Source organism: Streptosporangium sp. DT93, from assembly GCF_049844535.1.
Lineage (GTDB): Bacteria > Actinomycetota > Actinomycetes > Streptosporangiales > Streptosporangiaceae > Streptosporangium.
This window is the reverse complement of the sequence record NZ_JBNCLF010000030.1, coordinates 1-56,623: the sequence shown is the minus strand read 5'-3', so window position 1 is coordinate 56,623 and position 56,623 is coordinate 1. Positions and strand designations below refer to the sequence as shown.

Below are 56,623 nucleotides of genomic sequence, written 5' to 3'. Positions count from 1 at the left end.
TCGGCGAGGTCATGCCCGGCGCCGAGGAGACCACCCGCGGCATCGCGCTGGCCACCGACGGCAACGGCCGCTACGCCCGCCTCGACCCGTACGCCGGGGCGCAGCTCGCCCTCGCCGAGGCGTACCGGAACGTCGCCGTGACCGGGGCGACCCCGCTGGCGGTGACCAACTGCCTGAACTTCGGCTCCCCCGAGGACCCCGAGGTCATGTGGCAGTTCTCCGAGGCCGTGCGCGGCCTGGCCGACGCCTGCAGGACCCTCGGCGTCCCGGTGACCGGCGGCAACGTCTCGTTCTACAACCAGACCGGCTCCGTGCCGATCCACCCGACGCCGGTCGTCGGCGTGCTCGGCGTCATCGAGGACGTGGCCGGCCGCGTCCGGTCCGGCTTCACCGGGGACGGCGACCGCGTCGTGCTGCTCGGCGAGACCGAGGACGAGTTCGGCGGGTCGGAGTGGGCGCACGTGGCCCACGGCCACCTGGGCGGCCTGCCGCCCGTGGCGCGCCTGGAGTCCGAGCGCGACCTGGCGCTCGTCCTGGCCGAGGCGGCCTCGCAGGGGCTGCTGACCGGCTCCCACGACCTGTCGGACGGCGGGCTGGCCATCGCGCTCGCCGAGGCGTGCCTGGCCCAGGGGGTCGGCTGCACGGTCGCGCTCAGCGGGCAGGACGCGTTCGTCGACCTGTTCAGCGAGTCGTCGGCCCGCGCGCTGGTCACCGTGAGGCCGGAGTCGTTCGACGCCTTCGCGGAGCTGTGCGCGGCCCGCGAGGTGCCCTGCTACGGCCTGGGCGTCACCGGCGGCGACGCCCTGACGGTGGAGGGCGTCCTGGAGGTGCCGGTCACCGAGCTCAGGGAGATCCACACGGGCACCCTGCCGGCCATCTTCGGCTGAGCGTCCCCGCGGCGGCCGTACGGCCGCCGGGGGACGGAGAACACGGACCGGCCGTGTCCTGAGGCCATCGGGCCCGGGACACGGCCGGTCTCGTATATGTGGATCACGCGCGTGACGTCACGGGTCACGGGCGGGGAGTTCCCGCCCGTGACCCGCGTGTCACCGCGAAGGGGCCGGGCGATCAGGCGAGCGGATCGGCCGGGCGGTCGGGGGACGTCCGGACCGGCCGGACGGTCGGGGTGTGCCCGGACGGGCCGGACGATCCCACGGGCGCGGACCGGCCGGACGACCAGGGGACGTCCGGACCGGTCAGGCGATCAGGCGGGCGCGCACCGGCGGGAAAGGGCTCGGCACGCGCCGGAGGGTCACTTCTTGACGCAGACCACGTAGACGTTGCCCTTGGCGGAGGCGCTGAAGGTCATCTGACCCGCGGCACCGCCCTGGGTGGTGCTCTTGGTGCCAGGGGTGGCGGTCGGGGCGGCGCCCTTGTCGGCGCCCTTGTCGGCGCTCTGGTCGCTGTCCCTGGCGGAGCTCTGGGAGTCGAGGATCGGGAGGTCCCGCTTCAGGCTCACCGTCCAGGCCGAGGTCGAGGACGGGTAGGAGCCGGTGACCAGGAAGTACTTCAGGGTGGAGAGGGAGTAGCCGCCACCGGTGGCGAGGTCGCCGCTGTTGCAGCTGACCGAGGCGTTGCCGTCGTTGTTCAGGCTGAAGTTGTTGCTCTTGATGTAGGTGGACAGCGCGCCGCCGTCCTTGCCGTCCTTGCCGTCCTTGCCGGGGGCGCCGGGCTCACCCTTGGGGCCCTGAGCGCCGTTCTTGCCGTCCTGGCCGTCGGCACCCTTCGGACCCTGCGCACCGTTCTTGCCGTCCTGGCCGTCGGCACCCTTCGGACCCTGCGCTCCGGTGTCGCCCTTGGGACCCTGCGCGCCGGTCTTGCCGTCCTGGCCGTCGGCGCCCTTCGGACCCTGCGCTCCGGTGTCGCCCTTCAGGCCCTGCGGGCCGGTGGCGCCGGTCTCACCCTTGGGACCCTGCGCGCCGGTCTCGCCCTTGACCCCCTGCGGGCCGGTGGCGCCGGTCTTGCCCTGGAAGCCCCGCGGACCCTGCGGGCCCTGCGCGCCGGTGTCGCCCTTCGGACCCTGCGGGCCCTGCGCGCCCCTCGGACCCTGCGGTCCGGCCGAGGCGATGCCCTGCTGGGTCTCGCTCGTCTGGCCCCACTTGATCCGGAACTCGGTCGTGCGGCACTTGGCCGTGGCGTTGACGATCCGGGTGTAGCGCGTCTGCTTGTGCACGCACGCGTGAACCTCGGCACCCGCCGACGAGGCGACGGCGCTACCACTCGCGGTGAACAGGGTTCCGGCGAGAACGCCGACGGTCACGACGGCGAGCGCGCGTCCGCCCGGCAACTTGACAGCCACAGGGCTTCCTTTCTGAGGCACCAGATCCTGGTGTGATGGAAGAGACACGTAATACACGTTTCAACCGTTCCAACGGTTGACGCGGGGAGCATCACGCTTCGGCATCGGAGGCGGACGCCTCCCGGACGCCCGCCCTCACCGGCCGTGTGCGGAATAAGACGCCCACCACCACCGGCCGCGTACGGAATAATCGGACCGTTCGGGGGAACCCCGCCCGCTGGGCGTGGACGGACACCACAGGGAACCCAGCGGGTTCTCCAGACGCGGAGGCCACCGTGCCGACCATCGACCCGACAGCCACGCTCACCGAGGACCGTCCCGGACGGGAACCGTACCTGCCGCCGGCGACGCAGCCGGTCCGCGCCCTGGTGTGGGTGCTGCACCTGGCGTCGCCGATGCTCGGGCTCTGGCTGCTGCTGGCCGAGCCCGAGCTGAACATCGTGCTGAAGCACAACCCCGGCCACTTCTGGTTGATCATCGCGATCGCCGGGATCAACCTCGTCCTGGGCCTCATGGTCGGCCAGGCGTCGGCCAGGCGGGCGGACGCCCGGCTGCTGCTGGTCTCCCTGGTCTTCCTCAGCGGCGCCGGGTCGTTCCTGGTGCACGGACTGACCACGCCGGGGGTCATCCTGCCCTCGGACGGAGCCCGCTACGGCTTCGACCTCTCCCATCCGGTGGGCCTGGTCACGGCCTCGGTGTTCGCGTTCGCCTCCGCGCTGCCGCTGGGCGAGCGGGCGGCCTCGGCGGTGCTCCGCCACCAGATGTGGCTGCGCGGCGGGCTCGCCGTCCTGCTCGTCGCGTGGGGTCTGGCCTGCGTGGTGCCGGGCCTGACCCCGCTGAGCGACGCGCCGCCCCCCGGCCCGGAGGGCATCGGCCTGGGCGGCGCCGAGTGGGTCGGGGTGGCCCTGTTCACCGCCGCGGCCACGATGATGTTCCAGCTTCACCGAAAGAGCCCGGCGGTCGTGCTGATCAGCCTGATCACCGCGTACGCGCTGCTGGCCGAGGCGCTGGTGGCGGGGCTGTCGCACCGCAACTGGCACCTGTCGTGGTGGCTCTGGCACGCGCTGCTGACCACGGCGTTCGTCTTCGTGGCCTACAGCGCCTACCTGAAGTTCCGCCGGGAGGGCAGCAGCGCCGGGCTGTTCGACTCGGTGGCGCTCTCGGCCACGGTCCGCAGGATCAGGGCCGACTACGAGGCCGCCCTGGAGGAGCTCGTGGGCCACCTGCGCCGCAGGGCGGAGCACGAGGAGGGCGGGGTGGCCGTCGCGGACCGGCTGGCGGGCAAGTTCGGCCTCACCGAGGCGCAGGCCGCGGTGCTCGACCGGGCGGGCGAGGCGCTGGCCAACGAGCGTGAGCTGACCGACCGGCTCACCGCGCTGGTGGAGAGCGGGCGCCAGGCCCGGGTGGGGCTGCCGGAGAGCGAGATGCTCTCCCAGAGCCTCGACCGCATTCGGCAGGCGTACGGGGACGTCCGCATCAGGCTGGTCGACAACGGGCGGGTCACGGTCAGCTCCAGGGAGTACGGCCAGGGCGACTTCCCCGGCGATCGGCCGATCCGGCTGGAGGGGAAGATCGTCCACCCGCTGACGGTGAAGGGCAGGCTCGCCGGGGCGCTGGAGGTGCCGCTCGGCAGGACCGCCCAGGACGAGGCGCTCGCCGCCACGCTGGCCGGCCAGCTCTCGCTCTCCCTGGAGAACGCCCGGCTCTACAGCGAGCTGGAGACCCTCTTCCGGCAGTACATGTCGCCGGACGTGGCCCAGTCGCTGCTGGCCGACCCGCAGACCGCCGCGCTCGGCGGCGAGCTGGTCGAGCTGACCGCGCTCTTCGCCGACCTGAAGGGCTTCACGAGCTTCTCCGAGCGGGTGAAGCCCGGAGAGATCGTCGAGATGCTCAACCGCTACCACACCGCGGCCGTGCCCCTCGTGCTCGGCAACGGCGGCACGATCGTGCAGTTCGTGGGCGACGCGCTGCTCGCGCTGTTCAACGCCCCGGCCCGGCAGGACGACCACGCCCTCGCCGCGGTGCGGGCGGCCCTGGCGATGCAGGAGGCGGCCGAGGAGATCGCCGCGGGAACGCCCGGCTACCCCCGGTTCAGGATCGGCATCAACACCGGCGAGGCGCTCGTCGGCAACATCGGCAGCCCCGAGCTGCGGGGGTTCAACGCGATGGGCGACTGCGTCAACGTGGCGGCCCGGCTGGAGGGCATCGCGGAGCCGGGCACCGTCGTGATCGGCCAGGCCACCCTGGACCTGATCGGCCCCGGGGCCACGACCCGGTCGCTGGGCTGGCTCGACCTCAAGGGGAGGGAGCAGCCCGTCCATGCCTACGTGCTCTCCGAACTGCCGTAGGAACATCTTTCGCCGCCCCGGGCGCGAGAGCACAATCGAGAACGCCAGGAGGTGGCCATGACGTCTTCCCCCTCTCCCGAAAAGGGCGAGTTCATCACGAGGCTCACGAGTGAGGAGGCCGCGGACCTGTACGCCGCGGGCCGGCCCAGGCGCTGGGACCGGGGCGCGACGATGTTCACCGAGGGTGACGCGTCCGACTGGGTGCTGATCCTGACGTCGGGCCGCGTCAAGGTGTCCTCGCACACCGCCGCCGGGGGCGAGGTCGTGCTCGCGATCCGCGGGCCCGGCGCGCTGCTCGGCGAGTTCGCGGCCATCGACGGGCTGCCCCGCTCCTCCACGGTCACCGCCCTCGAACCCGTCGAGGGGGTCACGATCCGCGACTTCCCCGCCTACCTGCAGGAGCACGGGCGGGTCGCGGTGCTGCTGATGAAGATGCTGATCGGCAAGATGCGCGACTCCGACCGCAAGCGGATCGAGTACGGCGCGTTCGACACCACCGGCCGCGTGGCCACCCGCCTGATCGAACTGGCCGAGCGCTACGGCGAACCGTCCGGCGGCGGGGTACGGGTCGCCCTGCCGCTCTCCCAGGACGAGCTGGCCGGCTGGACCGGCGCCTCACGGGAGGCGGTCAGCAAGGCGCTGCGCTCCCTGCGCGACCGCGGGCTGATCGAGACGGGCCGCCGCCGCGTGATCGTCCACGACATGGAGGGACTGCGCAAGCGGGCCCGTTGAGGGCGTACGGAGGACTGGTGAGGGCACGGCCGGGCAGGACGCGGCGAGGGCGTCCGGGCCGGGACGAGAGGGTGCGGACCGGCCGGGCCCGACGAGGGCGGCAGGACTCGCGAGGCCGGGTGAGAGGGCGCGCGGGAGCTTGCGGGCAGGCCGCACCAAGATCGACGTACAACGTACGTCAGACTGAGGGTCATGGTCGCAATTCCCCAAGACCTGCCCGGATCCCCCGAATACCTCTCCAAGCTCCGCTACGCGTGGCGGGTCTGCTCGGTCACCAGCCTGGGCCTGGTCATGATCGGCATATCCGGCAGCACGCTGAACGTCGCCCTCCCCACCGTGGTCAGGCACTTCCAGGCGGACGCGTTCTCGGCCGGCTGGGTGCTGCTGGCCTTCCTGCTCGTCAACACCGCGACGCTGGTGTTCTTCGGCAGGGTGGCCGACCTGATGGGCCGCCGGGAGATCTACCTGGCGGGGTTCGTCCTGTTCACGGCGGGATCGCTGCTGGCGGGACTCTCTCCCGGCATCTGGTTCCTGATCGCGATGCGCGCGGTGCAGGCGATCGGGGCCGCGATGATCCTCGCCAACGGAACCGTGATCATCACCGACGCCTTCCCGCCGGACCGGCTCAGCCAGGGCATGGGCGTCTACATCGGCACCCTCTCGGTCGCCCAGCTCGCCGGCCCCACCCTGGGCGGGCTCGTCGCCGAGACCGCGGGCTGGCAGTGGATCTTCTGGATGAACGTGCCCGCCGGGGTCATCGCCCTGACCTGGGGGGCGTTCACGCTGCGGCGGGTCCCCCGGGGACCGCGCCGGTCGGTGGACGCGGCCGGGAACCTGATCGTGTTCGCCGCGCTGTCCGCGGCCCTGATCGCGCTGTCGGAGGCGGGGTCGCGGGGGCTGGGCAGCCCGGTCGTGATCACCGGCGCGGTGATCGCGGTGGTGCTGGTCCCGGTGCTGGTCGCGGTGGAGCGCCGGGCGGCGCACCCCGTCCTCGATGTGCGGCTGTTCGGCGAGCGCATGCTGGCCTTCGCCAACCTCGCCTCCTTCTGCAACGCGCTGGCCCGCTCGGCGCTGATCCTGCTGGTCGCCCTGTACTTCCAGGCCGCCAGGGGGATCGACGCCGTCAGCGCGGCCCTGGGCGTGCTCCCGGTCCCGATCGGCATGGCCCTGGCCTCCCCGATCACGGGTGCCCTCGGCCGCCGGATCAGGCCGTACGCGCTCTCGGTGGGCGGCGCGCTGCTGAGCGCCACCGGGCTGGGCGTCCTGCTCCTGAACATCGACCCCGCCACGCCGTACTGGATCATCGGGGCGGGCCTGTTCCTGTGCGGCTGCGGCAGCGGCACCTTCCTGACCGGGAACACCACGCAGGTCATGTCCGCCCTGCCCGCCGGGAGCCTGGGCGTGGTGAACGGCTTCCGGTTGATGATCATGAATGTCGGGATCGTGCTGAGCGTCGCCCTCACGCTCAGCGTCCTCACCAGCTCGGTCACCCCCGAGCTGCGCGGCCAGGTGTACGCGGGCACCCTGTCCCGCGTCTCCCCCGTCGCCGTCGAACAGCTCATGACCGGCTTCAGGAAGACCTACGCCGTCCTGTTCGCGGTCGCCCTGGCCGGAGCCCTCATGGCCGCCCTCGCCCGCCCCCGCGGGCTCCGGCGCCCTGACGGGGAGACGGGGCAGGCGGCCGGAGGGCCCGACGAGGCGGCGGGACCGGTGGCCTGACGACGTGGCGCGCCCGTTCCCGCGCGGCTCCCCCTCCCGGACCGGTGTGACCGGCATAATCGAAACGGTCGGCCGGGCCCGCGTTCCGCGCCCCGTCCCGCTCCCTCCTGACCCGCGTCACCGCACCCGGTGGGCACGCCACCGTCCGGGTGCCCGGCAGGAGGAGCACATGCGTTCCGTGACGACGATGGTGACGGCCGCCGTCCTCCTGCTGGGACCGGGCGTCCCGGCCGAACCGGCCACGGCGGGCGACGCGCTCCGGACACACCCGGTGACCCCGGGGTTTCAGGGGGGAGGCGGGGACACGATCCCGCCGGCGCTGAGGAACGTCACGTCACTGCGCGTCCTTCCCCGCCGGCCCCGCCAGGCCGGTTACGTCCGGGTGTTCGTGCACTGCCCCCCGGAGTCGAACCACGCGATCATCGGCTCCACGGCGTTCACCCTCAAGGGGTCCAGACGCCTCTACCGGGAGGTGGGTCTCGGCCTGTCCGACAGGGGCCTGGCACGCCGCGGCGTGTCCATCTCCTACTCCGCCCTGCCGGGCCGCCACGGGGCGTGCCTGACGTGCGTGAAGGTCACGATGGACCAGCGGACCCGCGTCCGGCGGATCCGGGTGATCGGCCGGGACTCCGCCCCCCTGCGCGTACGGAGATTCGGCGTCCGGCAGTTCTTCGGCGGATGACCCCGGCCTCCCGGGACCTCCGCGGGAACGGCCCGGCTCAGGAGCCGATCCTGCCGCCCCTGGCGTGCCAGGCGACCACCACTGACGGGCGGGGCTGGGAGGTCCCGCCGTCGGGCCAGTGGCTGCTGGGGTTGTCGACGGTGGCACCGTCGGTCTCACCGGGGTGCTGCACGGCGACGAAGACGCTGCGCCGGTCCGCGCTGACCAGCGGGCCGCAGGTCTCCGCACCGACGGGCATGCTCATGAACTGCTTCAGGTGCCCGCGCTCGCGGCCCTGGACCGGCATGGCGAACAGGCCGTCGTGGGCGCCGAGCTGGCTGCCGTCGGTGGAGATCCACAGGTTGCCGTCGGCGTCGAAGGCGACGTTGTCCGGGCAGGAGATCGGCGAGACCTTGGTCTTGTCGAACCCGGAGAAGTAGGTCGCGGGGTCCTTCGGGTCACCGCAGACCAGCGGCAGCCACCAGGCGAAGGTCGTGGCCCCGGCGTCGTCGCGCCGCTCGACGATCTCCAGGACGTGGCCGTGCTTGTTGGCCGGGCGCGGGTTGGCCTCGTCCACCTGGGCCGGGGTCCGGTTGGAGTTGTTGGTCAGCGCCACGTAGACGCCGCCGGTGACGGGGTTGCGCTCCACGTCCTCGGGACGGTCCATCTTGGTCGCCCCGACCTTGTCGGCTGCGATCCGCGTGTACACGAGCACCTCGGCGGCCGTCATGCCGGGCACGTGCGAGACCTTGCCGGTGACCAGCGGGATCCACGTGCCGGAGCCGTCGAACCGCCCGTCGGCGGGGAGCTTTCCGGTGCCGTCGATCTCCGCGGCCGGGCTGTCTCCGGTGAAGCGGGCCACGTACAGCGTGCCGTCGTCCAGCAGCGTCCGGTTGTGCCGGTCGAAGCCCGGGACGTAACGCTTCCTGGACACGAACTTGTAGACGTACTCGAACCGCGAGTCGTCGCCCATGTACGCCACCACCCGGCCGTCGGCGGCCAGGGAGGTGGTGGCGCCCTCGTGGGCCAGCCTGCCCAGGGCGGTGCGCTTGACCGGGGTGGAGCCGGGATCGAACGGGTCGATCTCCACGACCCAGCCGGTGCGGTTGATCTCGTTGGGGTGCTTGGCCAGGTCGAAGCGCTCCTCGACCCGGTCGAAGCGGCGGTTGCCGCTCGGGACGCCGGTGGCGATGTTCACCGCGTACCGGGCGAGGTAGGGCTTCTGGGCCTCGGGCACGCCGTTGCCGTTGACGAAGTACTGGTTGAAGTTCTCCTCGCCGCTGAGCACCGTGCCCCACGGCGTGGTGCCGCCCGCGCAGTTGTTCAGCATGCCGACCGGCCGGGTGCCCGACGGGTCGGCGGCGGTCCTGAGCAGGTCGCTGCCGGCCGCCGGGCCGGTGAACCTCATGGGGGTGTGCACGGTGACGCGGCGGTTGTAGCGGCGGGCACCCCGGGTGACCAGCTTCCACCGGCCGGTGGAGCCCACCCGCTCGATCTCGACCACCGAGCCGCCGTGGGCGGCCATCCCGATCCTGATCTGCTCCTCGGTCGCGGCGGTGCCGTCGGTGTAGCCGCGGAACATCAGGTTCTCGTCGGTGTACTCGTGGTTGACCCAGAGCAGGCCGCGCCGCTGCCCCAGGGGGAAGAGCGTCACGTAGTCGCAGTTGTAGCCGAACTGGGCGGCCTGGCCCTCGGCCGTCTGCCCGTCGATGTCGAACGCGGGGGCGCCGGGCAGCACCGGGTCCCCCCAGCGCACCAGGGGCGCCACCAGGTATCCCTGGGGAACCGTCACCCTGTCCTCGGTGCCGGGCGCGACGGCGGTGAAGCGGAGACCACTCCCGCGACCGTGTTCCTGGTCGTGCCACTGGTCGTGCCACTGGTCGGGTCCCTGGCCGCCACCGGGCCGGCGGGCCTCCGGATCGGGGTCGGCGGCGGCGGTACCGGCCATGCCGGCCCCCACCCCGGCGACGAGCATGCCCAGGGCACCGGCGCGCAGCATGCCGCGGCGGCTCACGGCCTCGGCGACCACGTCACCGAAGTAGGTGTTGTCACTGGTGTTCACCACGTCATGGGCGCACTGGTCACCGCAGCGGAACCGGCAGGTGAGCGCGCTGCGCCCACCCTTGTGCGGGCTCACGAGCAAGGGAAGCAGTCTGCGCGGCGCCGTGTTCGCCACAGGGTCCTCCAAGAAAAGGCGAGGTGGTACGGGCCGGGACGCTACGCGGGCCGGCCTAACCGGAGGCGAACGACGCCCGCCCGGAAGATGAACCGTTCACCGGAAAAAGGGCTGCTCAGAGGGGATCATGAGCCCCGTCCGGTACCGGGCGGGCCACCGCGGCGGACACCCCGCGCCCGCACCGCCCACCCGAGCGGGCGTCATCGCGTGACCGGCCCCCGGGTCGCGGAGAACGACTCACATCACCCGCACGGGCGTCATCGCGTGACCCGCTCGGGCCGCGCGGGCCGACTCACATCGCCCGCGGGGCGTCATCGCGTGACCGGCGCCCGGGCCGCGGAGGACGACCCGCACCGCCCACGCGGGCATCATGGAGGACGTGCCACCTCACAAGCCCGACCCCGCCAAGGTCCGCGTCGCCCTCGACACCCAGCTGAGCGCTCTCGACGAGCCCCCCTACGACGGCCCCGGAGGGCTCCCCGCCCTGCTGGGAGCCTGTGTGAGCGTGGTGTCGCGGGCCTTCGAGCGGCAGGTCCGGCCGGAGCGGGAGATCACCCGCTTCGCCGTACGGCACCTGCTGGACGAGCTGGCGACCGCCGCCCCCGGCCGGACCGTCGAGGTGCGGGTCCCCCCGTACGCGGCGGTGCAGTGCGTGGAGGGCCCACGGCACACCCGCGGCACCCCGCCCAATGTGGTGGAGACCGACGCGCGTACCTGGCTGGACCTCGCCACCGGCCGCCTGACCTGGGCGGAGGCCCTGGCGGGCGGGAAGGTGGCGGCGAGCGGGGCGCGGGCCGACCTGTCGGACCACCTGCCCCTGCGCTGACCGGCCCGTACACCGGGACCGGGACGGCCGGATCACGGTCACGGCCCGGCCGGGACGGGACGGGATCACGGTCACGGTGGGGCGGGAATCATGATCACGGCCCGCTCGGGACAGGATCACGGTCACGGCCCGGCCGGGGCGAGACAGCGGTTACGGTCACGACCCGGCCGGAGCACGGTCAGGGCAGGTCAGGGCGCGGGGCGGACCTGGACGCCGAACCTCTCCTCGATGCAGCGCTGCTGCAGCTCCTGGGGCAGGTTCACGCAGTCGCCGACCTTGTTGTAGAGCCAGCTCACCAGGATCGCGGCGAGCACCAGGGTGAGGATGCTCAGCACGATGCCCACCCAGGCCCGGCCCGGGTTGGACCGCTTGACCAGCGCGGCGATCCCCAGGATCAGGCCGACGATCGCCACCAGCACGCCGAGACCGCAGACGATCAGCAGGAACAGGGACACGATCCCCAGCACGAGCGTGGCGGTGCCCAGCCCCCCGCCCGGCTTGCGCCCGTCCCCCGGATGCTGCGGATAGGGCTGGCCCGGATAGCCGGGAGCCGAGTACGCCGTGCCGGCCTGAGTCGGCTGGTAGGGGCCGGCCCCCGACGGGGCCTGCGCGCCGGGCTCGCCGTAGGACTGCCCGGGTCGGTCACCGTAACCGGCCTGCCCGGCCTGCCCGTATCCCGGCTGCCCGGTCTGGTCGTATCCCGTTTGCCCGGCCCCGGGCTGTCCGGGTTGGTCGCCGTGTCCCGGCTGCCCGGTCTGGCCTCCGTACCCGGGCTGCCCGCCTTGAGCGGGTTGCCCACCGTATTCGGGGTGCCCGCCCTGAGCGGGCTGCCCACCGTAACCGGGCTGTCCCCCCTGTCCCGGTTGGCCGGGCTGCTCGCCGTGGCTGGACTGCTCGCCGTATCCGGACTGCCCGGACTCGCCGTATCCGGGCCGCCCGCCCTGGCCTGACTGCTCCGCCTGCCCGGGGGCCTCCCACCGGCCCGGCTGACCGGACTGACCGGACTGACCGGTTTGTTCGGGTTGCCAGGATCCTCCGGGCTGCGTCGGCGGGTCGTACCGCGAGGGCGTGGTGGGGGCGACGGGCTCCGTCCCGGGCCGATCCGGTACGCCCGAGGTCCCCGAGGTCCCCGAGGTGCTCTCCCAGCCGGGGTAGGCGGCCGGCGTGCCGCCCGGGACCGGGCGTGAGGGCTCCCCCGGCCCCCCGGCCACCTGGTCCGGATCGGGCACCTCCGGCGCGGCAGGCGTGTCCGGATGGCGCGGCAGGCGCGGCTCCTCGGGAACGGAGGGCGATGGCCAGGACGGAACGTCACCGGGGTCTGGCTGGGAGGGAAGCGGCGAGGTCGGCGGGTCGTCGGGATCGAAGGGGGTCGCCCCGCCAGGGCCTCCGGAAGCGGAACCCGGCGTGGCGTCCGCGGCCTCCCCGGCCGGCCGCTCCGTACCGGCTCCCTCCTGACCTGGACGCCTCTCGCGGGGCTCGCGCCGCGGGTCGGGCTCGTTCGGGTCCACAGGTGTTGTCACGTCTCTTCTCCCGACGCTCAGGCAAGCCGGATATCTCAGAATCCCCCGGTCCTCACCCCTCAAACAGGCCGACACGGCAAAACACCGCTGACCATCTGGTCATGGTGTGACATGCCGCGGATCGGACCCTGGGGTGCGAGCAGGGAAGAAGCCGACCTAGAATGAAGCATGTGCTGAAGGGCGACGGCCATCTGAGCCATGACCTTGATCCCCGCGACAGGCCTCCGAAGGACGCATGTGGCGTCTTCGGCGTCTGGGCCCCCGGGGAAGAAGTCTCCAAACTCACCTACTACGGGCTGTACGCGTTGCAGCACCGCGGCCAGGAGTCCGCGGGCATCGCGGTCAGTGAAGGCAGCAGGATCCTCGTCTACAAGGACATGGGCCTGGTGGCCCAGGTCTTCGACGAGTCCGTGCTCGGGACCCTCCGCGGCCACCTGGCGATCGGCCACTGCCGCTACTCGACCACCGGTTCCAGTGTCTGGGAGAACGCGCAGCCCACGCTGAGCTCGACCGAGGACGGCGGGCTCGCGCTCGCCCACAACGGCAACCTGATCAACACCCCCGAGCTGTCCCGGCGGCTGGCCCCGGGCTCGACCCGGGCGACCACCGACACCGAGGTGCTGGCGTCGCTGCTGGCCCAGGACCGCGGCCGGTCCGTCGACGACTCCGCCGCCGAGATCCTCCCGCAGGTCAGGGGCGCCTACTCGCTCGTCTTCATGGACGAGAAGACGCTGTACGCGGCCCGCGACCCGCAGGGCGTACGCCCGCTGGTCCTGGGACGCCTGGAGCGCGGCTGGGCGGTCGCCTCCGAGACCGCGGCCCTGGACATCGTGGGCGCCACGTTCGTCCGCGAGATCGAGCCGGGCGAGCTGATCACCATCGACGAGCGCGGCGTGCGCTCGCGCAGGTTCGCCCTGGCCGAGCCCAAGGGCTGCCTGTTCGAGTACGTCTACCTGGCCCGCCCGGACACCACGATCGCCGGGCGCGGCGTGCAGACCACCCGCGTCGAGGTCGGCCGCGTGCTGGCCCGCGAGCACCCCGTCGAAGCCGACCTGGTGATCCCCACCCCCGAGTCGGGCACCCCCGCCGCCGTCGGCTACGCCGAGGAGAGCGGGATCCCGTACGGTCAGGGGCTCGTCAAGAACTCCTACGTGGGCCGGACCTTCATCCAGCCGTCCCAGACGATCCGCCAGCTCGGCATCCGCCTGAAGCTCAACCCGCTGAGGGAGGTCGTCGCGGGCAAGCGCCTGGTGGTCGTGGACGACTCGATCGTGCGGGGCAACACGCAGCGGGCGATCGTCAAGATGCTCCGCGAGGCGGGAGCCGTGGAGGTCCACGTCCGCATCTCCTCGCCGCCGGTGAGCTGGCCCTGCTTCTACGGCATCGACTTCGCGACGCGGGCCGAGCTGATCGCCGGTTCGCTCGGCGTGGAGGAGATCCGCGCCTCGCTGGGCGCCGACTCGCTGGGCTACATCTCGCTGGAGGGCCTGACCACGGCCACCACGATCCCGGCCGACCGGCTCTGCCGGGCCTGCTTCGACGGGAACTACCCGATCGCCATCGACCAGGACAACGTGGGCAAGTACGTGCTGGAGGCCAAGCTGTGAGCGGCGCGGGAAGCGTCGCCCACCCCGGAGGAGAGACCTCATGACCAGCTACGCGACCGCCGGGGTGGACATCGAGGCGGGCGAGCGCGCCGTCGAGCTGATGAGGTCGAAGGTCGCGCGGGCCCGCCGGCCCGAGGTGGTGGACGACCCCAGCGGCTTCGCGGGTCTCTTCGACGCCTCGGCCCTGCTGTCGTACCGGCGGCCGCTGCTCACCAGTTCCACCGACGGCGTCGGGACCAAGGTCATGCTGGCCCAGCGGCTGGACCGGCACGACACGATCGGGATCGACCTGGTCGGCATGGTCGTCGACGACCTGGTCGTCTGCGGTGCCGAGCCGCTGTTCATGACCGACTACATCGCCTGCGGCAAGGTCGTGCCCGAGCGGATCGCCGAGATCGTGGGCGGTGTCGCCGAGGGCTGCCGGCTGGCGGGCTGTGCCCTGATCGGCGGCGAGACCGCCGAGCACCCCGGGGCCATGGAGGCCGGCGAGTACGACCTCGCGGGGGCGGCCACCGGCGTGGTGGAGGCCGACGCGATGCTCGGCGGGCACCGGGTCCGCGAGGGCGACGTGGTCCTCGCGCTGGCCTCCTCGGGCGTGCACTCCAACGGCTACTCGCTGGTCCGGCACATCATCGCGAGCGCCGGCCTGTCGCTGGAGGCCGAGGTGCCCGAGCTCGGCCGGACGCTGGGCGAGGAGCTGCTGGAGCCGACCAGGATCTACTCGCTCGACTGCCTGGAGCTGGCCCGCACCGTCGAGGTCCACGCGTACGCGCACATCACCGGCGGCGGCCTGGCGGGCAACCTGTCCCGCTCGCTGCCGTCCGGGCTGGACGCGCTGCTGGACCGCTCGTCCTGGACGCCCCCGGCCGTCTTCGAGGTGCTCGCCGGGCACGGCGGGGTGAGCCGACAGGACATGGACCGGACGTTCAACCTGGGCGTGGGCATGGCCGCGATCGTTCCCGCGGACGCGGTGGACGCGGCCCTGGCGCTGCTCGCCGGGCGGAACCTGCCGGCCTGGGTGCTGGGAGAGGTCGTCCCGGGCACCGGCGAGGCGCGTTTCCGCTGACGTGCGGCCCGCCTCCGGGCGGGCCGTCCGGCACACCCCGGGCACGGGAGGAACGCGTCCCCGTACGAGAGGAGCGCGTCCGTACGTCGGGTGATCGCGTCCGTGCACGGGAAGAGCGTGTCCGGGGACGACGAGGGGCGCCCCGGATGCCCGGAGCGCCCCGTGCCTCGACACCTGAACGACGCCTGACGCCTGACGCCTGACGAGAAGAACACCCGGTGGCCGTTCACCACCGGGTGTCCCGCACGCTTCGTCGATCTGGAGGCCGCCTACCGGCGGCCGGAGGGCCCGTCGTCGCGGTCGTCGCCGCCACCGAAGTCGTCGGCGTAGTCGGCGTACCGCTCCGCCAGCTCGTCGTAGGCGTCGTTGGAGTCGTCGTCGTGGTTGGAGTCGTCTCTGACTCCGAGCTCGTCGCGAAGACGCTCAAGATCAGTGCCACCGCTGTTGTACTTCAGCTGGCGAGCAACCTTGACCTGCTTGGCCTTTGCTCGGCCGCGCCCCATTGGCTCGACCCCCTCGTGTGGGGTCGTTCCCGACCCCTCGTCGCTAACGCACCACGCGCTGACGCACCTGACTTGAGCGTCAGCTCTCGTTCGCCTACAACCGTACCCGTTTTACGCCCGGCTCGGTACGCCGTATGGGCGTGAGGGGCTAGTGGCCTAGCCAAATGCCCCTGATTCGCCCGACATCCGACATTCTGCGCTCGGCTAGCCTATCGGCTGCGACGGCCGGAGGTACGCCATCCTCCGCCGCACTGGAGAAGATCTTGAGAGTCGTGTCGTAGATCTGGGTGGCCTTTGCCCGCGCCCGGCCCATGTTGAACCCCTCGATCTCGTCGGCGACCTGGATCACCCCTCCGGCGTTGACCACGTAGTCGGGCGCGTAGAGGATCCCCCGGTCGGCGAGCTGCTTCTCCACGCCGGGGTGGGCGAGCTGGTTGTTGGCCCCGCCGCAGACGACCGTGGCGTTCAGGTGGGCCACGGTCTCGTCGTCCAGCGCCCCGCCGAGGGCGCACGGCGCGTAGACGTCGAGGGCGGAGGCCGTCAGCGCCGCCCGGTCGGCGACCACCCGCACCTGCGGGTGGCGCCGGACGAGCTGCTCCACCGCCCGCTCGCTCACGTCGCAGACCACGACCTCGGCCCCGTCCTCGACCAGGTGGCCGACCAGGCGGTTGCCGACCTTGCCCACGCCCTCCACGCCGACCCGCCTGCCGCGCAGCGACGGGACGCCCCAGGAGTGCTCGGCGGCGGCGCGCATGCCCTGGAACACGCCGTACGCGGTCAGGATCGACGAGTCGCCGGCCCCGCCGTGGGCCAGCGTGCGGCCGGTCACGTAGGAGCTCTCGCGGGCCATGACGTCCATGTCCTCGCTGAAGGTGCCGACGTCGCACGCGGTGAAGTAGCGGCCCCCCAGGGACTGGACGAAGCGGCCGAAGGCGCGCAGCATGGCCTCGTTCTTGTCCTTGGCCGGATCTCCGATGATCACGGCCTTGCCGCCGCCGAGGTCGAGCCCGGCGATGGCGTTCTTGTAGGCCATCGCCCGCGAGAGGTTGAGCACGTCCGCCAGCGCGGCCTGCTCGCTCTCGTACGGGTAGAACCTGGTGCCGCCCAGGGCGGGGCCCAGGGCGGTGTTGTGGATGGCGATGATCGCGCGCAGGCCGCTGCGCTCATCGGAGCAGAAGACGACCTGCTCGTGCCTGCTCTGGCCGGTTACCGGGCTCGCGTCCTTGTGGGACAGCCCGAAGACGTCGGTCACGGTGGTGACTCCCAGTCGTTCGTTCCCGCCGCACCGTCGCGGCGGAGATCACTCTCAGCGTAACCACCGGTTCCCGGAGCGACGATGCCCGCACGGCCACCGTCTCACCGGCCGGGACGGCGACGGCCGGACCGTGACCGTTCGACGGCCGGACGGCGCCCGGAAGACGGCCGGACGGCCGCCCGGACGCCGTCGGTACGGACAACGGCCCGTGCTTCGTGACACGATGCCGTCGTGCTGCCCTACGCCGCTTACCTCCGTGTCTACGAGCCGCTCGTCGCGTTCGCCCCCGCGGATCGCTCCTCCTGGGCCGCCTACGCCGAGGCGACCGACCGGCCACGCCGGGCGGGCGCCCTGCACGCCGAGCACGGGGAGGCGGTACGCCGCCTCCTCGGGGTCCCCCCGGCGCCCGCACCGGCCCAGGAGAGCCCCAACGCCTATCTGAGGCGCGTGGAGGACGTCCTGTACGTCTGCCCCTGGCAGAGCAGGCTGCGGTCGTGGCTGGCCTTCTCGCGCTTTCGAGGCGCGACCCCGCCCAAGCTGATGGAGCGGTTCGTCCCGGCCGCGGTGGCCGCCCAGACGGCCGACGACTTCGACCGGTTCAAGCGGCGCACCGACTCGGCCGCGCTGCGCACCCACATCCGCGGCTCCACCTGGCACGTTCCCACCTCGTGGTTCGTCCCCTTCGACGGCAACGAGCGCTGGCTGGTCATCGACGGTCCCGCCGACCAGGGGGGCACGACCACGACGCGCAACCTGATCTACGTCACGTCCATGGCCCACGCCCGGCGCCGTACCGCCCGCGCCCTGCAGATCATCAGGAGGCAGGTGGGCGAGGTCCCGGTCACCGGCGAGGTGGAGGACGTGGCGCGCTGGCTGGAGGAGTTCCACCCCCACTCGCTGGTCGAGCTCGACTACGGGGGCATCGTCAACCTGATGGACGACGAGACGCTCCAGGCCGACGAGTCGGTGGCGGAGCTCGCGGCGGCGCTGACGGGTCTGGAAAAAGGCGAGGAAGAACTGGCGTTCGCCATGTATCAGCGCGTGATCCTCCGCTGGAGATCAATACAACTTCTCGAATCAGCAAACTGAGTCGCAAATCCCCCCTTCGACCTGCGTAAGTAGATCCGTCGATGACCGGGGATGCACCTACGAACTGAGTAGTTTGCCGTTTTCACTGCGATACCACGAAACGTGTCGCTAGAATCACCGAGCGTGACAACAACACGTGCACAAGAGAGATGAGTCGCTCAAAGGCTCGCCAATCGCTCTACGTGGCTGTATGGTCACATCGGGTGATGCCGCATATGGCCCAAACAGCCGCACGCATGGGCCATAGGCGGACATCCGTGACAAGCGTCAAGTCGCAGGATCGCTGTCGCCGGTCCACATGGAGGAGAGGCCGCACAAATGTCAGCTCGTACACCCGAGGCAGAGCCGCTGCTCACCCCGGCGGAGGTCGCAACCATGTTCCGGGTCGATCCCAAGACCGTGACCCGGTGGGCGAAGGCGGGCAAGTTGACGTCCATCCGCACCCTGGGTGGGCACCGCCGTTACCGGGAGACCGAGGTTCGCGCGCTGCTCGCGGGGATCCCGCAACAGCGCTCAGAGTAAGACGGGGGCCGTTACCGACCTAGGGGGATCGGTGCGCGCTCACCCCGTGAGCGCGTAGGCCACACGACTCGTGGGGAGCGGCGCCGCCCGCCCGGCGCCGCCCCGGCAGCACACCCTGCCGTGGCGCACGTGCCCTGACGCGCCTTGACACGGCCTGCCGGAGATCAGCCGGGCAGGTCCGAGCGGTCCGGCTCCAGACCGGCCAGCAGCTCGGCGACCTGCGCGTCGTGCCGGGCCGCCGCCCGCAGAAGGGCCACCATGTGGTCGATCAGCAGGCGCTCCAGCGCCGGACGCTCGATGTCGCGGTGTTCCAGCCAGTCCAGGCCGGCGGTCTCGACCGAGGCGATCCAGGAACGCAGCGTGATGCGCAGCACCGGCCCCGGCTCCTCGACCCGCATCTGCCTCATGACCAGGTGGAACAGCCGCTGCCTGACGGAGTCGACGATCTCGCCGATCTCGCCGCTGCGGTTGGCGGGGCCGCCCTTGAGCAGAGCGGCGAAGCCCGCGGCGTGCTCCTCGACGAAGTCGAAGTACCGGGTGAGACCCCCCGCCAGTCTCTCCAGCGGGCGCCCGTTCTGCTGCGGCCGCAACAGCGCTTCCAGCCGGGCCGCGGCGCTCTTCAGCGCGGCGACGTAGAGCTCCTGCTTGCCGCCGAAGTAGTGGTAGACCAGGGCCCGGGACGCGCCCGCCGCCGAGGCCACGTCGTCGATCGACACATCCTCGGCGTCACGCCGGCTGAACAGCTCCAGGGCCGCCGCCATGAGCTCCTCGCGACGCCGGTCCACACTGAGCCTGCGCCGCGCCGGACGCGCGTCGCCCGCCGCATGTTTCGCCTGCTCGGCGGCTCCGGATGTCGAACCCACACCGTGCACACTAGCGGAGTCGACACGCGCGGCGGCTCGGTCAAGATCGGAGTTCCCTTCACCGGAGGCCGTACCCCATTCGGAACTCGATCGTTTTGAGTGACAGGTGCCCATCCACCATCCCGGGGGAGAGCCATGTCAGGACCGCCGGTCAACACCACCGTCACCCGAGCCCGCGAGTTCGCCGAGCCCGTCTTGTCCGACGGGAACGGGGGACCACGCCCTAGACCCACGATCCGCAACGTGGCAGAACGAGCCGGTGTCTCCAAATCACTGGTGTCGCTCGTGCTGCGCGGCTCGCCGCACGTCAGCGAGCATCGCCGCCAGGCCGTGCTCCAGGCGGCCAGAGACCTCGGCTACCGGCCCAACGCGGTCGCGCGCAGCCTGGTCGAGGGCCGTACCCACCTGGTCGGGGCGCTCGTCGCCGACCTGCACAACCCGTTCTACGCCGAGTTCCTGGACGGCCTGCAGGAGAGTCTGCACGGCGACGGGCTGAGGCTTCTCATCGGCAACAGCCAGTGGGATCCCGCCTTCGAGGACGAGGCGGTCGAGGCCTTCCTCGAACTGCGCGTCGACGGGCTCGTCCTGCTGGGCATCGCGCCCACCAGCGGCACGCTGGTCGAGGCCACCGGGTACACGCCCACGGTCGTGGTGGGCGAACGCGACATCGACCTCGGCGGCGTGGACATCGTCGTCGACGACGACCAGCTCGGTGCCCGCCTGGCCGTCGACCACCTGGTGGAGCTCGGCCACCGCAGGATCGCCCACATCGAGGCGACCGGCATCTCCTGCGGGCGCTTCCGCTGCGAGGGCTACCTGGTCGCGATGCGCAGGCACTCCCTGGCCCCGTACATCATGGTCGAGGAGGGCGAGCCCAGCGAGGAGGGGGGCGCGCGCGCCGCGCACAGCCTGCTCACCCGCGATCCCCGGCCCACGGCGATCTTCGCCGCCAACGACCTGGTGGCCATGGGCGTCCTGTCCGCCGCGGCCGAACTGGGCCTGCGGGTCCCCGAGGACCTGTCGGTGGTCGGGTACGACAACATCCACCGTGCCGGGACGCAGCCGGTCTCGCTGACCACCGTGGACCAGCCGCGCCGTGCCATGGGGCGTTCCGCCGCCGCCCTGCTGCACGACCGGATCGGCGACCCCGGCAAGGCCACGCGCCTGCGGCAGGTCGCCCCCGAGCTGGTCGTCCGGCGCAGCACAAGCCCCACCCCTGGGTAAACGGCCTGCCTGGAGCGTTACAGCACGCCCAGGCAGGCTCCATGACCTCCCCAAATCCCGGTCAACATCCCGGACGGCGGCGCGTCGCCGGTGTTGACTCCGACCGAGACGAGGGGGGTTCACAATGCGTGATCCGGAACTGGTGTCATGCGCCCAGCGGGCGGCCGCCGAGCTCGAACGGGCATGGGCCCACTGGCGGGCCACCCGGGGCCGGGGCGGGGACGCGGGGGTCGAGTCCGTGGCCAGCTACGTGGCCCATTCGATCGACCACCCATGGGGGCGTCCCCGCGTGGTCCTCGGCCTGGACGCCGAGGACGCCAAGGAGCTGGCCTCGCTCCTGCAGAGGCAGGAGGTCGGCGAGCACGCCTGGTGACGGGCGGAGGGTCCGCCCGGTGACGGGAGGAAGGGTGCATATCGCGACAACGGCTGAGCCACGCCGCCAAGCCACGTAAGTTGGGTGGTCGACGACGTACACCTTGGGGGCGATGAGCGTGACCGGCAGAGCACTCGCGACGACCCTTGTCCTGTGCGGCCTGGGCGCGGCCGCCTGCGGCGGCACCGCCGGCGCGGATCTCGCGCGCGACCGCGGTCCCGTCCCTGCGGCCGGCACGCAGTCGGGCGCGAACCCGGGGCGGGAGGCCGGCACGGGCACCGGGACGGACCGGGAGCCCGTGACCGGCGCGTCCTCCACCGGGGGCGCGGACGCCCCGTCACGCGAGGGCGCGGCCGGCACGGCGAGCGATCCCGCGAGCTCCGCGAGCCCGGTGAGCGGCTCCGGCCGGGCCGGGCCGCTCACCGGCAAGGTCGTGGTCGTCGACCCCGGCCACAACGGGCAGAACTACCGCCACCCCGCGGAGGTCAACAAGAAGGTCAACGTGCTGACCCAGTGGAAGGCGTGCGACACCACGGGCACCGCCACCGCGAACGGCTACAGCGAGGCGGCCTTCACCTGGGACGTCTCCCAGCGCCTGGCCGCGATCCTCAAGAGCCGCGGCGCGACGGTCAAGCTGACCCGCGACGGCAACTCCGGGGTCGGCCCGTGCATCACCCAGCGGGCCGCGATCGGCAACCGGGCCAGGGCGGACGCGGCGATCTCGGTCCACGCCGACGGGTCGGGCACCGCCAACCACGGCTTCCACGTGATCATGCCGGAGAAGATCGGCGGCCCGGTGGACCCGGTGGTCGGGGCCTCCAAGAAGCTCGGCCTGACCGTGCGGGACGCCTTCCGGAGCGGCACCGGCCTGTCGTACTCCACCTACATCGGCCGTCAGGCGCTGGACTACCGCAATGACCTGGGCGGCCTGAACCTCTCCACGGTTCCCAAGATCTTCATCGAGTGCGGCAACATGAAGAACCCCGCCGAGGCCGCCAAGTTCCAGCGGGCGGCGTTCCGGCAGAGGATCGCGCTCTCCCTGGCGAACGGCCTGCAGGCGTACCTGAGGTAGCGGGGCGGTCCACGGCGGCGGCGCGACTTGGCATGATCGGGGTATGACCGACCTCCTGCCGCTCCCCTCGGCCTTCACGCCCGCCGACGGCCGTCTCGCCCTTCCCTTCGGGCTCACGGTCTCCGGGCCCGCCGAGCCGGTCGGCGCGCTGCGGCTCGCGCTGGCGGTGCTCGACCCGCGTCCCGGCGACCCGCGTCCCGGCGACCCGCGTTCCGGCGACCCGCGTTCCGTCGAGGCGGATCCTCGCGAGGCAGGTCCCCGCGAGGCAGGTCCCCGCGAGGCAGGTCCCCGCGAGGCAGGTCCCCGCGAGGTGGGTCCCGGCGAGGTGGGGACGATCACGGTGGAGACGGACCCGGCGCTCGGTCCGGAGGCGTACACGGTGGAGGTGGCGGCCGGCGGCGTGCGGGTGGTGGCCGGGGACCGGGCGGGGGCCTTCTACGCGGGCCAGACGCTGCGGCAGCTCCTCCCCGACGCGGCGTTCCGCGCGACGGCCGGGGCGGGAACGGCGGCCGGGGCGGCGGTGGGGGCGTCCGGGGGCGCGGCCTGGAGCGTGCCGATGGGCCGGGTGCGGGACGCGCCCCGGTTCTCCTGGCGCGGGGTTCACCTGGACGTGGCACGGCACTTCCTGCCCAGGCGCGAGGTGTTCAGGATGATCGACCTCATGGCGGCGCACAAGCTGAACCGCCTCCACCTGCACCTCGCCGACGACCAGGGCTGGCGGGTGGAGAGCCGGGCGCACCCGCGGCTGCACGAGGTGGGCTCGCACCGCCCCCGCACGATCGTGAGCCACTACCGCGAGGAGCCCGCCTTCGACGACGTCCCGCACGGCGGGTACTACACGCTGGACGACCTCGCCGAGATCGGCGCCTACGCGCGGGCCCGGGCCGTGACGGTGGTCCCCGAGATCGACGTGCCGGGACACGCCTCGGCGATCCTGGCCGCCTGTCCCGAGCTCGACGCCCGCGCCACCGGCGGGCGCCGCCCCGAGCCCCACCGGGTGCTGGAGCGCTGGGGCATCTCCCCCGCGATCCTGTCCCCCCTGCCGGAGACCGTCGGCTTCCTGACCGAGGTGTTCGACGAGATCCTGGAGGCGCTGGGCGAGACCCCCTACGTCCACCTGGGCGGGGACGAGTGCGTGCTCGACGACTGGGCCGCCTCCCCGGAGATCGTCGCGTTCCAGGCGGAACTCGGGCTGGGGAGCCTCGCCGAGCTGCACGCCTGGTTCCTGCGGCGGCTGGCGGACGTGCTGGCCGAGCGCGGCAGCCGGGCGGTGGTCTGGGACGAGGCGTTCGTCAGCGGCATGCTCAGGCCCGACACGATCGTGATGCCCTGGCGCGGGCCGGGAGTGGCCAGGCGCGCCGCCGCGGCCGGGCACGACGTGGTGCAGACCCCGGTCTTCCCGCTCTACTTCGACTACGCCGAGGACTCCTCCGAGCGTGAACCGATCGCCATCGGCGACGCGATCACCGTGGCGGACGTCGCGGCCTACCGGCCCGCCCCCGAGGAGTGGACCCCGGCCGAGCGCGAACGCGTGCTCGGGGCGCAGTTCCAGCTCTGGAGCGAGCGGCTGCCCGACGCGCGCGCGCTGGACTACCGGGCCTGGCCCCGGGGCTGCGCGCTGGCGGAGGTGGCCTGGTCGGGACGGGCCGCCGGCGACTTCGACTCCCGGCTCCGCGCCCACCTGGGCCGTCTCGACGCGCTCGGCGTGGAGTACCGGCCGCAGGACGGGCCGCGTCCGTGGCAGGCCGGCGGGGCCGGGCGCCGCCGCCACCGCCCGGGGGTCGTCCGGGTGGACGAGGCGATGAGGCACCTGGAGGAGATGACCCACGAGGCCGACTCCACCCGTCCCAGCATCTGAGGACCCCGCCGCGCCTCTCGCGGGCTCGCCCCGGGAGGGAACGGATCAGACGGCGACCTGGTAGCCGGCCTCCTCGATGGCGGCGCGGACGGCCCCCTCCTCCGGGGAGTCACCGGAGACCTCGACCCGGCCGGTCTCCAGGTCGACCTCCACGCCGGTGACGCCGGGGACCTCGCCGACCTCCTCCTTGACCGAGCTCACGCAGTGGCCGCAGGTCATGCCGGTGACGGTGTACGTGGTCACGCTCATCGTTCCTCCCACATCATGAGATTACCCGCCCAGGGTATATGCCCGGCCGTCTGCCGCGTTTCGGGGCGGCGGTCCGGGCGCCGGGGGACGGACACCCGGCGGCGGGCTCCGGGGACGGGCGTGTCCCCGGGCGGGGCGGTGGACCGTTCCCGGTCACCGGTCCGCCGGACGGGACCCGGAGAGATCCCGGAGGCAGGCACGCGACCGGGGCCCGCCGGAAGGCGTCAGGCCGCGGTGCGGCCGATGATCTCGCGCAGGTCCTTCACACCCTGCCGGCGGAGGCGGCGGGAGAGGTCGCGGTGGACGCGGTACGCCCAGAGCGGCCCCTCGTAGACCAGCGCGCTGTAGCCCTGGACCAGGGTGGCCCCGGCGAGCAGGCGCTCCCAGACGTCGTCGGCGTCCTCGACCCCGCCGACGGAGACGAGCACCAGGCGGTCGCCGACCCTGGCGCGCAGCCTGCGCAGCACCTCCAGGGAGCGCGCCTTGAGCGGGCGGCCGGACAGGCCGCCGCTCTCCCGGGCGGCGTCGCGGCCCGCGGCCCGTTCCGCGACGGTCAGGGCCCCCCGGTCGATCGTGGTGTTGGTGGCGATGATGCCGTCGAGCCCGATCTCCAGCGCCAGGTCGGCGACCGCGTCCACGTCGGCGTCCGCCAGGTCCGGGGCGATCTTGACCAGCAGCGGGGTGCGCTTGGGCGTGGCGTCGGCCACCTTCTTCACGGCCCGCAGCAGCGGCCCCAGCAACTCCACGGCCTGCAGGTCGCGCAGTCCTGGCGTGTTGGGCGAGCTGACGTTGACGACCAGGTAGTCGGCCGGCGGGGCGAGCAGCGTGGCACCGGCCACGTAGTCCTCGACGGCCCCCGACTCGGGCACGACCTTGGTCTTGCCGATGTTGACGCCGACGATCGCCGGGACGCCCCGGGACCTGCGCAGCGTCCGGGCCGCGGCGGCCGCGCCGGCGTTGTTGAAGCCCATCCGGTTGATGATCGCCCGGTTCCCGGCGAGGCGGAACAGCCGGGGCCTGGCGTTCCCGGGCTGGGCGTGGGCGGTGATCGTGCCCACCTCGACGTGGCCGAACCCGAGCGCGGACATGGCCTCGACACAGCCGGCGTCCTTGTCGAAGCCCGCCGCCAGGCCGAACGGCCCGGGGAAGTGCACGCCGAAGGCCCGCACGCGCAGCGCGGGATCGCGCGGCGCGAGGCGGCGGTGGACCAGCCGCCTGACCACGGGCGTCACGGAGAGGAGCCGGAGCGCGCGGACCGTCAGACGGTGGATGTCCTCGGGGTCGAGGCGGCTGAGGACCTGCGAGAAGACGAATCGATACATCACCGATCAGGTTAGTGCCCCGGCGCGGTGCGGTTCGCGTCGGCCACCCCGCCGGCGTTCCCGATCACCAGGTGGGACGCGAAACCGAGCAGCTCGAGCAGCCTCAGCACCGCGTCCGAGGGTCGCAGGACGATCAACTCCCTGCCCTGGCCGCGCAGGTGCTCGTCGGCGCCGAGCAGGGCCCTGGCGCCCGCGCAGTCCAGGAAGACCACCCGGGCCAGGTCGAGCTCGACCGTCGTCGCCGCGATCCCGGTGAGCATCCGCCGCAGTTCCGCGCCCGCCGCCCGGTCGAGATCCCCGTAGACCGTGATCTCCGCCCTGCCTCCGGGGACGTCGGGCGACGTGAGCAGGATCACCGCAGGTCGCCCGCTCCCTCTCCGAGCACCTCGGCCGCGAGGTCGGCGACGCGGCGCCGGCTGTCACGGGCCTGCTTGCGCAGCCCGGTGAACGCCTGGGTCGCGGTCAGGTCGTGCTTGCCCATCAGGTAGCCGATCGCCCGCTCGATGATCACGCGGTAGTCGAGGGCGTACTGGAGCTGGTCGGCGAGGGCGCTCTTCTCCACCGCGGCCATCGCGGCGGTGAGGAGCTGCTCGATCACGTCGGCGTAGCCGTAGAGGGCCTGGACGTCGGAGTCGTCCCATTCGTAGGACGTGGCCTGGTAGACGTTGAGCGTGCCCACCGGCTCACCGCCCAGCCGCACCGGCACCCCGGCCACCGCCCGCACCTCGGGGTGCAGCCGGTCGGCGAGCTTGGGCCAGCGCGGGTCGGCGTGCACGTCGGTGGAGGTCACCGCGCAGTTCTCCAGGTACGCCGACACGCACGGCCCCTGCCCCAGATGCAGTTGCGCGCCCTCAAGACTGCGTCCCCGCTCGTCGGTGGCCACCAGGTAGCGCAGGGCCTTGCCCTCCTCGGCGAACATCAACCCCGCACCCGCGTATCCGAACAGCGAGTTCACCACGTCCACGGCCCGCTCCAACTGGTGGACTATGCCCGTGGTGGGCGAGGTCGTCTGAAGGCTCCTCAGACTCGCGACCAGCGCTTCCGGATCAATATGAGTCATCTGCGGGGCGCCTTTCAGCGTCGGGCCTGCTACTTGACATGCACACTAGGACTTCCCATGAAGGGGACTTTCATGGGCAGCGACCCGGAGGGGCGCCGCCACGGATGCGCCGGCGCTCACCGGCCGGGGCCCGCGGCGACACCGACGACACCGACGACACCGACGACACCACCGGCACCACCGGCACGGCCGACGTCGCCGACGCCGACGCGGGCGGCGGCGCCGGCATCGACGGCGCGGGCGCCCGCGAGGGTGCTGGGAGGACGTTCGACGGCCTCGGAACGGCCGGGGACCTGGGTCATGGGCGGGCTTCCTGCATGCTGAGGGAGCTCCGCGGACACAGGGCGGAATGATCTAAGGGTCAGAGCCTAGTGCTGCCCGGCGATTCCGGCCAAGCGGTTCCCCGCCCCGCCCCGGCGCGACGGCCCCGGCCCGCCGGGGGACGGCCCGTCGGCGTGAGGCCCCCAGGGGTAACCGTCACCGGCCGCAGGGCCTGTACCGGCCGTGGAGCGCGGAAGTGGCTCCGTCCGCGGCCTGGCCTCGTCAGCCCAGGCGATCCAGCTTCTCACGAGCGCCGGTGCCGGGCCGAGGCGTCAGGACCACGACACGGAGGTCGGTGTTCTGCGTGGACAAGACGTTGGCGTCCAGGGGAATGGCGCCCGCTACCGGATGTACGGCCGTCTTGTGGGCGCTCTCGTGGACGGCCACCGCGCGCAGCGCCCACAGGTGACGGAACCGATCGTTCCCGGCCAGGCGGGAGACCAGCGCCGCCACGTCGGGGTCGTTCGGATAGCGGGCGCTGGTGCTGCGCAGGTCGGCGACCAGTGACCGCTCGAAGTACGCGCGCTCGGTGTCGGTCTGGCGGACCCGGGGGTTTCGGGATTCGAACTGGATGATCAGGGCGTTGCGATCGTCGGCGGTCGCGTCGGCGGGATCGCCGAAGACGGCCGCGAACAGCCGGTTCCAGTGCAGCAGCCGCCAGGCGGCGTCGTAGACGGCCACCGGGATGTCGCCGAGTTCGTCGATGACGCGGTGCAGGCTGCCGGGGATCAGGCAGGGAATCCGGTCCGGGGCGGGGGCGAAGCCGGCAAGGCGCATCAGGTGCGCCTCCTCGTCGTCGGAGAGTCGTAACGCGCGAGCCAGGGAGGCGCAGACCTGTGCCGAGGGCGTCGCGGCCCGGCCCTGTTCGAGGCGGGCCACGTATTCGGGGGAGATGCCGGCCAGTGTCGCCAGCTCGCCGCGTCGCAGCCCCGTGACGCGGCGGTGGGATGCGGTCGTCAAACCGACGGCGCCCGGGTCCACACGGTCCCGCCAGGCCCGCAGCGCGGCACCGAAGTCATTCACTACCACAGGATCCTCTATCGGTCAGCCACCTTGGGTGGTACAGGTCGTACGCGGCAGATCTGTGCCTTCCACCGCGCGGTCCTGCCTCTCATGATGGGGATCATGAGCAGAGTGACCAGAATGAACCACATCGGGGTGCCGGTCAGCGATCTTGCGCGGTCGGTGAAATGGTACGAGGATGTTCTCGGCATCGCGCCGAACGGCGTGACGATCTCGGCCAAGAACCCGGCGATCGGTGCGGTCGTCGAGCTGGATAACCCGTCGATGCGGGCATCGTTCGCACTGGCCGGCGACAACGTCCTTCTGGAGCTCATCCAGTACGACAACCCGCGGCCGAAGCCCTTCACCGGGCGCAACTGTGACGTCGGGGTCATGCACCTGTGTTTCGAGGTCGACGACATCGACGCGGCGCACCGTGACCTGGTGGAGCGAGGCGTACATGTCAACGCCGATCCGGTCGTGCTGCGGGACGGCGACGGCGTCGAGGCGGGGGCGCTGGCCGGAACGAAGATTCTGTACCTCCGGGACCCCGACGGCATCCAGCTGGAACTGTTCGAGCTGCCCGGCTAGAAACGTCGGCTCTTCCGGCCCGATCGACGGCAGAGCCGACTATCGGCCAACGCCTCGGCGTCAGGAGGTCCGGCCGGTAGGAGGCCGGTCGCGCCGGCGTCGGGGGTGCGACGCCGGTACGGGAGCCGGCGATTGCGGAGGTCGACGATCATGGTCTGGTCGGCGCGTTCCCCGGGGGGCGGGGAACCGGCAGTGAGCAAGCCCCTCCCACAACAGGAGTTCTCATGATCACCAATGAGCCGATCGCATCACCGGTCGCGGGCTGAGCGTGAACTCCGTTCGTGGCCGAACCAGTCCGAACACCGCCACATGGGAAGGTGTGCCATGGTGACGTACCGATCACGACGATCGCCGGGTTCTCCGGCGTGTCGTCCCCCGACGGTGTCCAAGGTGCTCGGCGGCCGCGAACCGGCACAAGATCGGCACGAGCTCGAAACCACTCTCGTGGTCCGTGCGAGCACCGCCCCGCCCCCGGCGTCCGTTCCTCCGGACACGCGCGGAAGCTGATGGCCGATATCAGGCCGGGGTGTTTCGTCGCCCGGAAGACGGAGCTGAGCGAGATCGCGGCGGTGACGGTGTCCGCGGCGGAAGGCCGTGGCGGCGCGATGCTCGTCCTCGGCGAGGCGGGGATCGGCAAGTCGACGCTCCTCGGCGAGGCCGCTGTGCCACTCGACGACTGGCGGGTGCTGCGCGCCGGTGGAATCGAGTTCGAGAGCGAACTGCCCTATTCGGCCCTGCACCAACTGTGCATGCCGATCCTCGAACACCGCGCCGGCCTGCCCGCACCGCAGTGGCGCGCGCTCGAGGTGGTCTTCGGCCTCCATGTCGGGGTCACGCCGGGCCCGATGCTGGTCGGCCTGGCCGTCCTGGGCCTCCTGAGCGCCGCGGGCCAGGACCGGCCGGTGTTCTGCGTGATCGACGACGTGCAGTGGATCGACGCCGGATCGAGGAAGGTGCTGGCCTTCGTCGCGGCGCGCATCGCGTCGGAGCGGATCGCCATGGTGTTCGCCGCCCGTGACGTCGCTTCTGTCCCCGAGCTTGCCCGCGTGCCCGCACGTACTCTCGCCGGGCTCACCGACTCCGAAGCCCTCACACTGCTGCGGTACCTGGCACCGTTCGGCCATGACGCCTGGATCGTGCAACGGATCCTCGCCGAGGCGGCCGGCAACCCCCTCGCACTGGTCGAGTTCGCCCGTGACGCCGGGCCTCTCGGCCTACCGGGGGAGGCGAGGCACCGTACTGTGGAACAGCGGTTCGCGCGTCGATTCCTCCGGCTTCCCGCATCGACGCGCTCGGTACTGGCGCTGGCCGCGGCGGAGCCGACGGGCGACCTCGCCCTGCTGCGGCGTGCCATGACATTCCAAGGGCTGATCGGCGCGGATCTGGCCGCGGCCGAGGACAGCGGCCTGTTGCTGACAGGTCCACGGGTGCACTTCCGGCATCCGCTGGCGCGTTCGGCGGTATACCGATCGGCCGGTGCCGAGGCGCGACGGCACGCGCACGCGGCGCTGGCCGCCGGCACCGACGCCGACATCGATCCCGACCGCCGCGCATGGCACCGGGCGAACGCCATCGCCGGCCCTGACGAGAGCACCGCGACGGAACTGGAGTGTTCGGCGGACCGGGCGCAGCGACGCGGCGGGTTCGCGGCCGCGGCCGCGTTCTTCGAGCGCGCCGCGCGGCTGACGCCGAGCGGTTCGCGGCAGGCACACCGGTTGTTGTCCGCGGCCCAGGCGCGGTTGAAATCGGGAGCGCCCTCCGGCGCGCGGGAACTGGCGGATCAGGCCGAGCGTCATCTGCTGGATCCGGCCGGCCGTTCCGCGGCACGTCTGCTGCGCGCCATGATCGACTATCACGTCGAACGAAGTATCCCGGCGACGATCGCGCTCATCGACGCGGCCGACGGCATGGGGCCCGACGAAGCCGGCGAGACCTACCTGGAGGCGTTCGCGTCGCTGATGTTCAGCGTCGACGAGCCCGGCAGACTGCGGCGGCTCGCCCTGCACATCCGCGAACGGGTACCCCGGCGCAGGCCGCCGCGCCCGGTCGACCTGCTGCTGGAGGCGTTGGTCGACCAGAACCTCCGCGCGGTGGACGAGGCGGTGCCCGCGATGCGCCGCGCCGTCGACGCCTTTCGGAATCATGCCCGCATGCCCGACGCGGATCCGTGGTGGATGGAACGCGCCTGCGTGTTGAGCATCGACCTCTGTGACCGCGCCGCCATGGAGCAGATCGCCGATCGTCAGGTCGAACTGGCCCGGACGCAGGGCGCCTACGCGATCCTGCCGCACGCCCTGCGCTTCCAGGCGGTCGCCCGGACGATCGTGGGCCGCTTCGCCGACGCGCGCGTCTGCGTCGCCGAGGCGCGTGCGGTCGACGAGGCCGCGGGGACGTCCAACCTCGTCGGCTCCGACCTGATGCTCGCCGCGTTGAGCGGCGACGCCGAACGGTTCCGCGAGATACGGGAGACGCTGCGCCGCCGGGCCGGAGTGGAGTTCACCCCGCTGCGTTACGCGAGCGGTGTGCTGCACAACGGGAACGGCGACCACGACGCCGCGCTCGAGGCGTTGCTGGCCGCGCGGGACCAGCACCGGCGCGGTTCGTACGTCGTCACCGCTTTCCACGGCGAACTCGTCGAAGCCGCCGCGGCCACCGGACGTCTCGAAGAGGCCGAGGACTCCGCCGAATGGATCGAGAGTCTCGCACGGGTCAATCCGAACGCCTGGACGACAGGTGCGCACCTGCTGGCCCGTGCGCTGCTCGACCCGGGGCTGGGCGCGCAGGACCTCTACCGTGAAGCGATCGGCCGGTTGGCCGGAAGCGGAATGCGGGTGCACTACGCGCGTGCCCGCCTGCTCCACGGGGAGTGGCTGCGACGGGCCGGCCGCCGTGGCGAAGCGCGGGTGGAACTCCGTGCCGCACACGAGCTGCTGTCCACCATCGGCGCGCGTGGATTCGCCGCCCGCGCCGCCCGCGAACTGGATGCCGTCGGCGAGCAGGCCCTGGCCGGCGACTCGGACTCGCCGGCCGGGCTGACCGCCCGGGAACTCCTCGTCGCCCGCAAGGTCGCCTCCGGCGCGGGCACCAAGGAGGTCGCGGCCCTGCTGTTCGTCAGCCCGCGAACGATCGACGCCCATCTGCGCAACCTCTACCGCAAGCTGGGCATCACCTCACGCCGCCAGTTGCGTGAACTCTTCCGATGACGGTGCCGCCCCGATGGGGCCGCGAAGGCCCCGCCGGAGGAGACCGGCGGGGCCGCCGGGTTACCTCGACGCCGGATGACGGGCGCGCTTGCCCTCCCGTTCGGCCACGGTCTTCAGCTCCTTCAGCCATGTCTCGAGACCCCCGCCCAGGGCCTCGGTGGAGAACCCGACGTCCTGCTCCACCTGGTCACCGCGCCACGTCTCCTCGGTGCGCACGACGACCCGGCCGCCCACCTCGGTGAAGGTCCACACGTGGACCCCCCTGTCGATTCTCAGCCCGGCACCGATCGCCGGCCCCTCCCACCGAAGGCACTTCTGGTGCCGCAGCTGCCGGACGGTGGAGGTGACCACGAGGGTCGTGGCGGGGTTCAGTTCGGTCTCGGGTACCGGCGTCGTCCATCGAAACGACGAACCGGGACGCAACGGGCCACGATCGAGCCGCTTGCTGGACAGGACCGGCTTCTGCCACGACGGCCAGCGTTCCACGTCGGTCTGAATCCTCCATACGGTACGCAGCGGAGCGGCGATCACCGTCTCCGTCCGGTAGCGGATCTTCGCCGAGGTGTCGACGGTCTTTCCCGCGCATCGCAGCGCCGTGCGGTCGGAGCCGCCGGCGCGCGTGGCCTCGGCCCGGGCCGGTGCGCCCGTAACGCCCATCAGACCGGCAACGACGGCCATCACCGTGACGGCGCCCACACGGTTCTTCATGAGGCGGTCGCCGTCTCGGCGTCCATGACGTTCTCCATCGTGATGTTCTCTCTTCGGTCGGTGGCGATCGGGAACCCCGGGCATGAGCGAGCCGTGACGTCCACACCCGGCAGATGCGATCGTGCCAAGATGACCAATCTCTGCACATCGGTGAAAATTACCTATTTTGCGACACGTCGCCCGGGCACGTGAGATACAGCACCGCTGCCCGAGAGTCCGGCCGCGGCGCTCCGTACCGGCACCGGACCCCGCAAGGAGCCGGACCCCGCCGCCGCACTCGCCGATCTCAACCGGGCACGAAAGCCTCGCCCTGCCCCTCGACCGCCGCCCACCCCCGGGCGGCCCGTCAACACATCGTTGAGCGTTCGGCAAACCATGGTCGGCAGGGTGGGGCGCATGAGCATCCTGTCACGTCCGGCACTGGCCCGGCGGCGGCGCGACCTGGCGCGCATCGTGCTGCGCGACCTCGCCGAGACCGGTGAGGTCACCGTCCCCGCCCGGTGGGAGGAGGAGATCCGGCGGGAGTTCGGCGGGCTGGACGGCCTCCTGGACGAGCTGAGCCGCCAGTGGTGGACGGCCTGCGCCGCCCACCTGGACGCGCTCGCCGAGCTCGGCCAGGGCGACCCCTGCCGGGTCTGGGACGATGTCGCGGCGCAGTCCCCGTGGCTGCGGGCCGTGCTCGACGCCCACGCGGGCCGCCCGGCGCTCACCGAGGCCGAGTGGCGGCACCGCGAGGCGCTGAGCCGGACGCCCCGGCGCGCGGCACGCCGCCCGGAACGTCCCTTCACCTGCCGTATGGAGAATATTCACCGATGAGCGGGTAGCCATTGACGATGGTCGGATTCACCAAGGGGGGACGTTCGCCGTCCGGAGACACCGAAGATCACTCGGCTGACCTGCGGCTGGGTGTGCGGCTGACGCTGGCGCTGGCCGCGGTGGCGATCTTCACGGCGCCGTTCGTCGTCCTTCTCGTGCTCGTGCAGACCTCGTCCACACCCCTGAAGGATCTCGACGAGGGCGTCGCGCTGTCGCTGCACGCCCACGCCCTGGACAACCCGGGGTACACGGCCTTCCTGCGGGTGGGGACCGAGGTCTTCGGGCCCTGGCCCTGGCGCGTGCTGGTGCTGCTGACCGCCGCCTGGCTCTGGTACCGGGGGGCGCCGCGGCTGGCCGCCTGGGCGGTCGCCACGATCACCTTCGGCGGCCTGCTGAACCTGGCGATCAAGGGGGTCGTCGACCGCGCCCGGCCCGACCTGCCCCACCCCGTGGCCTGGGCCCCCGGCGCCTCCTTCCCCTCCGGTCACGCGATGGGCGCGGCGCTGGGCGCCTGCATCCTGGTGCTCGTCGCGCTGCCCTTCCTGCGCACGCTGACCGCCCGGATCCTGCTGTGGGCCGCGGCGGCGGCCGTCATGGTGTTCGTCGCCTACAGCCGGGTGGCGCTCGGCGTCCACTGGACCAGCGACGTCATCGCGGGCGTGGCCCTGGGCGTGGCGGTCGTGGTGGGGTCGGCGGCGGGGTTCGAGGCCTGGCGCCGGGGCGAGGGACACAGGCCGGTCGATCCCCACGTGGAAGGTGTCCAGCCGGAGGCGTTCCGAGAGGGCGGTTCGGGGTAGCTGGCGCGCCATGTCGAAAATGTCGGTGGACTTCAAAGGCGTGCTGCGCCTCATCCTGATGCCGCTGGTCGCCATGGCGGTCCTGACGATCGCCGTCGGCCTCCTCATCACCAAGGTCCTGCAGACGACGACCCTCATCGCCAACGACGCGGGGGTCAACGAGCAGCTGGCCGGTGACCGGACCGCGTACTGGAGTTCGATCACCGACACGTTGTCGGGCCTCTCCGACACGCCGGTCATCATCACCGGCACGGCGATCCTGGTCGTCGTCTTCCGGCTGGTCTTCAAGCGCTGGAACGAGTCGATCTTCCTCGCGCTGGCGGTCTTCTCCCAGTCGGCGATCTTCCTGCTGGCGACCGTCTTCGCCCAGCGCAAGCGTCCCGCCGTCGAGCACCTGGACCCGGCGCCGCCCACCTCCAGCTTCCCCTCCGGGCACACCAGCGCCGCGGTCGCCTTCTACGCCGGCATCGCCCTGGTGCTGATCCTGCACACCCACCGGTTCAAGATTCTGAACGTGCTGTGGGCGCTGATCGGCCTGGGCATCCCGCTGAGCATCGCCTTCTCGCGCATGTACCGGGGAATGCACCACCTCAGCGACGTGAGCTGGGGGTACCTGCTGGGGCTGGTCTGCATCGCGGTGGCCGCCAACGCGCTGCTCCTGCGTTCGACGGCCTCCGACCGGAGGACGAGCGTGCTGCGAACCTGACGCGGGACGGGGGGTTCGCCACCCGCGGAGGCGTTGCGCATGAGACCGTTGTGATGGAGCGATACCAAGTCCTACATCTGTCACTTCGTGTGGCTCAATGATTGCTCTGTGCTACGAAGTAAGATAGAGGCCTCGATAGGGAGATTCACCTCTCCCTCTCGGGGCACGAGCAGCCAGCCGGCCGGACCGTAGAGACGTTCGACGGCTACCCTCAAGGAAGGAAGCCGGCCCATGGATCACCAGTCCGTCGTCTGCCAGAAATGCACGGGTGTTCTCCTCGCCACCGACTCCCGCACCTACACGGCGCAGCGGGGCCGCCTGATCGTCTCCAACGGGTACTGCACCTGCCCGGCCGGGACCGAGGCGCCCGCGGAGCAGGCCGCCCACCGGCAGCAGCAGCCTCAGCACACCGAGCAGGCGGCTCACAGGCAGCAGCACATGCCCGTCTCGCACCAGCAGCAGAACGCGGGGCACAACTCGATGGTGATCGTCTGACGATCTCTCGGGGGAGCGTCCGCGGCGTCGGGGGGCGTACGACGACCCGGCCTCCCCGGGACCCGGCCGACCGAGCCCTCGATCCGGCCCCCGCCGGGCCGTACGACGCCACCCTCCGGACCCGTGCCGTCCGGCAGGGCGGGCCCGTTTCGCGGACCGTGCGCCGTCAGCCGCTCAGGCTCCAGGCCAGGACCACCGACAGGCCGCTGGTGGCCAGCAGGCCGACGAGCACCACGATGGCGATCAACCGACGATTCATACCCGCAGCCTAGCCAGAGGGCCCGGGTGCTCGGGGCGTGACGGTCGCACGACGGGCCTGACGACCACGGCCTCGCCATGGCGGGCCGCGTCGGCCACGGCATGACGAGACCCCGGCGGGTCGTGAAAGGGCCGTGAAGAGATCATGAACGGGTCATGACGGCTCCGACTCCGGCCACGCGACCGGGGCCTGCCGCCCGCTCTCGGCGCGGATGATGTGGATGACGGCGTTGATGAGCGCCAGGTGGGTGAACGCCTGGGGGAAGTTGCCCAGGTGACGGCCGGTCACCGGGTCGATCTCCTCGGCGTAGAGGCCGAGGGCGCTCGCGAAGGAGAGCACCCTTTCGCAGAGCCTGCGGGCGCGGGCGTGCTCCCCGATCTCGGTCAGCGCGGAGACGAGCCAGAACGAGCAGATGGTGAACGTGCCCTCCTCCCCGGTCAGGCCGTCGTCGGTCTCCTTGGTCTCGTAGCGCAGGACCAGCTCGTCGCAGGTCAGCTCGTCGGCGATGGCCAGGACGGTGGCGCGGACCCGGAGGTCGTCGGGCGGCAGGAACCGCACCAGCGGGATGAGCAGGAGTGAGGCGTCCAGGGCGTCGGTGTCGTAGTGCTGCCGGAACACGCCGCGCTCGCTGACGCCGTTCTCGCACACGTCGGCGTGGATCTCGTCGGCGACCACCTGCCAGCGCGCGGCCAGCTCTGGGTCCTCCCGCAGGCGGGCGAGCCGCGCTCCCCGGTCCACCGCCACCCAGCACATGACCTTCGACGAGGTGAAGTGCCGGGGCTCGCCGCGTACCTCCCAGATGCCCCGGTCGGCCTCGCGCCAGTGCCGGATGGCGGACTCGACCTGCCGCTTCAGGATGGGCCAGATGCGCTCGTCCAGGCGGTCCCGCGAGCGGGTGTGGATGTAGAAGGAGTCCAGGACGGCGCCCCAGACGTCGTTCTGGCGGTGCAGGTAGGCCGCGTTGCCGACGCGGACGGGCCTGGCGCCCTCGTACCCGTAGAGGTGGTCGAGGATCTGCTCGTCCAGCTTGGACTCGCCGTCGATCCCGTACATCACCTGGAGCTCCTCGTCGCGCTCCGCGACGTCGGCGATGAACCAGAAGAAGTCGTCGGCCTCCCAGTCGAAGCCCAGCGTGTACAGCCCCCACAGGGCGAAGGTGGAGTCCCTGATCCAGGTGTAGCGGTAGTCCCAGTTGCGGTCGCCGTGCGGGGTCTCGGGCAGGGAGGTCGTCGCCGCCGCGATGAGCGCGCCCGTGGGGGCGAAGGTCAGCCCCTTGAGGGTGAGGGCGCTGCGCTCCAGGTAGCTGCGCCAGGGGTGGTCGGGGAAGTCGCCCCTGGCCAGCCAGTGCTGCCAGTGGTGGGCGGTCCACACCAGCCCGTCGTAGGCCTCCTGGAAGGTGTACGGGGGCTCGTGCGCGGTCCACGACAGCGCGCAGAAGCGGGTGTCGCCCTCCTTGAGCAGGGTGCGCGCCGTGGCGCGCCCGCCCTCGAACCCGAGCCGCATGTCGGTGGTGAGCCGCAGCTCAAGGCTCTCCCCCTCCGCGGTCGCGACGCCCTGGTGGTAGCCCCGCTCGCCGTACGACCAGACGGCGGGGCTGCGGCCGTAGTCGAAGATCGGCTCGCAGTCGAGGGTGATCTGCACCTCCCCGCTGACGCAGCGGACCGTGCGGAGCAGCACGTGGGAGGCGTCGTAGTCGGTCGGCGCCCTGCGGTGGGTGTGCGAGAGCTCGTCCTCGTGGTGCCAGGGCCCCATGAGGAGCAGGTCCCGCACGACGATCCAGCCGGTGGGCGTGCCCCAGCTCGTCTCCAGGATCATGGTGCCCGGGAGGTAGCGGCGCGCGGCCGGGACCCGCAGGTCGGCGGGGCCGAGCCGGAAGCCTCCCGCCCCGCGGTCCATGACCGCGGCGAAGACGCTGGGCGAGTCCATCCGGGGCAGGCAGAGCCATTCGACGTTCCCGCTCGGCGCGACCAGGGCCGTGACCTCGCAGTCGGACAGGAACGCGTAGTCCGCGATGGGCGGAAACGGGGAGGAGCCGGGGAGCTCGCCCGCCGGTGGAGCCGTTGTCATGCGCCCTTCCTACCCCGACTTCGCCTTTGAGCACGTCCGTCACACGAGAGGTCCGGAACGGGCCGCCGGACCCCGCGCCGAGCGCTCGGGCCGGGACGCGCGCAGCGCTCGGGCCGAGGTGCGCGGGACGCTCGGGCCGAGGTGCGCGGGACGCTCAGGCCGAGGTGCGCGGAAGCGCGTCCAGGGCGGCGATGAGGAGGTCGAGGCCGAACTCGAAGTCGGTCTCCGGGTCGTGCCTGGCCAGCTCGGGTGCGAGCGCGATGACCCGGGGGAACTGCCCGGGGTCGAGCTCGGCGAAGGTCTCGGCCGGGTTCCGGTGCAGGTAGCCGAGCATCTTCGCGGTGCCGACCTCGCGCATCTGCGCGCCCAGGGCGTACGCCAGCATCGCCCGCATGATCCGGACGGACGTCTCGCCGTCGAACCCCGCGCTCCCGGCGATCGCCAGGGCCCGCTCGGCGGGACGCAGGCCGACCGAGGTGTCGATCTTGTGGGTCAGCACCACCGTCATCGACCGCGGGTGCTCGCGGGCGGTCTTGCGGAAGGCCCGGATGAGCGTCCGCGCCCTGAGCTTCCAGTCCTCGCCGGGGTCGTCGGGCAGGTCCATCCCGGCCACCACGTACTCGGCCACCCCTTCCAGCAGGGCCGCCTTGTTCGGCACGTGGTTGTACAGGGACATGACGGCGACGCCCAGCTCGGCCGCAACCGCCCGCATGGCCAGCCCGTCCACGCCCTCGCGCTCGATCAGCCCGACCGCGGCGCGCACCACGCGCTCCCGGGTCAGCACCGCGCGCGCGACCGTCCCGGCTGCTCTTCTCGCCACCGGCCGGCTCCTCTTCCCTCTTGCCTCGGTGATGGCGATGCTACAGGGGACGCGCTTTCTGCCCGCCCGCATCAGACCGCCCGCCTCGGCCTGCCCGTTTCAGACCGCCCGCGCGCGGTGCGGGAGCGAGACGTCGGCGTGTCCGGCCCCGGAGGCGCGCGCCCCGGCGCGGTACTCCTGCGGGCTGACCCCGCGCACCCGCTTGAAGGCGGCGCTGAGCGCGAACGAGCTGCCGTACCCGACCTGCCGGGCCACCGCGCCGACGGTGGCGTTCGTCTCGCGCAGCAGGTCGGCGGCCATCGCCAGCCGCCAGCCGGTCAGGAACGCCATGGGCGACTCGCCGACCAGCTCGGTGAAGCGGCGGGCCAGGGCCGCCCGGGAGACGCCGGTCTCGGCGGCCAGGTCGGCCACCGTCCAGGGATGGGCCGGGTTGTTGTGCAGCAGGCGCAGGGCCTTGCCGACCACCGGATCCCCGTGGGCGCGGTACCAGGCCGGGGCACCGGCCTCCGGGCGGGAGAACCAGGCCCGCAGGACGGCGATGAGCAGCAGGTCGAGCAACCGGTCGAGGACCGCCTCCTGGCCCGGCTCGTCCTTGACGATCTCGTCGGTGAGCAGCGGGATGATCGGGCAGTCCCAGGCGTCCTCGGGCAGGACCAGCATCGGGGGCAGCGCCTCCAGCAGGCGCCGGCTGATCTCCCCGCGCATCTGGTAGGCGCCGGTGAGGATGACCGCCGATCCGTCCGGATCGTTGCCCCAGGTACGCACGCCCAGGCTCATCGCCCCCGCGAGGTCCTGCCCGTCCAGGGTGGTGCAGTGCTGCCCGGGATGGATCACCACCTGCGGGGGCGTGACCGGGTCGTCGGCGACCGTGTAGGGGGCGGGGCCGCGGATGACGGCGACGTCCCCCGGCCCCAGCCGCACCGGGTCGCCGTCGTCGGGGACCATCCACGCCTCACCCCGCACGACGGCCGCCAGCGCCAGCGGCGCCCGGTCCTGGATCCGCAGGGACCAGGGCGGGCTCAGGATCGAACGGAGCAGGAACGCTCCCCGCGCTCTCGGCCCGTCCAGGAAGTCGGTGAGTGCGTCCACCCCCTCACCCTAGACGCTGGAACATGGAAGCGCGCTCTTCGACCATGGCCCGTCTCGCGCTCTCCCGGTTCACTGGACACATGACGGAGAACTTCAGCGACAAGAGCGACGAGAACAGCGAAAGTGGCGACAAGGGGAGTGGCGGCGGGAACGGCCGGGGCATGACGCTGGTCCTCGGGGGGACGGGCAAGACCGGCCGCAGGGTGGTGGAGCGGCTCGTCGCGCGCGGCCTGCCGGTGCGGGTCGGTTCCCGCTCGGGCGAGCCCCCGTTCGACTGGGAGGACCCGGCGACATGGGAACCGGCACTGCGGGGCGCGAGCGCGGTGTACGTGGTGTACTCCCCCGACCTGGCGTTCCCCGGCGCCACCGAGACGGTCCGCGCGTTCGTCGCGCGGGCGGCCGGCGAGGGCGTACGGCGGCTGGTGCTCCTGTCCGGCCGGGGCGAGGAGGAGGCCGGGCTCAGCGAGGAGACGGTCCGCGGCTCCGGCCTGGAGTGGACGATCCTGCGGGCGTCCTGGTTCTTCCAGAACTTCAGCGAGGACTACCTGCTGGACCCGGTGCTGGCCGGGGAGGTCGCGTTCCCGGCGGGCGACGTGCTGGAGCCGTTCGTCGACGCCGACGACATCGCGGACGTCGCGGTCGCGGCGCTGACGGAGGACCGGCACGTGGGCGAGCTCTACGAGCTCACCGGCCCCCGGCTGCTGACCTTCGCCGACGCCGCCGCGGAGATCTCCGAGGCGACCGGCCGGCGGATCCGCTACGTGCCGGTCTCCCCGGAGGAGTACGAGGAGGCGATGGTCGGCCACGGTGTGCCGGCCGAGTACGCCAAGCAGCTCACCGTGCTGTTCGGCACCGTGCTGGACGGCCGCAACGCCCACCTGGCGGACGGGGTCCGCCGGGCCCTCGGCCGGGAACCCCGGGACTTCACGCGGTACGCGCGCGAGACCGCCGCCACCGGGGTCTGGGACGGCTGACACACCGGCTCGCCCCCTCGCCGCTCCTTCGGGCGAGGGAGGCGGGCACGTGAACGACCTGGACGACAGCACCGAGGGGATCGGCCGCACCGGCGGGACGAGCGGTGCGGCGCGTCCCCTGTTCCTCATCACCCGACATCACCCGATGTACGACGACGACCGTGGAGGTCGCGAAGATGGCACTGTTCCGAGGCGTCGCGCTGGTCGCGGCGACCGTCACCGTGGGACTCACGGCGGGTCTCCTGTACTCCTACGCCTGTTCCGTCATGCCCGGCCTGGCACGGACCGACGACCTGACCTTCGTCGGCGCGATGCAGCGGATCAACGTGGCGATCCTCAACGGCTGGTTCGCCGTCTGCTTCGCCGGCGCCCTGCCGCTGATCGCGGTGGCCGCCGGTCTCCACCTCCAGCGGGACGGCAGGCCCGTACTGCCCTGGATCGTGGCCGCGCTCGTCCTGTACGTGGCGGTGCTCGTCATCACGTTCGCGGTCAACGTGCCGCTCAACAACGCGCTGAACGCCGCCGGGGACCCCGGCGGCATCGCGGATCTCGCGGCGGTGCGCGAGCGGTTCGAGGGGATGTGGGTCCGCTGGAACATCGCGCGAACGGTGGCGTGCGTCGCCGCCTTCTCGTGCCTGGCCTGGGCCCTGGTGCTGCACGGGCGCATCGTGCCGCCGGCCGGGTGAGCGCGGGGGTGTCGTACCCCCACCGGGTGAACGCGGGGGCGCGCCGCCCCCCAGGTCGGGATGCCGGGCGGACGGCGGGAAGGCCGCCGGGCGGACGGCGGCAAGGCGGTTCGGTGGGCGACGGGAAGACGGTCGGGCCGGGGCGCGGCCCAGCGGTCCCGGAGGGCCCGGGGGCGCGTCCGGGGCCGCCGGGCTGCGCCCCGGGTACGCCTTCTGTCAGGATGCCGGTCTGTCGATCCGTGGCGCGGCCCCCCGGGCGGGGCGGGGGGGGGGGGCGCCGCCACGGCCTGACAGGTCGTGATCCCTGCCGTACCAGAGCGGCCGGTCGCCGCACGGACCCGTGGAGAGACCATGAGAGCCCCCCGTGTCAGCCGTCACCCGCGGAGATCCGCCGTCGTCACGGCCACCGCACTGGCCGTGGCCGCCTGGACGGTCCCCGCCGCCGCCCTCTCGCAGACGGCGCCCCTCGCCCCCTCCTCCCCGGCCTCCGCGCCTCTCGTCCCGATCTCCCCGGCCTCCGCGCCTCTCGTGCCGATCCTCCACGCGCCCGCCGTACCCGGGACGGCCGGGCGTGCGGGTGCGGGTGCGGCCCCGGCCGAGGCCGCGACCGGGACCGGGACCGGGACCGTCGCGGCCGGTTCGCTCGACCTGGTGCGTCCCTCGGCCACCCCGGTCATGCTGAGGAACGCCCCCCGGAAGCTGTCGGTGAGCTACACCCACGCCGGGAGAAAGACCACCCTCGCGAGCTTCCTCAAGCGCGCCAAGGCCAACGGCTTCGTCGTCCTGGACGGTCGTAGCGTCGTGTACGAGCGCTATGTCGCGGCGAACCGCGACACCCGGTTCCAGACCTGGTCGGTGGCGAAGTCCTTCACCTCGGCCGCGGTCGGCATCGCCCTGAGTGAGCGCCACATCCGCTCGATCGACGACCCGGTGACCGCCTACCTGCCCGAACTGCGCGGCTCGGGGTACGACGGGGTGTCCGTCCGCGACCTGCTGCGGATGTCGTCCGGGATCGACTGGGACGAGCGCTCCGACGTGCCGCGCGTGCACGTGGCCGCCAACCGGGGCAGGCCGGTGGCGAGCATCGCGGCGCGGCAGGTGCGCGGCTGGAAGCCGGGCAGCAGATTCGCGTACACGAGCATGAACTCCTTCGTGCTCGCCAAACTCGTCGGCCGCGCCACCCGCACCCCGTTCCACCGGTACGTGGAGAAGAAGATCTGGCAGCCCGCGGGCATGGAGTCCACGCTGGGCGTCGGCAACGACGGCAACGGCGACAACCTCGGTTACTGCTGCTTCCACGCGACCGACCGCGACCTCGCCCGGTTCGGCCTGCTCTATCTCAACGGCGGGAAGGCGAAGGGACGCCAGGTGGTGCCGCGTTCCTGGGTCGAGGCCTCGACCAGGCCGTCCGCCTCCTTCAACCCCGGCTACGGGCTGCACTGGTGGCTGGGCGGCGACGGCGAGGGTGACTTCATGGCCGCGGGGCTCGGCGGCCAGTACATCTACGTGTCGCCCGAGCACGGCGTGGTCGTCGTCATATCGGCCGTCTCCGCCCCGCCGGCCGACGACCGGCGCGAGGCACTGACGGCGTTCCGCGCCGTGGCCGCGGAGGTGGCGAGGACCCGCTGACCCGCCGGGCCCGGCGCGGAGGCCGTCACACCTCCGGTGACCCGAACCTCGACCCCACGGGCCGTCGGCGTCCCGGCGCGGTCAGCGTGGCCGCCGCGCGCGCAGCGGCTCGACGATCGCGCCGATGTCGGCGTCGCCCCAGCCTCCCGCGGCCGCCTCCTCGTAGCGCCGCCCGACCAGGCGGACGATCGGAAGGTCCACACCGTCCGGCTCCGCCAGCTCGGCGGCGAGCCGCAGGTCCTTGGCGGCCAGGCTCGTCGTGAACCACCCCCGGTGGTCACCTCCCAGCACGTCGTCGACCCGGTTGTGCAGGGCGGGCGCGACGGTGGGCCAGCGGAGGAGGAAGTCGTGCAGCAACGTCTCGTCGAGACCGGCCGCCCGGCCCGCGACCGTCGCCTCGGCCAGCACGGCGAGCCCGGACATGAGCAGGTAGTTGTTCAGCAGCTTGAACGCGAGCGCGGCACCGGGGTCGGCGCCGCAGTAGGAGTAGGAGGCGAACGCCCGCGTCCACACCGGCTTCAGCGTGTCGACGAGGTCGCGTTCGCCACCCACCAGGACCGCCGCCTGCCCCTCGGCGACGGCCTGCGGCCCGCCGAGGACGGGCGCGGCCACGAACCTGCGCCCGGGAGCCAGGTCCCGCAGCTCACGGGTCGTGGCGGGGGCGACGGTGCTCAGGTCCGCCACGACCGGCCCCTCGGAGCCGGTGGCGGCCAGCCGGCCCATCACGTCGCGGACGGCCCTGTCGTCGGCGAGCGACAGCAGCACCGCCTCGGCGTCCCGCGCGGCCTCGGCGGGCGAGCCCGCCTCCACGGCACCGAGGCCGACCGGCTCCTCCGCCCGGCCCGGTGTGCGGTTCCACACCGTGACCGGGAATCCGAGCGTCAGCAACCGCCGGGCCATCGCCCGTCCCATCACGCCCATGCCGAGAACGGCGACACGCATAAGATCATCCCCCTTCCCGTCATTGTGCCCGGAGGCGACCACCACGCCCCGGCGCCACGCGGTGCCGTCACGACCCGCCGTGCCCCGCCGTGCCCCCTGGCGCCCCGCGTCCCCTCCTCTCGGCCCCGCGCCCCCTTCACGGTGTCCCACGCCCCCGCGATACCCCGCGATACCCCGCGCCGTCCCGGGCCGGGAAACCGTCAATGCAGGTCAGGACGGGTAGGCGTGGGTCTCGGTCGCCTTCACCGAGGCCCAGACCCGCCGCCCCGGGGCGAGGTCGAGGTCGGCGACCGCGGCCGGGGTGACGTCGGCCGAGGCGTCGATCGGCCCCTCCAGATGGATGCGGACGTTGTCGCCGTGCCGCTCGACGCCCTCGATCGTCGCCTCCCAGAGATTGCGCGGGCTGCCGTCGGGACGGGTCCTGTAGAGCGCGACCGCGCTGGGCGCGAAGGCGACGAACGCCGGTCCCTCCACGTGCTCGGCGACGCTGAGGCCCACGTCGCCGACGACGACCCGCCGCCCGGTGGCCGTACCCCGGTAGAGGTTGAGGCCGACCAGGCGGGCGACGTAGTCGGTACGCGGGCGGCGGGCGACCTCGACGGGGGGGCCCTGCTGCACGACGGTGCCGCTCTCGATGACGACCAGGTGGTCGGCGAGCACCATGGCGTCCAGCGGGTCGTGGGTGACCAGGACGGTGGCGCCGTCGAAGTCGGCCAGGTGGTGACGGAGCCGGGAGCGGATCTCCAGCCGGGTGTGGGCGTCCAGGGCGGCCAGCGGCTCGTCCATCAGCAGCAGGCGGGGCCCCACGGCGAGGGCGCGGGCCAGGGCGACGCGCTGGGCCTGCCCGCCCGACAGCCGCCGGGGCCTCGTCCCCGCGTACGCGGCCAGGCCGACGCGCTCCAGCCAGTCCGCGGCGACGCGCCGCGCCTCCGCCCTGGACAGGCCGTGGCAGCGGGGCCCGAAGGCGACGTTGTCCAGGGCCGACAGGTGCGGGAAGAGCAGGTAGTCCTGGAAGACCATGCCGATCGGGCGTCGTTCGGCCGCCAGGGGGTGCAGCGGCTCGCCGTCCAGGACGATCCGCCCGCCCGACAGGCCGGTGAGTCCCGCCAGCGCGCGCAGCGCGGTGGTCTTGCCCGCGCCGTTGGGACCGAGCAGGGCGACGACCTGGCCCGCGGCCACCTCGATCTCGATGTCCAGGCGGAAGCGGGGGCGGGTGACGACGAGGTGGGCGTCCAGGATCACGGGGCGCTCACCCACCGATCGCGCAGGCAGGCCAGGATGACCACCGAGACGGTCAGCAGGACGAGGCTGAGCACGATCGCGGCCTCGGGTTCGGTCTCCAGCGCGAGGTAGACGGCCAGCGGCATGGTCTGGGTGCGTCCCGGGAAGTTCCCGGCGAAGGTGATGGTCGCCCCGAACTCGCCCAGCGCCCGGGCCCAGCACAGCACGGCCCCGGCGACGACGCCGGGGGCGATCAGCGGCAGGGTGACGCGGCGGAAGACGATCCAGCGGGAGGCGCCCAGGGTCGCGGCGGCCTCCTCCAGGCGCAGGTCCGCGGCGCGCAGCGCGCCCTCGACGCTGATGACCAGGAACGGCATGGCCACGAACGCCTCGGCGACGACGACCCCGGCCGTGGTGAACGGCAGGGTGACGCCGAAGGTGGCCTCCAGCCACTCGCCGACCAGGCCGCGCCGTCCCAGGACGAGCAGCAGGGCGACCCCGCCGACCACCGGGGGCAGCACGAGGGGGACGGTGACCAGCGCCCGCACCAGGCGGCGCCCGGGAAAGGCGACGCGGGCCAGCAGCCACGCCAGCGGCACGCCGAGCAGCAGGCACACGAGCGTGGCCACGGTCGCGGTCACCAGCGACAGGCGCAACGCCTCCAGCACCTGCGGCTCGCCGAGCCTCTCGGCCAGCGTGGACCAGGGGGCGCGCACCAGCAGCCCGGCCAGCGGCAGCGTCAGGAAGGCGATCCCCGCCAGGGCCGGCAGTACCAGCACCCAGGGCAGACGTCCCGTCACGCCACCGGAGGACCCCCCGGGCTCACTCCTCATCGGCCCGTACGGGGATCCTCGGGGATCTCCACGACGACGTTGGTGGACTTGATCACGGCGACCGCGACCACCCCCGCCTCCAGCCCCAGCTCGTCGGCGGCCTGGCGGCTCATCAGCGACACCACCCGGTACGGCCCCGCGGCGATCTCCACCTGGGCCATGACCGCGTCCCTGACCACCTCGGTCACGATCCCCCGGAAGCGGTTCCGCGCCGACGAACGGCCCGATCCGCGCTCGGCCTCGATCTGGGCCCGCGCGAACGCCGCGAGATCCTCACCGGCCACCGTCCGGTGGCCGTGCTCGTCCCGCCGGGCGGGGAGCCGGTCGGCGTCCACCCAGCGGCGGACGGTGTCGGGGCTGACCCCCAGCAGCACGGCGGCCTCGCCGATCCGAAACGTCGTCACGAAAGGGCAGCCTACCTTCGCACCTGCCGGTTCCCCCGCCCCGGCCGCGCCGCATCCGCGTCGCGACCCGGTGCTCCCCCCTGGCAGGTGAGAGCACACGGAACCCCTGTCGCGGGTCGGAGGCGTCAGCCCATGCTCTTGGCGCTGTCGATGGACTCGCGGATGATGTCGGCGTGGCCGGCGTGCTGGGCGGTCTCGGTGATGATGTGCATCAGCGTCCTGCGGGCCGACCACCGTGCGCCGGCCTCGAACCAGGGGGCCTCCGGCAGCGGCCAGGTGGCGTCCAGATCGGGCAGGGTGGCGACCAGTTCGTCGGTCCGGCGGGCGACCTCGGCGTAGTCGGCCAGCACGCCCGCCAGCGTCTCGCCGGGGAGCAGCCGGAACTCGTCGTCCCGCCGGGCCCAGTCGGCCTCGGTCATGGCGGCGAAGTCGCTCCGCGGCGCCGGGCCGTTCACGATGAAGTCCGCCCAGTTCCGCTCGGTCGCCGCGACGTGCTTGATCAGCCCGCCCAGGCACAGCTCGCTGGCGGTGCTGCGCTGCGCGGCCTGCTCGTCGGTGAGGTCGCGCGTGGTGAGACACAGGAAGTGCCGGTGCTTGGCCAGCATCGCCAGCAGGTCGGCGCGCTCACCCGTGAGAGCGGGCGTGCCGGTGGCGGCCGCGTCGGGGGCGGGAGCGGGGGCGGGGGCGGGAGCGGCGGTGATGTCGTGGGTGGCCGGTTCGACGACGGTCGTGGTCTCGCTCATGATCTCGGCCTTCCGTGGTTCCGTTCCTTCGGTCAGGTTCCACGCTAGGCCGTACAGCGGTCACTTTCTGACCTGAATTGCGGAAGAATCGAAGCATGGCCAACACCAGTACCCGCACGCTGCGACTGCTGTCCCTGCTGCAGACCCACCGGTACTGGCCGGGCACCGAGCTGTCCGAACGCCTGGGGGTCTCGGCCCGCACCCTGCGCCGGGACATCGACCGGCTGCGCGAGCTGGGCTACCCGGTCGAGGCGCGGCGCGGTGTGGACGGCGGTTACGAGCTCGCCCCGGGCGCGTCGCTGCCGCCGCTGGTGATCGACGACGAGGAGGCGGTCGCCCTGGCCGTGGGGCTGCAGGCCGCCGCGCGGAGCGCGGTGGAGGGCATCGCCGAGTCCTCGGTGCGGGCGCTGGCGAAGGTGGCGCAGGTGATGCCGGCCCGGCTACGGCGCCAGGTCGAGGCGCTCGGCGCGATGACCGTGCCCGCCGGCTGGGACGGCCCCGCCGGGGCGGGCGTCGACCCGGGCGTGCTCACCGTGGTCGCGCTGGCCTGCCGGGACGGCGAGCGGCTCCGCTTCTCCTACACCGCCGCCGACGGCCGCCGGACCGACCGGCACACGGAACCGCATCGGCTGGTCTGCCTCGGCCGCCGCTGGTACCTGGTCGCCTACGACCTCACCCGGCACGACTGGCGCAGTTTCCGGGTCGACCGGCTCGCCGCACCGGGGAGCGACGGCTCCCGGTTCCGGCCCCGCGACCTGCCCGCCGCCGACGCGGCCGCGTTCGTCCGCGCGGGCCTGGACAAGGTGCCCCGCTCGTACCGGGTGGAGGTCCTGGCCGACGCCCCGGCGGAGGTCGTCCGCGAACGGATCGGCAGGTGGTGCACGGTCGAGGAGATCGACGCCGGGCACTGCCGGGTGCGCATGACCTCCGACTCCCTGGACTGGCCGACCATGGCGCTGGGCGTGCTCGGCGCCGGCTTCCGCGTCCTCGGCCCGCCCGAACTCCGCGAGCGGATCCACGACTGGGGCGCCCGGTTCAGCCGGTCCTGAGACCCGGCCCGCCGATCACGCTCGGCCCCGCGACACCCCGGCGCTCCTCCGGTCGCGTCCGGCCCGCCGCCCCGGCGGCGCTCCGGCCGGTCATGGGCGACGCGGCGTCCCGGTGTCCCGCCGGTCACGGGTGATTTCCGGGACCCCCAAGAGCTCTCGGCAATCCAGTCGTTACCTTGCATGTTTTTGTTGAAACATTGCGGTTACTTGTCCGTCATCTTATGGTGTGGGCAGTTCCGCCGGACATCAGCGGTCGGCGCGCCCCCCGACCGCGACGGCGTCCGGCTCTCCCCCCATGAAGGGTCATCCGATGCGGAAAACCGGCAGACTACGCGGCTGGACGACAGCCACCGCCCTGGCGCTCATGGCGGGAGCGCTGGCGATCCCCACCGCCATGTCATCGGGTGCCTCGGCCGCTGCGGCGGTCGACTCGATCTTCGACGTCCCGGGGCGCGGAGCGACCGTCCCGTTCACCGAGTTCGAGGCCGAGGACCCGGCGCACGCCACCACGAACGGCCAGGTCATCGGGCCGGACCGCATCTACGGCCGTCTCCCCGCCGAGGCCTCGGGCCGCAGGGCCGTGACCCTGGACGCCGTCGGCGAGTACGTCGAGTTCACGCTGACCAAGCCCGCGAACGCCGTCACCGTCCGCTACAGCGTGCCGGACAACGCCGCGGGAACCGGCCTCAGCACCCCCGTCAGCCTCCGCGTCAACGGCACCCACCTCAAGGACCTGACCTTCACCTCCAAGTACGGCTGGTACTACGGCGGCTACCCCTTCAACAACACCCCCGGCGGCAGCAACCCGCACCACTTCTACGACGAGACCCGGACCATGTTCGGCTCCACCCTCGCCGCCGGGACCAAGGTCCGCATCCAGGTCTCCACGACCGCCGTCACCAACTCGATCACGGTCGACCTGGCCGACTTCGAGCTCGTCGGCGCCCCGATCGGCCGCCCCTCGGGGTCGCTGTCGGTCGACGACTTCGGCGCGGTCAAGAACACCACGAGCGTCGACAACACGGCCGCCTTCCAGGCCGCGGTCGACGCCGGCAGGGCACAGGGCAAGGAGGTGTACGTCCCCCAGGGCACGTACAACCTCTACGACCACGTGATCGTCGACGGCGTGACCCTGCGCGGGGCAGGCCCCTGGTACAGCGTGCTGGGCGGACGCCACCCCACGCAGCGCAACAAGGCCGCAGGCGTCTACGGCAAGTTCGTCGGCGAGGGCGGCCCGAGCCGCAACGTCACCCTCAAGGACTTCGCCGTCATCGGCGAGATCATGGAGCGTGTCGACGACGACCAGGTCAACGCGATCGGCGGCGCGATGAGCGACTCCGTCGTCGACAACGTGTGGATGCAGCACACCAAGGTCGGTGCCTGGATGGACGGCCCGATGAACAACTTCACCATCAAGAACAGCCGCATCCTCGACCAGACCGCCGACGGCGTGAACTTCCACATCGGCGTCACCAACTCCACGGTGACGAACACCTTCGTCCGCAACACCGGTGACGACGCGCTGGCCATGTGGGCCGAGCGGGTGCCGAACGTGAACAACAAATTCACCTTCAACACCATCGGCGTCACGCTGCTGGCCAACCACCTGGTCACCTACGGCGGCAAGGACATCCAGATCACCGACAACGTGGTGGCCGACAGCGTCAGCAACGGCGGCGGCATCCACATCGCCAACCGCTACCCGGGCGTCAACTCCGGCCAGGGCACCGCGGTCTCCGGCACCCACACCGTCGCCCGCAACACCCTGATCCGTACCGGCAACTCCGACTACAACTGGAACTTCGGTGTCGGCGCCCTGTGGTTCAGCGGGCTCAACGAGCCGGTCAACGCCACCGTCAACGTCACCGACACCGACATCCTGGACAGCTCCTACGCCGCCATCCACTTCATCGAGGGCAGCACGAGCACCGTCAACTTCAGGAACGTGAAGGTCGACGGCACCGGCACGTACATGATCCAGGCGCAGTCGCCGGCGAACACGACGTTCACAGGCGTCAGCGCCGCCCACCTCGGCGCGGGCGTCGCGATCCACAACTGCGTCGGCACCGGCTTCGCGATCGCCACGGGAACCGGGAACACCGGCTGGAGCCCGTCCGACAAGGTCTGCACCGGCACCTGGCCCGCGCCGAACTACATCTACCCCGGTGGCGGCGGCAACCCCACGCCCACTCCCACCCCGACCGTGACGCCGACCGTCACCCCCACCCCCACGCCGACCGTCACCCCGCCGTGCAACCCCGGCACCGGTGACCTCGCCCGGGGCAGGCAGGTCACCGCGACCAGCCAGAACCAGGGCTTCGCCGCCGGGAACGCGGTCGACGGCAACGCCGACAGCTACTGGGAGAGCTCCAACAACGCCTTCCCGCAGTCGATCACCGTCGACCTGTGCGGCGTCGTCTCGGCCCAGCGCGTCGACCTGAGACTGCCCCCGTCGGCGGCCTGGGCCACCCGGAGCCAGACCGTCGCCGTGCAGGGCTCCGTCAACGGCACCGACTTCACCACCCTGTCGGCCGCGGCGCCCCGCACGTTCAACCCGGCCACCGGCAACGCGGTGAGCATCCCGTTCACCGCCGCGAACGCCCGCTACCTGCGGCTGACCGTCACCGCCAACACCGGCTGGCCGGCCGCGCAGCTGTCCTCCGTCGAGGTGTACGGCACCCCCGGCCCCACCCCGACCCCCACCCCGACGCCGACCGTCACCCCGACGCCGACCCCGACCGTCACGCCCCCGGCCGGCAACCTGGCGCGGGGCAGGGACACCACCGAGAGCGGCCACGCCGACGTCTACGGCTCGGGCAACGTCGTCGACGGCAACGCCGGGACCTACTGGGAGAGCGCGAACAACGCCTTCCCGCAGTGGGCCACCGTCGACCTCGGCAGCGCCACCGGTGTCCGCAGGGTGACCCTGAAGCTGCCGCCGTCGGCGGCCTGGGCCACCCGCACCCAGACCCTCTCCATCCAGGGGAGCGTCAACGGCTCGGCCTTCACCACGCTGGCCGCGTCCGCTCCCCGCGTCTTCGACCCCGCCACCGGCAACACGGTGACGATCACCTTCCCGGCCACGACCCAGCGCTACCTGCGGGTCGACGTCACCGCCAACACCGGCTGGCCGGCCGCGCAGCTCTCCGAGTTCGAGGTGTACGCCTCCTGACCCGGAGCCCGTGACGGCACGCCACCGCGTGACCTCACGACCTCACGATCGCGTGACCTCCTGAGCGCGTGACCTCTCAGGCGGGACCCGGGCCGGCACACCGGCCCGGGTCCTCGCCGTGCCCCCGGCGTTCACGGGAACTCCTCCGGGTCCGGCGGCCCGTCGTACGGTCCCGCGGGCGGGACGGTCTCGTAGCGCAGCTCCACCCCGAGGCTCAGCGCGAGCCGCCGGGCCAGCCCGGTGTTGCGGCGGTGGTCGAGCCTGCGCACGGCCGTCTCCAGGGCCTCGCGCTGCCCGACGACGACCACCCACGACCGCGCCCTGGTCACCAGCGTGTAGAGCAGCTTGCGGCGCAGCATGACGCCCCCGGCCTCGCCGACGAGCGGCGCGACCACGAAGGGGTACTCGCTGCCCTGGGAGCGGTGCACGCTGACGGCGTAGGCGTGGGTCAGCTCGTCGAGCTCGCCGAAGCCGTAGCGCACGGTCCGGCCGTCGTCGGTGCGCACCTCGACGGCCCGTTCCTCGGCCACGACCGAGGTGACCGTGGCGGTGTCGCCGTTGAAGACGCCCTTGTCGTAGTTGTTGCGGATCGGCATGACGCGGTCGCCCACCCGGAAGACCGAGGCGCCCGACCAGTGCTCGGCCACCCCCTCGCGCGCCGGGTTGAGCCGCTCCTGGATGAGCCGGCCGAGCTCGACCGTCCCGGTGGGGCCCCTGCGCATCGGGCAGAGCACCTGGACCTGGCCGGGGTCCACCCCCTGCTTGCGCGGGATCGCCTCGGTCGCCAGGTGCATCACACGGTCGGCGACCTTCTCGGGGTCGTCGATCTCCTCGAACCAGAAGCCTCCCCCTCCGGGGACGCCGGGCACCTCGCCGGCCAGGATCCGGTGGGCGGCCCGGATGATGCCGCTCTCCTCGGCCTGGCGGAAGACGCGCGTCAGCCGGATCCGCGCGATCGCCTCGACGCGCAGCAGGTCGGCCAGCACGCTGCCGGGGCCGATGCTCGGGAGCTGGTCGCTGTCGCCCACGATCAGCAGGTGGCTGCCCGAGGGGACCGCCGAGGTGAGCCGGGTGGCCAGGTGCAGGTCCAGCATGGACGCCTCGTCGACCACGATCAGGTCGGCCCGTACGGGCGTCTGTTCGAAGAGCGTGCCGCTGTCGGGGTCGGGCTGGTGGGCGAGCATCCGGTGCACGGTCATCGCGGGCATGCCGGTGAGCTCCGACAGGCGCTTGGCCGCCTTGCCGGTCGGCGCCGTGAGCGTCACCGTGCCGCCCATCGCCCGCACCGTCGCCGCGATGACCCTGACCGTGTGGCTCTTGCCGCACCCCGGGCCGCCGGTGAGGATGGACACGGTGCTGGTCAGCGCCATGTTCACGGCCACGCGCTGGTCCTCGTCCAGGCCGGGGTCCTCCTGGAAGGCGCGCATGGGCAGCGTCGAGGGCGCCTGGCAGAGCCGGGTCAGGTTGGCCGTCAGCCGCAGCTCGCGGCCGTGCAGCTCCTTCGGGTACACCACGTCGGGTCCCCGGCCGTCGGGGGACGCCTCGACGACGACCCTGCGGTCGGCGACCAGGGCGTCCACCGTCCGCCGGACGAGGTCGTGGTCCTGGCCGATCATCTCCACGGTCTGGGCGACCAGCGCGACCAGCCTCGTGTAGCAGTGCCCGTCGCGGACGGCGGCCGTCTCCAGCCGGTCCAGGATCGCCGCCTTGATCCGTTCGGGGCTCTCCTCGGCGAGCCCCGACCGCAGCGCGATCCTGTCGGCCGTCGCGAACGCGATGCCCCTGACCTTGCCGATGAGCCGGTACGGGTCCCGCTGGAGGACCTCCTCGGACTCGGCGCCGAGGACCTGGTAGATCTTCGCGGCCAGCAGCGGGCTGATCCCGAAGCCCTGCAGGACGACCATCAGCGCGGCGATCGCCTTCTGCTCCTCCCAGGCGTCGGTGATCTGGGCCTGCCGGGCGGGGCCGATGTTGACGACCTCGGTGAGCCGGGCCGGTTCGGTGTCGATGACCGTCAGCGTCGTGTCGCCGAAGTGGCTGACGATGGCGTGCGCGAGGCGCGGCCCGATGCCCCGGATCAGCCCGGACCCCAGGTAGATGCGGATGGCCCGGACCGTGGCCGGGACCAGCCGCTCGCACGCGACGACCTCGAAGCGCCTGCCGTGACGCGGGTGCTCGCCCCACTCGCCCACGAGCCTGAGCGTCTCCCCCGGCTGGACCCCGCCCAGGGCGCGGCCGGAGGCGACGAAGCCGGGGAGCCCCTCGGCGCTCATCCGCGCGATCGTGTACTCGTCCTCGCGGACGTACACCAGTTGCTCGACAGATGCCTCCAAAGAACGCCGATCCTCCCCCGTACCGCTCTCACCTCGCACTTCAGACATCAGACCAGCCGGTCCGGCCTTCCCACAAGTCGTCGGTGGCCGCCGGTGACTATGCTGGCGGCAGGGACACGGCTACCCGGGGAGAGCGCATGGTCAGGCCCCGGGCGCGCGCGACCGTGCGCGACGTCGCGGCGGAGACGGGCCTGTCGATCGCCACGGTCTCGCGGGTGCTGAACGGGCACTCCAACGTCGCCCCGCACACCCGGGACCTGGTGCTGCGGGCCGTCGACCGGCTGGGGGGCGAGGGGCCACGGCCGCGCGCGGGCCGGGAGGCGACGGCCGGTGCGACGATCTACGTGCGCTGCCCCTACCTGCTGACCGACTACTTCGGGCTCATCGTCTCCTCCATCGGCGAGACCGTCGACCTGCACGGCGGGCAGGTGATCCTGGGCACCGGCGAGGCGGCCCAGCGCGCCCCCGTGCTCGCCACGCTGCCCGACCGCCCGGACATCGCCGGGGCGATCCTGATCCTCCCCCCCGAGCCGGGCGAGGAGCTCGTACGGCTGCGCGACCGGGGGTTCCCCTTCGTGGTGATCGACCCCAGGACGCCGCTGCCCAGGGACATCGTGGCGGTGTCGGCCGCGCACTTCGCGGGGGCCCGCAAGCTGATGGCGCACGTGGTCGGGCTGGGGCACCGCCGGGTCGGCGTCATCGGCGGGCCGGTGCGGTGGCTGCCCAGCGAGGCCAGGATGGCCGGCTACACGGCGTCGCTGGCCGATGTCGGCGTCCTGCCCTCGGCCGAGCTCCAGCGCAACGTGCCCGAGCCCACCACCGAGCACGGTCACCGCGCGGCCCGCGAGCTGCTGGACCTGCCCGAGCGGCCCACGGCGCTGGTCGCGTTCAACGACAAGATGGCGGTCGGGGCGCTGCGGGCGGCGGCCGAGCGCGGGCTGCGCGTGCCCGGGGACCTGTCGGTCGCCGGTTTCGACGACATCGACCTCAGCCGGGCGACCGTGCCGATGCTGACCACGGTGCGCCAGCCCCTGGAGGAGATGGGCCGGATGGCGGTCACGCTGCTGATGCGGCTCCTCAACCGGCACACGCTGGAGGCGCTGCACGTCTCCCTGGGGACCGACGTGATCGTCCGCGACTCCACGGGACCGGTTCCCGGCTTCGTCCGCGACTGAACGGGTCCGACCTCCGACTTAGTTTTGTTTCATTTGTTTCATCAAAGATCGCTCTTACGGCGGGCCCATGAATCCGTACATTCGAGCCTTGACAAGTGATTTCGGCGTGTGTTGTCCTGTTTCGTAACAGGCAACTTTCTTGCTTGTTACATTTGTTACAGCGACGGTTACCCGGGAGCGCGCGTGCCCCGGCACGGGCGGCCCGGATGTCGCGGGCCCGATCGTCACCCCCCCGAAAGGACCCCGCCGTGTCCCGATCCCCCCGCCGGGCCCTCGCCCTGGCCCTGGCCTGCGCCGCCGCCCTGTGGGCGAGCGGCCCCCTGGCCGCCACGCCCGCCCTCGCCGCCGGTGAGCCGGTGAACATCTGGCTCACCACCACCTCCGACGCGGGCGGCCGCAACGTCACGCGCGGCCTGCAGCAGCAGTCCCCGATCGCGTTCGGCCCGGCCGGCGGCAGCGCCGCCCACACCGTCACCGTCAACGAGAACACCACCTACCAGCGGTTCGAGGGCGGCGGAGCCTCGATCACCGACACCACCGCCCACCTGCTGCGCGGCGGCGCCGTCAGCGCGGCCACCCGCGACGCGGTGATGCGCAAGCTGTTCCACCCCGTCGACGGCATCGGCCTGTCGTTCGTGCGCAACCCGATCGGCGCCTCCGACCTCTCCCGGCCCGGCCACGTCTCCCTCGACGACACCTGCTGCGACCTCGGCGACTTCGGCGCCAACGGGTACGACACCAACGTGCGCCTGCTCACCCAGCAGGCGAGGACGCTCAACCCCGCCCTGCGCGTCAAGGGCGTGCCGTGGAGCGCCCCCGGCTGGATGAAGGACAACGGCCGGATGGACCAGATGGGCTGGCTCACGTGGGAGCACTACCCCACCTACGCCCAGTACCTCGTCAAATACGTCCAGAGCTACCAGAACGCCGGGATCCCGGTGAACTACATCTCCGTGCAGAACGAGCCCAACTGCTGCCAGGCGAACAACCCGCCCGCGATGAACTACCCCGGGATGAGCTGGAACTCCTCCGGCCTGGCCGAGTTCACCAAGAACCACGTCTACCCGGCCTTCCGTGCCGCCGGCATCACCACCAAGGTCCTCGTCCACGACTGGAACTACGGTGACTACGCCGGGATGGGCGCCGGGGTGCTGAACGACGCGGGCGTGCGCAACGACCCCCTGTTCGGCGGCATCGCCTGGCACGGCTACGGCGGCGACCCCGCGATCGGCACGCAGGTGCACAACCAGTACCCGTCGGTGCCGCAGTTCAGCACCGAGCACTCGGGCGGCACCTGGATCGGCAACCAGCACGACGAGGACCTCTACGACATCGTCACCTACGCCCGCAACTGGAGCGGCAGCCTGGTCAAGTGGAGCCTCGCGCTCAACCAGAACATGGGCCCGCACAACGGCGGCTGCGACATCTGCACCGGCCTGATCACCGTGCAGGAGGGCGGCTCCCGGGCCGGCCAGGTCGACTACACCGTCGAGTACTACACGACCGGCCACCTCACGAAGTTCGTCAGGCCCGGGGCGCAGCGGATCGACTCCACCGCCAACGGCACGATCCAGAACGTCGCCTGGCGCAACACCGACGGCTCCAAGGCGCTGATCGCGCACAACCGGGGCACCTCGGCGCAGTCCGTACGGGTCAACTGGGGCGGCCAGTCCTTCGTGTACTCCCTGCCGGGCCGTACCACCGCCACCTTCACCTGGTCCGGCACGCAGAGCGGCAACCCCGGCAACCCGGGCAACCCCGGAGGCACCGTCACCGGCCTGGGCGGCACGTGCATGGACGTCGCGGGTGCCAGCAGCGCCGACGGCGCCGCCGTTCAGCTCCACACCTGCAACGGCACCGCCGCCCAGCAGTGGACCCGCCCCGGCGACGGCACTCTCCGCGCGCTCGGCAAGTGCCTGGACGTGGCCGACCGGGGCACCGCCAACGGCAGCCGCCTGCAACTGTGGTCGTGCTCCGGCGGGGCCAACCAGCAGTGGACCTACAACGCGACGACCAGGGACCTGGTCAACCCCGTCGCGAACAGGTGCGCCGACGCCACCGGCAACAGCTCCGCCGACGGCACCCGCCTGCAACTGTGGGACTGCACCGGCGCCGCGAACCAGAAGTGGACGATGTCCTGACCCTGATTCCCGTCCGGACGGGGTGGGGGGGGGCGGGCCCCCCGGGGGGGCGGCGCCCCCCCGGGTCGGCCGCGGGCCCGGGACCCGCGGGCCCCCGCGCCCG

Annotated in this window: 49 protein-coding genes (1 of these 49 cut by a window edge); 28 read left to right on the top strand and 21 right to left on the bottom strand. The window is 72.4% G+C overall.

Translation table 11 applies throughout. The features are described from left to right. Positions 1-887, top strand: partial view of a phosphoribosylformylglycinamidine synthase subunit PurL gene (gene purL, locus ACLQ2R_RS37425; protein WP_425966161.1) — the 3' portion only. Its footprint begins 1,369 nt before the window's first position; only the last 887 of its 2,256 coding nucleotides appear in the window; the start codon falls outside the window, past its left edge; the stop codon is at positions 885-887. A 365-nt stretch (positions 888-1,252) separates the two neighbouring features. On the opposite strand, the gene ACLQ2R_RS37420 is transcribed toward purL, so the two are convergent. Then, a complete protein-coding gene (locus ACLQ2R_RS37420; protein WP_425966160.1) occupies positions 1,253-2,299 on the bottom strand; it encodes a hypothetical protein in 1,047 nt (348 codons plus the stop codon). 275 nt (positions 2,300-2,574) lie between these two features. Here ACLQ2R_RS37420 and ACLQ2R_RS37415 point away from each other — a divergent pair, with 275 nt between their 5' ends. From ACLQ2R_RS37415 to ACLQ2R_RS37400, 4 genes are all read left to right on the top strand, one after another. Next, positions 2,575-4,647 carry an adenylate/guanylate cyclase domain-containing protein gene (locus tag ACLQ2R_RS37415; protein ID WP_425966159.1) on the top strand — a complete coding sequence of 691 codons (2,073 nt, stop codon included), beginning with the start codon at positions 2,575-2,577 and terminating at the stop codon, positions 4,645-4,647. A gap of 57 nt (positions 4,648-4,704) precedes the next feature. Beyond that, the gene (locus ACLQ2R_RS37410; RefSeq protein ID WP_425966158.1) at positions 4,705-5,379 is read left to right on the top strand and encodes a Crp/Fnr family transcriptional regulator; all 675 of its coding nucleotides are present in this window, start codon (positions 4,705-4,707) and stop codon (positions 5,377-5,379) included. Between the two features lie 192 nt (positions 5,380-5,571). Further along, the gene (locus ACLQ2R_RS37405; RefSeq protein ID WP_425966157.1) at positions 5,572-7,098 is read left to right on the top strand and encodes an MFS transporter; all 1,527 of its coding nucleotides are present in this window, start codon (positions 5,572-5,574) and stop codon (positions 7,096-7,098) included. Between the two features lie 169 nt (positions 7,099-7,267). After that, the gene (locus tag ACLQ2R_RS37400; RefSeq protein WP_425966156.1) at positions 7,268-7,780 is read left to right on the top strand and encodes a hypothetical protein; all 513 of its coding nucleotides are present in this window, start codon (positions 7,268-7,270) and stop codon (positions 7,778-7,780) included. A gap of 37 nt (positions 7,781-7,817) precedes the next feature. Here the strand turns inward: ACLQ2R_RS37400 and ACLQ2R_RS37395 are convergent, their stop codons facing one another. After that, positions 7,818-9,935 (bottom strand): PhoX family protein, encoded by a 2,118-nt coding sequence (locus ACLQ2R_RS37395; RefSeq protein WP_425966155.1) that lies wholly within the window; start codon positions 9,933-9,935, stop codon positions 7,818-7,820. Between the two features lie 370 nt (positions 9,936-10,305). Here ACLQ2R_RS37395 and ACLQ2R_RS37390 point away from each other — a divergent pair, with 370 nt between their 5' ends. After that, a complete protein-coding gene (locus ACLQ2R_RS37390; RefSeq protein ID WP_425966154.1) occupies positions 10,306-10,761 on the top strand; it encodes a sterol carrier family protein in 456 nt (151 codons plus the stop codon). 188 nt (positions 10,762-10,949) lie between these two features. Here the strand turns inward: ACLQ2R_RS37390 and ACLQ2R_RS37385 are convergent, their stop codons facing one another. Further along, positions 10,950-12,281 (bottom strand): hypothetical protein, encoded by a 1,332-nt coding sequence (locus tag ACLQ2R_RS37385; protein ID WP_425966153.1) that lies wholly within the window; start codon positions 12,279-12,281, stop codon positions 10,950-10,952. 161 nt (positions 12,282-12,442) lie between these two features. Here ACLQ2R_RS37385 and purF point away from each other — a divergent pair, with 161 nt between their 5' ends. Both purF and purM read left to right on the top strand, forming a co-directional pair. Then, entirely contained in the window at positions 12,443-13,888 is a 1,446-nt protein-coding gene (gene purF / locus ACLQ2R_RS37380; RefSeq protein ID WP_425966152.1) for an amidophosphoribosyltransferase, read from the top strand. A gap of 40 nt (positions 13,889-13,928) precedes the next feature. After that, entirely contained in the window at positions 13,929-14,954 is a 1,026-nt protein-coding gene (purM, locus tag ACLQ2R_RS37375; protein WP_425966151.1) for a phosphoribosylformylglycinamidine cyclo-ligase, read from the top strand. 269 nt (positions 14,955-15,223) lie between these two features. On the opposite strand, the gene ACLQ2R_RS37370 is transcribed toward purM, so the two are convergent. Together ACLQ2R_RS37370 and ACLQ2R_RS37365 are read right to left on the bottom strand one after the other, a co-directional pair. Then, positions 15,224-15,457 (bottom strand): DUF3073 domain-containing protein, encoded by a 234-nt coding sequence (locus tag ACLQ2R_RS37370; RefSeq protein ID WP_362807011.1) that lies wholly within the window; start codon positions 15,455-15,457, stop codon positions 15,224-15,226. A 148-nt stretch (positions 15,458-15,605) separates the two neighbouring features. Continuing rightward, positions 15,606-16,709: a Glu/Leu/Phe/Val family dehydrogenase gene (locus ACLQ2R_RS37365; RefSeq protein ID WP_425966150.1), complete on the bottom strand. Its 1,104-nt coding sequence runs from the start codon at positions 16,707-16,709 to the stop codon at positions 15,606-15,608. A gap of 234 nt (positions 16,710-16,943) precedes the next feature. Between ACLQ2R_RS37365 and ACLQ2R_RS37360 the strand changes: the two genes are divergently transcribed. After that, complete coding sequence (locus ACLQ2R_RS37360) at positions 16,944-17,801, top strand: hypothetical protein (protein WP_425966149.1); 858 nt, start codon at positions 16,944-16,946, stop codon at positions 17,799-17,801. A gap of 318 nt (positions 17,802-18,119) precedes the next feature. Continuing rightward, positions 18,120-18,323: a developmental transcriptional regulator BldC gene (bldC, locus tag ACLQ2R_RS37355; RefSeq protein WP_013133571.1), complete on the top strand. Its 204-nt coding sequence runs from the start codon at positions 18,120-18,122 to the stop codon at positions 18,321-18,323. Positions 18,324-18,487: 164 nt separating this feature from the next. On the opposite strand, the gene ACLQ2R_RS37350 is transcribed toward bldC, so the two are convergent. Beyond that, the gene (locus tag ACLQ2R_RS37350) at positions 18,488-19,186 is read right to left on the bottom strand and encodes a TetR/AcrR family transcriptional regulator (RefSeq protein WP_425966148.1); all 699 of its coding nucleotides are present in this window, start codon (positions 19,184-19,186) and stop codon (positions 18,488-18,490) included. Between the two features lie 135 nt (positions 19,187-19,321). Between ACLQ2R_RS37350 and ACLQ2R_RS37345 the strand changes: the two genes are divergently transcribed. From ACLQ2R_RS37345 to ACLQ2R_RS37330, 4 genes are all read left to right on the top strand, one after another. After that, on the top strand, positions 19,322-20,410 hold the full coding sequence (locus tag ACLQ2R_RS37345; protein WP_425966147.1) for a LacI family DNA-binding transcriptional regulator: 1,089 nt from the start codon (positions 19,322-19,324) through the stop codon (positions 20,408-20,410). 124 nt (positions 20,411-20,534) lie between these two features. Then, positions 20,535-20,783 (top strand): hypothetical protein, encoded by a 249-nt coding sequence (locus ACLQ2R_RS37340; protein ID WP_425966146.1) that lies wholly within the window; start codon positions 20,535-20,537, stop codon positions 20,781-20,783. A gap of 112 nt (positions 20,784-20,895) precedes the next feature. Continuing rightward, positions 20,896-21,855, top strand: a complete 960-nt coding sequence (locus ACLQ2R_RS37335; RefSeq protein WP_425966145.1) for an N-acetylmuramoyl-L-alanine amidase — start codon at positions 20,896-20,898, stop codon at positions 21,853-21,855. A 43-nt stretch (positions 21,856-21,898) separates the two neighbouring features. Then, positions 21,899-23,713 carry a beta-N-acetylhexosaminidase gene (locus ACLQ2R_RS37330; protein ID WP_425966144.1) on the top strand — a complete coding sequence of 605 codons (1,815 nt, stop codon included), beginning with the start codon at positions 21,899-21,901 and terminating at the stop codon, positions 23,711-23,713. Between the two features lie 45 nt (positions 23,714-23,758). Here the strand turns inward: ACLQ2R_RS37330 and ACLQ2R_RS37325 are convergent, their stop codons facing one another. The 4 genes from ACLQ2R_RS37325 to ACLQ2R_RS37310 all read right to left on the bottom strand — a co-directional run bounded on the left by ACLQ2R_RS37325 (position 23,759) and on the right by ACLQ2R_RS37310 (position 26,260). Continuing rightward, positions 23,759-23,962: a heavy-metal-associated domain-containing protein gene (locus tag ACLQ2R_RS37325; RefSeq protein WP_425966143.1), complete on the bottom strand. Its 204-nt coding sequence runs from the start codon at positions 23,960-23,962 to the stop codon at positions 23,759-23,761. 224 nt (positions 23,963-24,186) lie between these two features. Continuing rightward, positions 24,187-25,284 carry a quinone-dependent dihydroorotate dehydrogenase gene (locus tag ACLQ2R_RS37320; RefSeq protein ID WP_425966142.1) on the bottom strand — a complete coding sequence of 366 codons (1,098 nt, stop codon included), beginning with the start codon at positions 25,282-25,284 and terminating at the stop codon, positions 24,187-24,189. An 11-nt stretch (positions 25,285-25,295) separates the two neighbouring features. Further along, positions 25,296-25,640 (bottom strand): STAS domain-containing protein, encoded by a 345-nt coding sequence (locus ACLQ2R_RS37315; RefSeq protein ID WP_425966141.1) that lies wholly within the window; start codon positions 25,638-25,640, stop codon positions 25,296-25,298. After that, positions 25,637-26,260 (bottom strand): GAF and ANTAR domain-containing protein, encoded by a 624-nt coding sequence (locus ACLQ2R_RS37310; protein ID WP_425966140.1) that lies wholly within the window; start codon positions 26,258-26,260, stop codon positions 25,637-25,639. The genes ACLQ2R_RS37315 and ACLQ2R_RS37310 overlap by 4 nt, the downstream gene beginning before the upstream one ends. A gap of 188 nt (positions 26,261-26,448) precedes the next feature. Between ACLQ2R_RS37310 and ACLQ2R_RS37305 the strand changes: the two genes are divergently transcribed. Then, on the top strand, positions 26,449-26,697 hold the full coding sequence (locus ACLQ2R_RS37305) for a hypothetical protein (protein WP_425966139.1): 249 nt from the start codon (positions 26,449-26,451) through the stop codon (positions 26,695-26,697). 190 nt (positions 26,698-26,887) lie between these two features. Here the strand turns inward: ACLQ2R_RS37305 and ACLQ2R_RS37300 are convergent, their stop codons facing one another. Next, positions 26,888-27,688, bottom strand: a complete 801-nt coding sequence (locus tag ACLQ2R_RS37300) for a helix-turn-helix transcriptional regulator (protein ID WP_425966138.1) — start codon at positions 27,686-27,688, stop codon at positions 26,888-26,890. Between the two features lie 102 nt (positions 27,689-27,790). Between ACLQ2R_RS37300 and ACLQ2R_RS37295 the strand changes: the two genes are divergently transcribed. Together ACLQ2R_RS37295 and ACLQ2R_RS37290 are read left to right on the top strand one after the other, a co-directional pair. Continuing rightward, positions 27,791-28,258, top strand: a complete 468-nt coding sequence (locus tag ACLQ2R_RS37295) for a VOC family protein (RefSeq protein WP_425966137.1) — start codon at positions 27,791-27,793, stop codon at positions 28,256-28,258. Positions 28,259-28,764: 506 nt separating this feature from the next. After that, on the top strand, positions 28,765-31,461 hold the full coding sequence (locus tag ACLQ2R_RS37290; protein WP_425966136.1) for an AAA family ATPase: 2,697 nt from the start codon (positions 28,765-28,767) through the stop codon (positions 31,459-31,461). A gap of 60 nt (positions 31,462-31,521) precedes the next feature. Here ACLQ2R_RS37290 and ACLQ2R_RS37285 read toward each other — a convergent pair whose 3' ends face one another. Further along, positions 31,522-32,169 carry an SRPBCC family protein gene (locus ACLQ2R_RS37285; RefSeq protein ID WP_425966135.1) on the bottom strand — a complete coding sequence of 216 codons (648 nt, stop codon included), beginning with the start codon at positions 32,167-32,169 and terminating at the stop codon, positions 31,522-31,524. A 396-nt stretch (positions 32,170-32,565) separates the two neighbouring features. Between ACLQ2R_RS37285 and ACLQ2R_RS37280 the strand changes: the two genes are divergently transcribed. The 4 genes from ACLQ2R_RS37280 (at position 32,566) to ACLQ2R_RS37265 (ending at position 34,983) form a co-directional block, all read left to right on the top strand. Then, positions 32,566-32,985 (top strand): hypothetical protein, encoded by a 420-nt coding sequence (locus ACLQ2R_RS37280; RefSeq protein WP_425966134.1) that lies wholly within the window; start codon positions 32,566-32,568, stop codon positions 32,983-32,985. A gap of 17 nt (positions 32,986-33,002) precedes the next feature. Further along, positions 33,003-33,782 carry a phosphatase PAP2 family protein gene (locus ACLQ2R_RS37275; RefSeq protein WP_425966133.1) on the top strand — a complete coding sequence of 260 codons (780 nt, stop codon included), beginning with the start codon at positions 33,003-33,005 and terminating at the stop codon, positions 33,780-33,782. 10 nt (positions 33,783-33,792) lie between these two features. Continuing rightward, entirely contained in the window at positions 33,793-34,488 is a 696-nt protein-coding gene (locus ACLQ2R_RS37270) for a phosphatase PAP2 family protein (RefSeq protein WP_425966132.1), read from the top strand. A gap of 231 nt (positions 34,489-34,719) precedes the next feature. Further along, the gene (locus ACLQ2R_RS37265) at positions 34,720-34,983 is read left to right on the top strand and encodes a hypothetical protein (protein ID WP_425966131.1); all 264 of its coding nucleotides are present in this window, start codon (positions 34,720-34,722) and stop codon (positions 34,981-34,983) included. Between the two features lie 412 nt (positions 34,984-35,395). On the opposite strand, the gene ACLQ2R_RS37260 is transcribed toward ACLQ2R_RS37265, so the two are convergent. The 3 genes from ACLQ2R_RS37260 to ACLQ2R_RS37250 form a co-directional block, all read right to left on the bottom strand. Further along, entirely contained in the window at positions 35,396-37,309 is a 1,914-nt protein-coding gene (locus ACLQ2R_RS37260) for a glycoside hydrolase family 15 protein (protein ID WP_425966130.1), read from the bottom strand. A gap of 154 nt (positions 37,310-37,463) precedes the next feature. Beyond that, complete coding sequence (locus ACLQ2R_RS37255) at positions 37,464-38,129, bottom strand: TetR/AcrR family transcriptional regulator C-terminal domain-containing protein (RefSeq protein ID WP_386239682.1); 666 nt, start codon at positions 38,127-38,129, stop codon at positions 37,464-37,466. Between the two features lie 99 nt (positions 38,130-38,228). Continuing rightward, entirely contained in the window at positions 38,229-39,218 is a 990-nt protein-coding gene (locus ACLQ2R_RS37250; RefSeq protein ID WP_425966129.1) for an AraC family transcriptional regulator, read from the bottom strand. Positions 39,219-39,379: 161 nt separating this feature from the next. Between ACLQ2R_RS37250 and ACLQ2R_RS37245 the strand changes: the two genes are divergently transcribed. The 3 genes from ACLQ2R_RS37245 (at position 39,380) to ACLQ2R_RS37235 (ending at position 42,507) form a co-directional block, all read left to right on the top strand. After that, positions 39,380-40,192: an NAD(P)H-binding protein gene (locus ACLQ2R_RS37245; protein WP_425966184.1), complete on the top strand. Its 813-nt coding sequence runs from the start codon at positions 39,380-39,382 to the stop codon at positions 40,190-40,192. 176 nt (positions 40,193-40,368) lie between these two features. Beyond that, positions 40,369-40,878 (top strand): DUF1772 domain-containing protein, encoded by a 510-nt coding sequence (locus ACLQ2R_RS37240; protein ID WP_425966128.1) that lies wholly within the window; start codon positions 40,369-40,371, stop codon positions 40,876-40,878. A 351-nt stretch (positions 40,879-41,229) separates the two neighbouring features. Next, positions 41,230-42,507 (top strand): serine hydrolase domain-containing protein, encoded by a 1,278-nt coding sequence (locus ACLQ2R_RS37235; protein WP_425966127.1) that lies wholly within the window; start codon positions 41,230-41,232, stop codon positions 42,505-42,507. A gap of 81 nt (positions 42,508-42,588) precedes the next feature. On the opposite strand, the gene ACLQ2R_RS37230 is transcribed toward ACLQ2R_RS37235, so the two are convergent. The 5 genes from ACLQ2R_RS37230 to ACLQ2R_RS37210 form a co-directional block, all read right to left on the bottom strand. Continuing rightward, on the bottom strand, positions 42,589-43,449 hold the full coding sequence (locus tag ACLQ2R_RS37230) for an NAD(P)-dependent oxidoreductase (protein WP_425966126.1): 861 nt from the start codon (positions 43,447-43,449) through the stop codon (positions 42,589-42,591). A 210-nt stretch (positions 43,450-43,659) separates the two neighbouring features. Next, positions 43,660-44,706, bottom strand: a complete 1,047-nt coding sequence (locus ACLQ2R_RS37225) for an ABC transporter ATP-binding protein (protein WP_425966125.1) — start codon at positions 44,704-44,706, stop codon at positions 43,660-43,662. Then, positions 44,688-45,503 (bottom strand): ABC transporter permease, encoded by an 816-nt coding sequence (locus ACLQ2R_RS37220; protein WP_425966124.1) that lies wholly within the window; start codon positions 45,501-45,503, stop codon positions 44,688-44,690. Before ACLQ2R_RS37220 ends, ACLQ2R_RS37225 begins: the two co-directional genes overlap by 19 nt. After that, a complete protein-coding gene (locus ACLQ2R_RS37215; RefSeq protein ID WP_425966123.1) occupies positions 45,500-45,907 on the bottom strand; it encodes a TOBE domain-containing protein in 408 nt (135 codons plus the stop codon). The genes ACLQ2R_RS37220 and ACLQ2R_RS37215 overlap by 4 nt, the downstream gene beginning before the upstream one ends. A 125-nt stretch (positions 45,908-46,032) precedes the next feature. After that, positions 46,033-46,650: a DinB family protein gene (locus ACLQ2R_RS37210; RefSeq protein WP_425966122.1), complete on the bottom strand. Its 618-nt coding sequence runs from the start codon at positions 46,648-46,650 to the stop codon at positions 46,033-46,035. Between the two features lie 95 nt (positions 46,651-46,745). Between ACLQ2R_RS37210 and ACLQ2R_RS37205 the strand changes: the two genes are divergently transcribed. Both ACLQ2R_RS37205 and ACLQ2R_RS37200 read left to right on the top strand, forming a co-directional pair. Beyond that, positions 46,746-47,699, top strand: coding sequence for a helix-turn-helix transcriptional regulator (locus tag ACLQ2R_RS37205; RefSeq protein WP_425966121.1), 954 nt, complete (start codon positions 46,746-46,748; stop codon positions 47,697-47,699). 310 nt (positions 47,700-48,009) lie between these two features. Then, positions 48,010-50,871 (top strand): discoidin domain-containing protein, encoded by a 2,862-nt coding sequence (locus tag ACLQ2R_RS37200; protein ID WP_425966120.1) that lies wholly within the window; start codon positions 48,010-48,012, stop codon positions 50,869-50,871. Positions 50,872-51,002: 131 nt separating this feature from the next. Here ACLQ2R_RS37200 and recD2 read toward each other — a convergent pair whose 3' ends face one another. Beyond that, positions 51,003-53,204: an SF1B family DNA helicase RecD2 gene (gene recD2 / locus ACLQ2R_RS37195; protein WP_425966119.1), complete on the bottom strand. Its 2,202-nt coding sequence runs from the start codon at positions 53,202-53,204 to the stop codon at positions 51,003-51,005. Positions 53,205-53,341: 137 nt separating this feature from the next. Between recD2 and ACLQ2R_RS37190 the strand changes: the two genes are divergently transcribed. Together ACLQ2R_RS37190 and ACLQ2R_RS37185 are read left to right on the top strand one after the other, a co-directional pair. Then, complete coding sequence (locus ACLQ2R_RS37190; protein ID WP_425966118.1) at positions 53,342-54,379, top strand: LacI family DNA-binding transcriptional regulator; 1,038 nt, start codon at positions 53,342-53,344, stop codon at positions 54,377-54,379. 248 nt (positions 54,380-54,627) lie between these two features. Further along, positions 54,628-56,520 carry a ricin-type beta-trefoil lectin domain protein gene (locus tag ACLQ2R_RS37185; RefSeq protein ID WP_425966117.1) on the top strand — a complete coding sequence of 631 codons (1,893 nt, stop codon included), beginning with the start codon at positions 54,628-54,630 and terminating at the stop codon, positions 56,518-56,520. The last annotated feature ends 103 nt before the right edge of the window (positions 56,521-56,623 follow it).

Coding starts and splice junctions, on each gene's coding strand:
- ACLQ2R_RS37410 (WP_425966158.1), top strand. CDS start 4,705: ATGACGTCTTCCCCCTCTCCCGAAAAGGGCGAGTTCATCACGAGGCTC.
- ACLQ2R_RS37405 (WP_425966157.1), top strand. CDS start 5,572: ATGGTCGCAATTCCCCAAGACCTGCCCGGATCCCCCGAATACCTCTCC.
- ACLQ2R_RS37400 (WP_425966156.1), top strand. CDS start 7,268: ATGCGTTCCGTGACGACGATGGTGACGGCCGCCGTCCTCCTGCTGGGA.
- ACLQ2R_RS37390 (WP_425966154.1), top strand. CDS start 10,306: ATGGAGGACGTGCCACCTCACAAGCCCGACCCCGCCAAGGTCCGCGTC.
- purF (WP_425966152.1), top strand. CDS start 12,443: ATGAAGCATGTGCTGAAGGGCGACGGCCATCTGAGCCATGACCTTGAT.
- purM (WP_425966151.1), top strand. CDS start 13,929: ATGACCAGCTACGCGACCGCCGGGGTGGACATCGAGGCGGGCGAGCGC.
- ACLQ2R_RS37370 (WP_362807011.1), bottom strand. CDS start 15,457: ATGGGGCGCGGCCGAGCAAAGGCCAAGCAGGTCAAGGTTGCTCGCCAG.
- bldC (WP_013133571.1), top strand. CDS start 18,120: ATGTCAGCTCGTACACCCGAGGCAGAGCCGCTGCTCACCCCGGCGGAG.
- ACLQ2R_RS37345 (WP_425966147.1), top strand. CDS start 19,322: ATGTCAGGACCGCCGGTCAACACCACCGTCACCCGAGCCCGCGAGTTC.
- ACLQ2R_RS37340 (WP_425966146.1), top strand. CDS start 20,535: ATGCGTGATCCGGAACTGGTGTCATGCGCCCAGCGGGCGGCCGCCGAG.
- ACLQ2R_RS37335 (WP_425966145.1), top strand. CDS start 20,896: ATGAGCGTGACCGGCAGAGCACTCGCGACGACCCTTGTCCTGTGCGGC.
- ACLQ2R_RS37330 (WP_425966144.1), top strand. CDS start 21,899: ATGACCGACCTCCTGCCGCTCCCCTCGGCCTTCACGCCCGCCGACGGC.
- ACLQ2R_RS37325 (WP_425966143.1), bottom strand. CDS start 23,962: ATGAGCGTGACCACGTACACCGTCACCGGCATGACCTGCGGCCACTGC.
- ACLQ2R_RS37320 (WP_425966142.1), bottom strand. CDS start 25,284: ATGTATCGATTCGTCTTCTCGCAGGTCCTCAGCCGCCTCGACCCCGAG.
- ACLQ2R_RS37305 (WP_425966139.1), top strand. CDS start 26,449: ATGCGCCGGCGCTCACCGGCCGGGGCCCGCGGCGACACCGACGACACC.
- ACLQ2R_RS37295 (WP_425966137.1), top strand. CDS start 27,791: ATGAGCAGAGTGACCAGAATGAACCACATCGGGGTGCCGGTCAGCGAT.
- ACLQ2R_RS37290 (WP_425966136.1), top strand. CDS start 28,765: ATGGCCGATATCAGGCCGGGGTGTTTCGTCGCCCGGAAGACGGAGCTG.
- ACLQ2R_RS37285 (WP_425966135.1), bottom strand. CDS start 32,169: ATGAAGAACCGTGTGGGCGCCGTCACGGTGATGGCCGTCGTTGCCGGT.
- ACLQ2R_RS37280 (WP_425966134.1), top strand. CDS start 32,566: ATGAGCATCCTGTCACGTCCGGCACTGGCCCGGCGGCGGCGCGACCTG.
- ACLQ2R_RS37275 (WP_425966133.1), top strand. CDS start 33,003: ATGGTCGGATTCACCAAGGGGGGACGTTCGCCGTCCGGAGACACCGAA.
- ACLQ2R_RS37270 (WP_425966132.1), top strand. CDS start 33,793: ATGTCGAAAATGTCGGTGGACTTCAAAGGCGTGCTGCGCCTCATCCTG.
- ACLQ2R_RS37265 (WP_425966131.1), top strand. CDS start 34,720: ATGGATCACCAGTCCGTCGTCTGCCAGAAATGCACGGGTGTTCTCCTC.
- ACLQ2R_RS37260 (WP_425966130.1), bottom strand. CDS start 37,309: ATGACAACGGCTCCACCGGCGGGCGAGCTCCCCGGCTCCTCCCCGTTT.
- ACLQ2R_RS37245 (WP_425966184.1), top strand. CDS start 39,380: ATGACGCTGGTCCTCGGGGGGACGGGCAAGACCGGCCGCAGGGTGGTG.
- ACLQ2R_RS37240 (WP_425966128.1), top strand. CDS start 40,369: ATGGCACTGTTCCGAGGCGTCGCGCTGGTCGCGGCGACCGTCACCGTG.
- ACLQ2R_RS37235 (WP_425966127.1), top strand. CDS start 41,230: ATGAGAGCCCCCCGTGTCAGCCGTCACCCGCGGAGATCCGCCGTCGTC.
- ACLQ2R_RS37230 (WP_425966126.1), bottom strand. CDS start 43,449: ATGCGTGTCGCCGTTCTCGGCATGGGCGTGATGGGACGGGCGATGGCC.
- ACLQ2R_RS37220 (WP_425966124.1), bottom strand. CDS start 45,503: ATGAGGAGTGAGCCCGGGGGGTCCTCCGGTGGCGTGACGGGACGTCTG.
- ACLQ2R_RS37210 (WP_425966122.1), bottom strand. CDS start 46,650: ATGAGCGAGACCACGACCGTCGTCGAACCGGCCACCCACGACATCACC.
- ACLQ2R_RS37205 (WP_425966121.1), top strand. CDS start 46,746: ATGGCCAACACCAGTACCCGCACGCTGCGACTGCTGTCCCTGCTGCAG.
- ACLQ2R_RS37200 (WP_425966120.1), top strand. CDS start 48,010: ATGCGGAAAACCGGCAGACTACGCGGCTGGACGACAGCCACCGCCCTG.
- ACLQ2R_RS37190 (WP_425966118.1), top strand. CDS start 53,342: ATGGTCAGGCCCCGGGCGCGCGCGACCGTGCGCGACGTCGCGGCGGAG.